The organism is Nesterenkonia sp. (assembly GCF_029265375.1).
Classification (GTDB): Bacteria; Actinomycetota; Actinomycetes; order Actinomycetales; family Micrococcaceae; genus Nesterenkonia.
The window spans coordinates 113,342-168,019 of record NZ_JAJUJJ010000003.1; the positions used below are offsets into that span (position 1 = coordinate 113,342).

The following is a 54,678-nucleotide window of genomic DNA, read 5'->3' on the forward strand; positions in this document are numbered from 1 at the left end:
AGAGTCGAGTCCGACCATATCGCCGCGACCGCGCACGAAGGTCTGCCACCACTCGGCCTTGATGTTCTCCTTCAGCTCTGTGCCCAGCGGACCGTAGTCCCAGGCCGAACGGGATCCGCCGTAGATCTCGCCGGACTGAAAGACGAATCCGCGGCGCTTGGCCAGGTTGATGACTTTGTCGAGCGTGGACTCTGCCATAGTGGTTCGGCTGCTCCTGGGTGAGGTCTGTCAGGTTCGCGGCTCAGCTTACCGCCCGCGCTGGTCCCGACGGCGCAGGAAGTCCGGCACAGAGGCGACGACGACGGCCAGCAGCGTCATCACAGTGCCCAGCACAGTGGCAGTGGTCACCACGGTGCCGGGGGCGGGGAAGATCAGATCCAGTGCGAGGGAGCCGAGCAGCTGACCGGCGATCATGCCCATAGCTGCCAGCAGCACGCCCACTTTGGTGACCAGCACAGCTCCCAGGCCGATGAACACGCACCCCAGCGGTCCGCCGATGTAGTACCACCACTGGGTGGGCAGACTGCCGGCACCGGGACCGTCCACCCCGAGTTTGACCAGCCAGACCAGCACCAGCACCAGAGTGCCGGAGACGAAGTTGAACAAGGTGGCCGGTATCGCGCTGCGGTAGGCGGCTGATTGCCGGCCGTTGAGCGCCTGCTGGCCTGCATTGAAGAGTCCGCCGGAGAAGGGAAGCAGCACCAGAAGCAGCAGTCCCAGCAGCCCGCGGTCCACCACTGTGGCCTGCGGAGAGACCGCCCACACAACAGCCACCACGGTCAGTGCCGCGCCCAGCACGCGCATCGGGCTGATCCTCTTCCGTCCGGCCGGCCCCAGGCCCACGCGGTCCCAGACCAGCCCGCCGACCGTCTGGCCGGTGACTACGGAGACGGTGAAGATGGCCACGCCGATCAGCCCGATGGTCATCGTCTGGGTCAGTACGAAGTAGGCCCCCACGCAGCCGGCCAGCAGATACCACCAGCGCACCTCTCCGCGGTGGAAGGCGGGCCGAACCCGGCGCAGGGAGCGGCGGCCCGGTCCGGTGGCGACCGCCAGCGCGGCAATGACCAGCAGTCCGGTGGAGAAGCTGATCAGCGCCGCCAGGTAGGGATCTCCGGTGTGCTCGGCCAGCTCGGCGTTGACCCGGCCCTGTCCGGGAATCGCCATTCCTGCCAGCACCATCAGCAGCATCAGGCTGCCGCGGATGAGCACACTGCGCCGCTGGGAGGGATTCGGGGAGGACATAGGACCAACTCTATGACGCGGCAGTGCGAGACTGGGACTATGAGGCACCAGGTGATCGAAGTCCCCATCCATGATGAGTCGATACGACTGGGCCAGCTGCTGAAGCTGGCCGGCGTCGTGGAGTCCGGTGTGGTGGCGCGGGAGGTGATCGCCGCCGGAGCCGTCTCGGTGGGCGGGGAGCCGGAACTGCGGCGCGGAGCCCAGATCCCCACAGGAGAAAAAGTGCATTTCGATGGTTCCGAATATGGGCTCGAGAATGTCACCATCATGCCGGTAAATAACGCCTGACACACCGTTTCTCCTGGTCAGAACGTCCAGGTAACGATCAGCCTATATCTGGAATCTGGACGTACGGTCCGGATTGTGCGTATTTGTCTGGTGGCGTCCAGCCAGTTCCCGATCCGGGAGCCTTTCGCCGGCGGCCTCGAGGCCCACACCGATGCCATGGCTCGTGCGCTGATGCGCCGCGGCCATGAGGTGACGCTGTTCGCCGCCGAGGGCAGCGACCCCGCCTTGGGGGCGTCTGCGCTGCTGCCGGCCGGGTTCTGCAGCTCCCGGGCTGGCCGCCGGGATCTCAGCGCCGCTCCGGAGGAGTGGATGCAGCAGCACCACGCCTATTTGGGCCTGATGATCCAGCTCGCACAGCGCTGCGACTTCGATGTGATCCATAACAATTCGCTGCATCTCTGCCGGTGGCCATGTCATCCCTGGTGCCGGCGCCGGTGGTCACCACCCTGCACGCTCCGCCCACCCCCTGGCTGGAGTCCGCCTGCTCCTATGCGTCGCCGCGCACCCGGTTCGCCGCCGTCAGCGCAGCGACGGCCGCGGCGTGGCGGCCCACCGTGGATGCGGAGGTGATCCCCAATGGGGTGGAGATCGGCCGCTGGCCTGTGGGCCCCGGAGGGCCGGCGGCGGTGTGGACCGGCCGGCTGGTGCCGGAGAAGGCGCCGCATCTGGCCATCGACGCCGCGCTTCTGGCCGGGTTCCGCATTGAGCTGGCAGGCCCGGTGATGGACAGGGAGTACTTCGACTCTCAGGTGGTTCCGCGTCTGGGGCCCGACGCCGTCTACCGCGGACATCTGAGGCAGCAGGAGCTGGCCCATGTGGTGGGCTCCGCCGCGGTGGCGGTGGTCAGCTCCCAGTGGGATGAGCCCTATGGGCTGGTTGCTGCCGAGGCCATGGCCTGCGGCACACCGGTGGCGGCCTCACCCCGCGGGGGCCTGGTGGAGGTGGTCCATCCCCGTTCCGGAGCGCTGGCGGCTTCAGACACCGCCGAAGACCTGGCCCAGGCGGTGCTCGCTGCCGCTGCGCTGCCGCGAGCCCAGGTGTGGGCCCATGCCGAGTCGGCGCTGTCCATCGAGCGGATGATCAGCGACTACGAACGGCTCTATCAGCAGTGCCTGGCCGAGGACCCGAGGCGGCAGCCTGCCGCAGACAGGAGCAGATGATGATCGGGTGCTATATCCACCACCAGGGAGCCGGCCACCTGAACCGCAGCCTCAGCTGGGCGAAGGACTGGGCCGAGCAGACCGGTGAGGAGGTCACCGGGATGTCTTCGGCTCCCCGTCCGGCGGAGTGGCCCGGGCAGTGGGTACGGCTGGAGCCGGACTGGACCCCAGCCCCGGAAACGCCCTCGGCCGCACAGCAGGCCTCATGGCTGCATTGGGCGCCGCTGCACCATCCGGGTCTGCGGACCAGGATGCGCCAGATCTCCGGGTGGATCGCGGCGGCTGCACCAGATCTGATCGTCGTCGACGTCTCCGTGGAGGTCGCGCTGCTGGCCCGGCTGCACGGCGTGCCAGCAGTCAGCGTTGCGCTGCCTGGGGACCGCGGCGACCGCGCTCACCAGCTGGGCTACAGCCTGTCATCCGCCGTGGTGGGATTCTGGCCCGCCTCGGCCGAGTCCGCGATTCTGCGCCGGCGTGATGCGGGACCGCGGACCCAGGCGCTCGGCGCCCTCTCTCGATTCGACGCCAGAATCTCCCACCGCACGGCTGAGTCACACCCGACGGAGAATGTGCGCAGTCGTGCTCCGGTGCGCATCGCGCTGCTCAGCGGCCGCGGCGGGGCGGTCTTCCGAACGGCACGGCCGAGACGGTGCGCGCAGCGATGCCGGAGGCGGAGGTCTGCGTGATCGGCGCCGCCGGCGACCGGTTCGCCGGGGATCTGTGGCCGATGCTGCGCGAGGCTGATGTGGTGATCACCACGGCCGGTCAGAACTCCGTGGCCGAGACCGCGGCGGCGAGGACTCCGGCTCTGCTGGTTCCCTGCGACCGGCCGCATCTGGAGCAGGCGCACACTGCCGATGCCCTGCACCGCGGGCCCTGGCCTGCCCTGCGCGCGCCGCTTTCACAGGATCCGACGCGCTGGCGCGAAGCGCTGCTGGAAGCCCACGCCCTCGACGGCGGGGACTGGAGCCTGTGGTGCGGCGGCGGGGCGGCAGGCAGGTTCACCGACCTGCTGCAGCAGCTGCGCCGCGGCCAGGATCCGGCGGATGATCCGGCAGCGCAGTCGGCACAGCACGGGGTCGGCGTGAGCATCTGCGCCGGCAGCGGGAGCACTTGGCCCGCAGCACCGCCGCCCCGGCAGCCCATGTGGTGGTCGCCATGGGCGACCCGGAGCCCGGCCCGCAGGCTGCCGCCGTCGCCGGCCCGCCTGTTCACCCGGTGCAGGTCGATGTGCCGCCCACCGGCGAGCTGCCGCTGGTCGCCGCCCGCAATGCCGGCGCCCGAGCAGCATCGGAGGTCACCGGAGGCAGCCCCGATGACCAGCTGGTCTTCCTGGACGTGGACTGCATCCCCAGCCCGGAGCTGATCAGCCGGTACCGTCAGGCCGCGGCAGCCCGGCCGCACGCGCTGCTGTGCGGACCGGTGCGCTATCTGCCCCCGGCCGATCTCGACGCCCTCAGCGCAGAGGAGCTCGCTGGGCTGGCCCCGCCGCATGCGGCCCGGCCGCCCCGCCGCCCGGAGAGATCCGGTGCACCGACGACTATGAGCTGTTCTGGTCGCTGTCCTTCGCCGTCCGCCGCGAAGTCTTCGACCAGATCGGCGGGTTCGACGCCGGCTACACCGGCTATGGTGCCGAGGACACCGATTTCGCCCAGCACGCCCCGAAGCCGAGGGATCCCGCTGTGCTGGGTCGGCGGTGCGGAGGCCTACCATCAGCACCATCCGGTCTCCGACCCGCCGGTGGAGCATCTGGACTCGATTCTGCGCAATGCCCAGCGCTTCCACCGCAGATGGGGGTTCTGGCCGATGCGCGGCTGGCTGGAGGCCTTCGACGAGCGCGGCCTGGCACACCGGGGCAGCCGCGGCTGGGTACGCACCATCGGAGTCGCGTCGGTGCCGGCCTCCCATGTCTATATCCGTCACCTCAGTCCGCCTGACGGTGAGGAGACCTCTGTGCGCCGTCTGCCCGATCCCCCGCCGCTGCGCGAGGAGACTCCCACCGGCGCCCCGTGGTGACCGCCGCGCATGCTGGATCCGGAATGGATCCGCAGCGCGGAGTTCGACCTGCTGCACGTGCACTTCGGATTCGACGCCGAGACCCCGCAGCGGCTGACCGACATCTGCGATGCCCTCGACGAGCGCGGCAAGCCGCTGGTCTTCACCGTCCACGATCTGCAGAATCCCCACCATGAGGACACTGCGCTGCATGAGGTCCAGCTGGAGGTGCTGCCGGGCAGGGCCGCGGAGGTGATCACGCTCAGCCGGTGCGCCGCCGAGCAGATCGCTGACCGGTGGGGCGCAGCCGCCCATGTCATCCCGCATCCCCACGTAGTGGACTTCACGCTGATCGAAGACTGCGGCCGCTCCCCAGGAGGCGCGCGGGCGAATTCCGCCTGGGGCTTCACCTGAAGAGTCTGCGCCGGAATATGCGTGCCGCCGAGGTGCTGCAGGCCGCCGAATAGGCGATCGCCGAGATCCCGGAGGGGTTCTGCAGGTCAATGTGCACCGGGATGTCTTCGAGCACGACGGCGCCTGCCACGACCTGGGGACCCAGGTCATCGCCCCGGATGTGGGCTGCTACGCCAGCCAGGGCGCCGACCACCTCTACACCTGGAGCGGCGAGCAGGTGGATGCGGTCTCACTGCGCCAGGCGGCGCGTCAGGCCGCGGCCGCCCGCCCGGAGCGGGGTCTGGATTGCGAGGCCGAGCGGGCCGCGCAGCGCATCCAGTGGCGCAGGCAGCAGCGGCGGCGGATTGCCGCCGATCATGAGCAGATCTACCGGCGGCTGCTGGGCTGAGCAGAGCCCCGCAGCACCGCAGCGGTGAGGAACTCTCCGATGTGGGAGACCTCCTGCGGCACCACCCCGTGGCCCGCACCTGCGTAGAGCACCTTGGTCAGCTTCACCGTCCGGTTGGCCCACTGATGCGTGTAGTCGATGTACTCGGCCGGAATGATCGGGTCCTCCTGGTCCCGGCCCCAGAAGAACGGCAGCTGCCGGGCGGCCAGCGCGTCGTCGTCGAAGTATCCGGCAAGGTCCGCGCTGCCGGCGGGGTCGACCGCGAACCCGGAGAGTCCGACGGCCGCGGCGAAGGCCTCGGGCCGGGTGCGCAGCAGGCTGGTGGCCATCGCCATGCCCATGGAGAACCCCAGCAAGGTCACGGAGCTGTGCTGGTGGCGCACCGCATCGATCCAGGACCACAGGTCCTCCACTGCGCTGCGGGCCTCGGCCGAGGAGTAGGCCAGGCGCTCGGGGTCCAGGTGGAACCAGGTATAGGCGCCCGGCCCCATCTGCACCGGTGCGCGCAGCGAGGCGTAGGTGAACTCTTCCGGCAGAGCCGGCACCATGGAGAGCAGGTCGCGTTCGTGGGCGCCGTAGCCGTGCAGCATCACCACCAGGGGCGTGTCAGCGCGTTCGTGCTCCGGGCGGGTCCAGACGACGTCGTATTCAGCAGCCATGCCTCTCATCCTAGGATCTGGGATTCCCCGACGGCGGGGGCGACCTGCGGGTTTGGCACAATGGGAGGCGTGAGCGGATCAGGTCAGCACCTCCCAGAACAGTCAGCCGAGCCGGTGGAGCCGGTCTCCGGGCAGCAGGCCCTGCGGGTGGCGGAGGATCAGCCGCAGACGGCCCCGCAGCACCCCTGGACCCGGTATGTGGCCCTGGGCGATTCCTTCACCGAGGGCATCGGGGATCCGGACCCTTCCCGCCCCGGGTATCACCGCGGATGGGCAGACCGGGTGGCCGAGGAGCTGGCGGCCCGCACCCAGCACTTCGCCTATGCGAATCTGGCGGTGCGCGGCAGGCTGATCGAGCAGATCCGTGATGAGCAGATGGGCCCGGCGCTTGAGCTGAAGCCGGATCTGATCACGCTCTGCGCCGGGGGCAATGATGTGCTCCGGCCCGGCAGCGACCCGGATGAGACTGCCCGCATCCTGGACACCATGGTCCAGGTCCTCTCCACCACCGGGGCCACAGTGGTGCTGTTCAACGGCCCCGACGTTCGGGAGACTCCGGTGGTGGGCTCCATCCGGGGCAAGGTGGCGATCTTCAATGAGAATGTGCGCACTGTGGCCAAGCGCCACGACGCCGTGGTGGCCGATCTGTGGAGCCTGCGGGAGCTGACCCGTCCGAATATGTGGGACGAGGACCGGCTGCACTTCTCACCGCTGGGCCACCACACCATCGCTGCGATGGTGCTGGAGACCCTCAATGTGCCGCATCAGCTGGACCCGGTGGAGCCCAGCCCGCTGCCGGAGCGTTCCTGGCGGGAGGCTCGGGTCGACGACGTCGTCTGGGCCAGGCATCATCTCTTCCCCTGGGTGATCCGCCGGCTGCGCGGGCGCTCCTCCGGAGACGGCGTCACCCCGAAGCGGCCCAATATTGAGCCGCTGTTCGGCGGTTCGATGCCGCCGGGCGTCGCCGCCGGGGATCAGCCAGAGTCCCGCTGAGGCCGAAAGCCCCGCTGGGCCGGGCCGTCCCGCTGAGCGCTGCTCACCGGGACGGCGACCGGCTCACCGGCGAGGGGGCACGATGGTGATCGGGCCGGTGGAGCCCATGCCCCCAAGCGCTGCCGGCGCCTGGGGCACCTCGCGCCGGACCGGGGGCTGCTCGGGGGTCTCCTGCGGCAGGGTCGGTTCCTGATCCGCATCGGCTCCGGGGTGCGCAGCATGGCTGGTCATGGGCATCTCCTTCACGAAAGCTCGTCGCCGACGGCGGTGGGTTCTCCGCTCTGCGGTGAGTTTTCCGCGCCGCGGTGGAGTCTCCACTCTAGGGGCCAGCAGGTCTCCACCGCCAGCATCTCCGGCCGCTCTCCTGCCGGCCGCTGCTGTTCCGTCCACTCTGCATCCGGGCGCTACAGGCACAGCTCCGCGCGCATCCGGTCCCCCAGCTGTTCGGCGCTGGTGAGGAACCCGTCGTGGCCGATCGGGGAGGTGATCATGTGCACCGGGACGTCGCCGGGCACCCACTCGGCGATCTGCTGGGACTGCTCGGGGAAGTAGAGCCGGTCAGTGTCCACCGCGGCAAGGAACATCCTGGCGCGCACCCGGCCCAGGGCCGGGCCCACTCCCCCGCGCCCGCGGCCGACGTCGTGACTGGCCAGCGCCTCGGCCAGCGCCACATACGCATTGGGATCAAAGCGTCCGACCAACTTGCCGGCCTGGTGGTCCAGATAAGACTCCACCTGGTAGCGGCCGCGGCCGGCGCCCAGGCTCAGGGCACCGAAGGGATCTTCGGCCCCCTGCCGCTCCCGGCCGAAGCGCTGCTGCAGCTCCGGCTCGGCGCGGTAGGTGATGTGGGCGATCCGCCGGGCCAGTCCCAGTCCGGCCTCGGGGCGCGGCCCGCCGTAGTAGTCTCCGCCGGCGTAGTGCGGGTCATTGCGGATGGCCAGCAGCTGCGCCTGCAGGAAGGCGATCTGCTCAGCGGTGGAGGCCGCACCGCAGGCGAAGATACCTGCGCCCCGGACGAACTCCGGCCAGCTGACCGCCCACTCCAGTGCGCGCGCACCCCCCATGGAGCCGCCGACCACCGCATGCAGCCGGGTCACCCCCAGGTGGTCCAGCAGACGCTTCTCCAGCTGGACGGAGTCGCGGATGGTCACGAACGGGAACCGCGACCCCCAGGGGATTCCCTGAGGATCGGCGGAGGCGGGCCCGGTGGAGCCGTAGCACCCGCCGACCATCGCCGGGGCGATGACGAACCAGCGGCTGGTGTCGATCGGCCGGCCGGGCCCCAGCAGGGGCTCCCACCACCCCGGTGACGGGTCCGCTGGGCTGGAGGCCACGTGGGTGTCTCCGGTGAGCGCGTGGGCCACCAGCACCGCGTTGTCTCCGGCCTGGTTGAGCTCGCCCCAGGTCTCATAGGCCAGCCGCACCTGCGGCAGATGCCCTCCGGTCTCGAAGCTGAAGGGTCCGGCGTCGTAGATCTTCAGCGCGCCGGCGGGCCGCTGTCCGAAATCGTTCTCCACCGCAGCCGAGGCCGCCAGCAGCTCGGGGACCTCCGTCACGGAGATCAGCCTCGCGGAGCCTTCGCCAGTGCCTGGTCGAGGTCGGCGAGGATATCCTCAATATGCTCCAGCCCCACCGACAGCCGCACCAGGCCGGGCTTGACGCCGGCGGCGCGCTGCTCTGCCTCGGTGAGCTGACGGTGGGTGGTCGACGCCGGGTGGATCGCCAGCGAGCGCACATCCCCCACATTGGCCACCAGCGAATGCAGCTTAAGGGCGTCCACCAGCGCCTGCCCGGCCTCGGCGCCGCCGTTGACCTCGAAGGACAGCACGGCGCCCACCCCGTCGGGGAGGTACTTCTGAGCCCGTTCGTAGCAGGGGCTGGAGGGCAGCGACGAGTAGAACACCCGGCGGACGGCCTCATGGGACTCCAGGTATTCGGCCACCCGCTGCGCATTGGCCACGTGCCGCTCCACGCGCAGGCTGAGCGTCTCCAGGCCCAGGTTCAGCTCAAAGGCGTTGTGCGGGGAGAGGGAGGGGCCCAGGTCGCGCAGCAGCTGCACACGAGCCTTCAGGATGTAGGACAGGTTGACCCCGAAGATGCCGCCCTCACCCAGGTCTCGGCCGTAGACCAGCCCGTGATAGCTCTCATCAGGGGTGTTGAATCCCGGGAACCGCTCGGGCTGGCTGGTGTAGTCGAACCGGCCGGAGTCCACGATCACCCCAGCGATCGCGGTGCCGTGTCCGCCGAGGAATTTGGTCGCGGAGTGGACGACGACGTCGGCTCCATACTCGATGGGCCGCAGCAGATACGGGGTGGGCAGCGTATTGTCCACGATCAGCGGGGCGCCGTAGTCGTGGGCGAGACCGGCAACGGCCTCCAGGTCCAGCACGTCACCGCGCGGGTTGGCCACGGTCTCGGCGAAGAAGGCGACCGTGTTCTCCCGGATCTCGGCTCGCCATGACTCCGGATCATCGGGGTCCTCCACAAAGCTGACCTGCACCCCCAGCTTGGACAGTGTGTGCTTGAAGAGGTTCTGGGTTCCGCCGTAGAGCGAAGGGGAGGCCACTACGTGGCTGCCGGCTTCGGCAATGTTGAGCAGCGCCAGGGTGGTGGCCGCCTGGCCCGAACCCACGGCCAGAGCGCCGACGCCCCCTTCGAGGGCCGCGATCTTGTTCTCCACCGCCTCCACGGTCGGGTTGGTCAACCGCGAGTAGATGGGGCCCAGCTCTTCCAGGCCGAACCGCTTGGCCGCTGCCTCAGTGCCGGGAAAGACGAAGCTGGTGGTCTGCTGGATGGGCAGGGCGCGGGCCCCGGATCCGGGATCGGGCTCCACTCCGGCGTGGATCTGCCGGGTCTCGAAACGGGCGGCGGCCGGGTCGAATGAGTTCTCTGGCATCAGAATGCTCCTTTTCACAGTGGCTCTTCAGACCTCAACTGTGAAAAGCAGAGGTCCGCGCTTGCCGCAGCCATGGGGCCTGCGGCCAGGTCGTCACCCGGGGCACCCCACCGCGAACTGGAGGGTTGCCGGCCAGCAAACCGGGGTTTTGCGCTGGCACTCTTGACCTAAGGAAAAGTCTGCTCGTTCAGACGCCGGACTGCAAGTCGGAGCACCATATTTCGACATGTGGACGCTCCGGCCCCGGTTGCGGAGTCAGACGGTGAGAATCAGGGCATCGCCCTGACCGCCGCCTCCGCAGAGTCCGGCAGCGCCGGTGCCGCCGCCGCGGCGGGCCAGCTCCAGGGCCAGATGCAGCGCCACGCGGGCCCCGGAGGCTCCCACCGGGTGGCCCAGTGCGATCGCACCGCCGTTGACGTTGACCTTCTCCAGGGAGATGCCCAGGGCACGGGCGGAGGCCACGCCGACTGCGGCGAATGCCTCGTTGATCTCCACCAGATCCAGGGCTGAGGGGCTGATCCCCTGCTTGCGGCAGGCTTCGGCGATCGCATTGGCCGGCTGCAGCTGCAGACTCGAGTCCGGGCCGGCCACCATGCCGTGGGCGCCGATGCGGGCCAGCGGCGTCAGCCCCAGCTCACGGGCCTTCTCTTCAGACATCACCACTACCGCACAGGCGCCGTCGGAGATCTGCGAGGCCGAGCCGGCGGTGATGGTCCCCTCCGCGGCGAAGGCCGGACGCAGCCGCCCCATGGACTCGGCATCCACTCCGGAGCGGATCCCCTCATCCCGGGTCACGGTGACCGGGTCGCCCTTGCGCTGGGGCACCTGGACGGGCACGACCTCCTCGTCGAAGACTCCCCGCTCCCAGGCTGCCTCAGCCCGCTGGTGGGAGGCCGCTGCCAGCTGGTCCTGCTCGGCGCGGCTGACCTCCGCCTCGCCGGTGTTGCAGGACTCGGTCAGGGCGCCCATGGACTGCCCGGTGGCCTGGTCGTAGAGCGCGTCGTAGGCCATGGAGTCCACCAGGGCGGTGTCCCCGTAGGTGAACCCTTTCCGCGAACCGGGCAGCAGGTGCGGCGCCTGGGACATCGATTCCATTCCCCCGGCCACCACGATCTGGCACTCTCCGGCGCGGATGAGCTGATCGGCATAGGCAATCGCGTTCAGCCCGGAGAGGCAGACCTTATTGATGGTGATGGACGGCACTGAGGCCGGGATGCCGGCCCCCAGGGCGGCGGTGCGCGCCGGGTTCTGCCCGGCGCCGGCCTGGATGACCTGGCCCATCACCACGTAGTCCACGGCCTCAGGGTCCACCGAGGCCCGCTGCAGGGCGCCGTCGATGGCTGCTGTGCCCAGCTGCGCGGCCGTCAGGCTGGACAGCGAGCCCATGAGCTTGCCGATGGGAGTGCGTGCTCCGCTGACCAGTACCGTTGCGCCCATAGTGTCTCCGCTCCTCAGCTCGTGCCCGGGTTCAGTGCTTGGAGTCACATCATAGGCGGTCACAGCCGAGGCACGCACCGCGCAGCGAAGACGGACAACCGCGGCCACGGCGGTGCTACCGTTGTGACTCGGATCACTTCTTCTGCCGCAAGGAGTTTCGCACGATGACGACCCCCACCTCTTCCCGCTCCAACGGTGCTGTGCTGGGCGCAGTGATGCGCCCGCTGAACTCGCTGGTGGAGAAGCTGATTCCCTCAGCCCTGGTCTTCGCGATCGCGCTGACCTTCATTGTGGCGATCCTTGCCCTGATCTTCACCGACGCCGGCCCGGTGCAGGTGGTGGAGGAATGGGGCATCGGGCTGGCCGGCCTGCTGGCGTTCATCACCCAGATGGCCCTGATCCTGTTCCTGGGCTACATCCTGGCCAACACCGGGCCGGTGCGCCGGCTGCTGCGCGCGCTGGCGAAGGTTCCGCAGACCGCGCTGCAGGCCTACCTGTTCGTCTTCCTGGTGGCGGCGGCGGCAAGCCTGATCACCTGGGGCCTGGGCCTGGTGGTCGGCGGCCTGCTGGCTCGCGAGGTCGCCCACGTGCTGGGCAGCCGAGGAGTGACGGTGCACTTCCCCATGCTGGTGGCGTCCGGCTTCTCAGGGTTCGTGGTGTGGCATATGGGCTACTCGGCCTCCGGCCCGCTGACTGCGGCGACCCCGGACTCCTTCGTCGCCGAGCAGCTCGGCGCCCCGCTGCCGATCGGTGAGACCATCTTCTCCGGCTGGAATATGATCGCCTGCCTGGTGACCATCCTGGTGGTCGCCGGGGCGCTCTGCCTGGTGGCCCCGCGCCGGGAGGAGACCCTGGTGCCGCTGACCGTCGACGCCCGCGAAGCAGATGTACCCGTCGAGGACGAGGTGGTCACCCCCGCCGACCGGGTGGACGCCTCCCGGATCCCTACACTCCTGCTCGGGCTGATGCTGGTCGCCTATCTGGTGATCCACTTCTCCGGCGGAGGCAACCTGACCCTGGACATCGTCAACTGGAGCTTCCTGGCGCTGATCATGCTGCTGGTGCGCAGCCCATTCGAACTGATCGCGCTCACCAAGCAGGCCGCCTCCAATGTGGGCGAGATCCTGCTGCAGTTCCCGCTCTACGCCGGCATCCTGGGGATCATGGCCGGCACCGGGCTGATGACGGTGATCTCGGAGGCGTTCGTCGCCATCTCCACCGAGCACACCTTCGCCCTGTTGGCCTTCCTCTCAGCCGGGCTGGTGAACTTCTTCGTCCCCTCCGGCGGAGGCCAGATCGCCGTGCAGGCTCCGATTCTGCTGGAAGCCGCCGAGTCGCTGGGCACCGATCCGGCGGTGGCGATCATGGCGGTGGCCTACGGCGATCAGTGGACCAATATGATCCAGCCGTTCTGGGCCCTTCCGCTGCTGGCGATCGCCGGGCTGAAGATGCGCGACATCCTCAGCTACACCAGCGTGGTGCTCATCGCATCCGGGCTGGTATTCGGCGCCACGCTGGTGCTGATCTCGCTGTGATCAGCCCCTCACAGTGACCAGACCCACGGTTCGGCCGGCAGCGCAGCCGGATCAAAGGCCTCCAGCGCCTGAGGCAGCGGTCCGGGCGGCAGCCCCAGGGAGACCAGCAGCCGGTCACGAACCTGCTCGGCGGTCACCTGCTGCTCGGCCAGCTGCTCCAGAGTCACCGCCCCGTCACGCTTGGCCAGCCGGCGGCCTTCGGCATTGACCACCAGCGGCACATGGGCGTACTCCACGGCCCGGGCCGCCTCAGCCCCGTACAGCAGCTCACGCAGATAGGCCTGCCGGGGCGCGGAGTCGGCCAGGTCATCGGCGCGCACCACCTGGTCCACCCCGGTGAGCTGGTCATCGACCACTGCGGCCAGGTTGTAGGCGGCCGTTCCGTCATTGCGCACCAGCACGACGTCGTCCACCGCCGCGGTGATCTGCCCCAGCAGCCGGTCGGTCACGGTGTACTCGTCCACCTCCGCTCGCAGCCGCAGCGCGGGGCGGCGCTGGGCCGCCCGGCGTCTCCGCTGGTCCGGGCTGAGCTGCCGGCAGGTGCCCGGATACGCCCCGGGAGGCGCGTGCGGGGCCCGGGGAGCCTCCTGGATCTCGCGACGGGTGCAGAAGCACTCATAGACCAGCCCCCTCTGGCGAAGCTGTGCGACGGCGTCGTCGTAGACCCGGCTGCGCTGGGACTGGTAGAGCGGCTCGGCGTCGAAGCTGATGCCCACAGCCTCTAGGTCCTCCCGCTGCCGCCGGTCTGAGCCGGTCACCGTCCGGGACGCATCCAGGTCCTCGTAGCGCAGCAGCAGGGGCCGGGACGTGGAGCGGGCGAAGAGCCAGGCCAGGACCGCGGTGCGCAGATTGCCCACATGCAGGTCTCCTGAGGGGCTGGGCGCGTACCGTCCGGCGGTCATGGCCCCATCCTAGAGGCGGAAGCGAGTGTGCTTGACATCACGTTGAGCCGGTGCTTGAGTTGACTTACTGACCGATTGGTCTGGAAATCATGTGAGGAGCATCCATGCCCGAGGTCCGCACCGAGACTGCGCCGCACCACGTCATGCTGGAAACCGACCGGTGCAGCGACTGGCTCGGCGTCGAGGTTCTGCTGGCCGAGCCCGGCCACGCCAAGCTGCGCATGACAGTGCGCCCGGAGATGACCAACGGATTCGAGATCCTCCACGGCGGCATGATGTTCGCGCTGGCTGACACCTGCTTCGCCATGGCCTGCAATGACCCCGCCGGGGACGAGCAGACCATCACAGTGGCCTCCGGTGCTGATATCAACTTCATCAAGCCGGCCCGCATCGGCGATGTTCTGGTGGCTGAGGCCCTCCCGGTGGCTTCGGCCGGCCGCAGCGGCGTCTACGACGTCGTCGTCACCCGTGATGAGGAGCTCCTGGCTGTGTTCCGCGGCCGCTCCCGCACCATCCCCAAGCCCTGAGTACGAGGTGATCCGCCCTATGAGCTCCGCACCCGCCGCCGGCGAGTCCCCCGCCGCTGAGACCGGCGCCGCCGAGGCCCCGGTCCCCCACGCCCGGGAGAACGCAGTCAGCCGGGCCTATCGCACCACTGCCGCCGCCCCCACTCCGGCGGCCGAGCCCGACGGCGAGGAGCTGCTCAGCCGCGAGGAGATCGAACAGCTGCAGCTGAGCCGGCTGCAGGCCACCATCCGCCACGCCTATGAGAATGTGCCGGCCTACCGCGAGCTCTATGACGCCCACGGGGTGGGGCCGGGCGACCTGCAGTCGCTGGAGGACCTGGCGAAGTTTCCGTTCACCGATAAGGAGTTTCTGCGCCGGGCCTACCCGTTCAAGGCCTTCGCTGTGCCCCGGGAGCAGCTGCGGCGGGTGCACGCCTCCTCCGGGACCACCGGCAAGCCCACAGTGGTCGGCTACACCGCAGGCGACATCGAGCGGTGGGCGACTCTGCTGGCCCGCTGCATGCGCGTCTCCGGAGCGCGGCCCGGAGACCTGGTGCACAACGCCTATGGATACGGACTGTTCACCGGCGGGCTCGGCGCCCACTACGGGATCGAGAAGCTGGGCGCCACCGCTGTGCCGATGTCCGGAGGCCAGACCGAGAAGCAGGTGCAGCTGATCACCGACTTCCAGCCCCGGGTGATCATGTGCACCCCCACCTACCTGCTGGCACTGGCAGACGCCTTCTCCGCCGCGGGCATCGATCCGCGCGAGACCTCCCTGGAGGTCGGGATCCTCGGCGCCGAGCCGTGGACGGAGGAGATGCGCCATGAGATCGAGAAGACCTTCGGGATGACCGCCTGCGACATCTACGGCCTCTCCGAGGTGATGGGCCCCGGGGTGGCCGGGGAGTCTGCCGAGCGCAAGGACGGCTCCACCATCTGGGAGGACCACTTCCGGCCCGAGATCATCGACCCGATGACCGAGGAGGTGCTGCCCACCGGGCAGCACGGCGAACTGGTGTTCACCACCCTGACCAAGGAGGCGCTGCCGATCATCCGGTACCGCACCCACGATCTGACCCGCCTGCTGCCGGGAACAGTGCGCCCCGGCCACCGGCGGATGGGCCGGATCACCGGGCGCACCGATGACATGATCATCCTGCGCGGGGTGAACCTGTTCCCCACCCAGATCGAGGAGATCGCCCTGGGCATCAGCGGACTCTCCCCGCACTTCCAGCTGGAGATCACCCGGCCGGGCACGATGGACCAGATGACAGTGCACATCGAGCGGCGCCCGGACGTCTCCGCAGCGGAAGGGCAGGCCGCAGGAGCCGAGCTGCAGCAGCGGATCAAGACCACCATCGGCTGCAGCTGCGAGGTCCAGGTGGCCGAGCCGGATACGCTGGCACGCTCCTCCGGCAAGCTGCGCCGGGTCTATGACAAGCGGCCGAAGTGAGCGGCGGGCGGCGGCTACCCTGGTAGCCGAGTCCGATGGGTCAGCCCGGCGAAGGAAGAGACGTGAACCCACATACTGCTGCCGCCGCCCCGCGCGCTCCCAAACGGGGGCGGCCCGGCTATGACCGCGACACGCTGGTGCGGGTGTGCGTGGAGGTCTTCAACCGCCACGGCTATGAGGCGACCTCCATGGGAGTGCTCGCCGAGGAGCTGGGGATCTCCAAATCTGCGATCTACCACCATGTGAAGTCCAAGGAGGAGATCCTCGACGCCGCGCTGAGCCACTCGCTGAGCGAGCTGGAGCAGGTGGTGGCCGAGGCGGAGGCCCTCAATGCCCCCGCGGTGGTGGAGCTGGAGTCGGTGATCCGCGGCTCAGTGGAGGTGCTGACCCGCTCGCTGCCCTATGTCACCCTGCTGCTGCGGCTGCGCGGCAACTCTGAGCTGGAGTCTGCGGCCCTGCGCCGGCGCCGCGAGATCACCCTGCGCATCGCCTCTCTGATCAGCCAGGCGCAGCAGGACGGCGATCTGCGCAGCGACATCGATGCGCGCACCGCCTCACGCCTGGCGATGGGCATGGTCAATTCGATCGTGGACTGGTACCGGCCCGAGCGCGCCGACTCTGCCGCCCCGCTGACCGAGACGGTGGTGGAGATGCTGCTGCACGGACTGCGCAGCCGCAGCCGCTGAAGAGGGTTGTGCACGTCACACCGCCTCGGTATACTGAACGAACGGTCAGTAATTCAGGAGGTGGACCATGTCCGCACAGCAGGCACATCTGCAGGCGGTCGGCAGCCAGGCCGCTGCCGAGCCGATCACCGAACAGGCACGCCGCGCCGCCGACGAGGCGCGCGTGGGCTGGGAGCGGTTCCAAGAGCTCATTGCTGAGGACAAGCGCGTCGAACCGCGCGACTGGATGCCTGATCACTACCGGAAGACGCTGGTGCGCCAGGTGTCGCAGCATGCCCATTCGGAGATCATCGGCATGCAGCCGGAAGGCAACTGGATCACCCGTGCGCCGTCGCTGAAGCGCAAGGCCGTGCTGATGGCCAAAGTGCAGGACGAGGCCGGACACGGCCTCTACCTCTACTCGGCGGCCGAGACCCTGGGCACCTCCCGGGATGAGATGTACCAGCAGCTCTACACCGGCAAGGCCAAGTACTCCTCCATCTTCAACTATCCGGCCCGCACCTGGGCCGACGTCGGAGCCATCGGCTGGCTGGTCGACGGCGCGGCGATCACCAACCAGGTCCCGCTCTGCCGGGCCTCATACGGCCCCTACGGACGCGCGATGGTGCGCATCTGCAAGGAGGAGTCCTTCCACCAGCGGCAGGGCTGGGAGATCCTCTATACGCTCTCCCACGGCACTGAAGCGCAGAAGCAGATGGCTCAGGATGCTGTGGACCGGTTCTACGGCCCGGCCCTGCAGATGTTCGGTCCCCCGGACGACGAGTCGCCGAACTCGCAGCAGTCCATGGCCTGGAACATCAAGCGGTTCTCCAATGACGAGCTGCGCCAGCGGTTTGTGGACATGATCGTTCCCCAGGCCGAGGCCCTGGGCCTGACGCTTCCGGACCCGGATCTGAAGTGGAACGAGGAGCGCGGGCACTACGACTTCGGCGAGCTGGACTGGGATGAGTTCTTCTCCGTGGTCAAGGGCAACGGGCCGCTGAACCACCAGCGCCTCGCCCACTACCGCCGGGCCCGGGACGAGGGTGCGTGGGTGCGCGAAGCCGCAGCCGCCTACGCCGCCAAGCAGGACGCCCAGGCGCGGGAGACCGCGCTGCTGAGCGCCTGAGCTTTTCGCACACCGAATCAGAGAAGAGGTCATTCATGCCGGATAAGACCCCTGAGGGCACTGAAGAGATCCCCGCCGGCGGCGTGGTAGCGACCGATCCCGCGGACCGCAGCGCCTGGCCGCTGTGGGAGGTCTTTGTGCGCAGCGCGCGCGGACTCTCTCATGTCCACGCCGGGTCCCTGCACGCCCCGGACGCCAGCATGGCGCTGCGCAATGCCCGGGATCTCTACACCCGGCGCAATGAGGGCACCTCCATCTGGGTGGTTCCGGCCGCGGAGATCACCGCCTCGGACCCGGACTCCAAGGGCGGCTTCTTCGAATCCCCGCAGGGCAAGGCCTACCGGCATGCCACCTACTACACGCAGTCCGAGGGGGTGCCGCACCTATGAGCGGATTCACCTCCCAGGACTCGGCCACCCGCATCTCCGTGGGCCAGGCCATCACCCCGGAGGAGCTGCGCTCCAGCGGGGCCAGCGCCGATGAGGCCACCGCCCGCTACGCGCTGATGCTCGGAGATGACTCGCTGATGCTGGCCCAGCGCCTGGGGGCGTGGATCTCCCGCGCCCCGGAGTTGGAGGAGGACATCGCCCTGGGCAACATCGCCCTGGACCTGCTGGGCCACGCCCGGTTCTTCCTGACCTATGCCGGCTCCGCCTGGGGCAAGACTGAGGACGATCTGGCCTACTTCCGGGATGAGGAGGAGTTCCGCTCCGTCCGCCTGGTGGAGCAGGACAACGGCGACTTCGGCAAGACCATCGCCCGCCAGCTGATCTTCAGCTTCTACGCCCGGGAGCTCTACAGCCGGCTGGTGGACTCCGCTGATGAGACCCTGGCGGCCATCGCCGACAAGGCGCTCAAAGAGGTCGACTACCACCAGGATCACGCCGCCCAGTGGGTCAGGCGCCTGGGCGGCGGCACCGAGGAGTCGCACCGGCGGATGCAGGCCGGACTGGAGGATGTCTGGGCCTATGTGGAGGAGCTGTTCGTCGACGTCGACCCGACCACCCAGCTGGCCGAAGCGGACATCGCCGTCCTGCCCTCCAGCCTGCGCGAGCCGGTGATGCAGCGCCTGAGGACCGTCATTGAGGAGGCCGGCCTCACCGTGCCGGAGGTCAAGGGAGCCTACGGCGCAGACCGCACCGGCCGGTTCTCTGAGCACCGCGGCTACATCCTGGCGGAGATGCAGGTGCTGGCCCGTCAGCACCCCGGCGCCACCTGGTGAAAGGAGGATCCAGTGGCCACCACCAACGCTGCCCGGCTGAGCCCCGACGGCGTGCGGCCCACTGCTGAGGCCGACGCCAGGGTCTGGGACGCCGCAGCCAGGGTCAACGACCCCGAGATTCCGGTGCTCAGCATCGCAGACCTGGGCATTCTGCGCGCCGCCGCGGCCACCGACGACGGCGGCGCCGTCGTCGTGATCACCCCCACCTACTCCGGGTGCCCGGCCATGGACACCATCACCGAGGACGTCTCCGCCGCACTTCGGCACCAGGGCTACGACCCCGTAGAGGTGCAGACCGTCCTGAAACCCTCCTGGACCACAGACTGGATGACCGAGGAGGGAAAGGAGAAGCTGCGCGCCTACGGCATCACACCGCCCACCGGCTCAGCCCCGGTGCGCGAAGGCCCCATTCCGGTGGGGCTGAGCGTGAAATGCCCCCGGTGCGACTCGCTGGACACCAAGGAGCTGGCCCGGTTCGGCTCCACCGCCTGCAAAGCCCTGTACCAGTGCCGCAGCTGCCTGGAACCCTTCGACTACTTCAAGGTGCTGTAATGACCGTAGAGACTCCCCGGGCCTCGCAGCCCGACGCTCCGGCACGCCGTCGTGCCACCTTCAACACCCTCCGGGTCGCCGATGTGCGGCGGCTGACGGAGGACTCGGTGGAGGTCACCTTCGCGGTCCCGGAGCATCTGCAGGACGACTTCGACTACGCGCCGGGCCAGTATGTGGCGCTGCGGGCTGAGATCGAGGGCCAGGAAGTCCGCCGCTCCTACTCCATCTGCACCGAGCCGGTGCCCGGTGAGATCCGCGTGGCGATCAAGCGTGACATCGGCGGGCTGTTCTCCACCTGGGCCAATGAGCAGCTGAAGCCAGGCGACACTCTGGAGGTGATGAACCCCTCAGGGGCCTTCGTGTCCAAGACGGCCATCACCTCCATGAACAGCCCGGAGTCCCTGGCCGAGGACGCCGTGGCCCGGCGGGCCGATGCCAGGCTGGTCGCCTTTGCCGCCGGATCCGGCATCACTCCGATTATGGCGATCGCCCGCTCGGTGCTTCAGGCCTCGGAGAAGGCGAGCTTCGACCTGGTCTACGCCAACCGCTCAGCCGCCGATGTGATGTTCGCCGAGGAGATCGGCGACCTGAAGGACCGCTACCCCTCTCGGTTCGCCGTCCACCACGTGCTCTCGCGCGAGCAGCGGCTCAACCCGCTGCTGACCGGACGCATCGATGCTGAGAAGCTGCGCTCCCTACTGGATCATGTGCTGCGCACCGAAGAGACCGACGAATGGTTCCTCTGCGGTCCCTTCGAGCTGGTGCAGCTGGTCCGCGACGAGCTTGCCTCCCGGGGCGTGCCGGCCGAGAAGGTGCGCTTCGAACTGTTCACCACCGGACGACCCGACCGTCCGGCCGGTCATCAGGGCCGCAGCGTCGCCGCAGACCCTGAAGGCAAGCAGGTGGAGATCGAGTTCACCCTGGACGGGCTCACCGGGCAGGTCAGCTCCCCGGTCAGCGCCCGGGAGACTGTGCTCAATGCTGCGCTGCGCTCCCGCTCGGATGTGCCCTTCGCCTGCGCCGGCGGAGTCTGCGGCACCTGCCGGGCCAAGGTGGTCTCCGGCGAGTTCGAGATGGAAGAGAACTACGCGCTGGAGGCCGACGAGCTGCAGGCCGGCTATGTGCTGACCTGCCAGACCCGCCCGACCTCCGAGAAGCTTGTGGTCGACTACGACGCCTGAATGAGGAGCACTGCGATGATTGACCTGAGGATCGACGGCGACGTGGCTGAAGTGGTGCTCAATGCGCCGGAGAAGCTCAACGCACTGAACGAAGAGGCACTCTCCGAGCTCGACGACGCCTACTGCCAGGCGGAGGCGGCCGGGGTGCGGGCCCTCATGCTGCGCGGGGAGGGCCGCGGCTTCTGCGCCGGCCGCGATATCTCCGCCGTCGATCCGGCCACCGATGACGTAATGGGCTACCTGGGCGGGAAGGTCACCCCGCTGCTGCGGCGGATGGCTGAGTTCCCCGCCCCGACCTTCGCTGCGGTCCACGGCGCCTGCCTGGGCGTGGGTCTGGGCCTGGCCATCGCCACCGATGTGGTCTACGTGGCCGAGAATGCCAAGATCGGCTCACCCTTCGCCTCCCTGGGCGCCACCCTGGACTCCGGGGGTCACGCACTCTTTGTGGAGCGCCTCGGCGCCCACCGCACCCTGGATCTGATCTACACCGCTGAGCTGATCAGCGGCGCGGAAGCCGTCGCCTCCGGCCTGTTCTCCCGTGCCGTGCCGGCCGAGGAGCTGGTGGACTTCACCGTCCAGAAGGCCCAGAAGGCTGCGGCCGGCGCCACCGAAGCCTTCCGGGCCTCGAAGAAGCTGGTGGCCCAGATTCGTGATGAACGGGTCGGCCTGTGGGAGTCCCTGGATGCCGAGAATCGCGCCCAGGCGGCCCTGTGCTCCACCGAGGACTACGCCGAAGGCTTCGCCGCCTTCCAGGCAAAGCGCAAGCCCCGCTTTGAAGGTCGGTAGAGCTGTCCCCGGACGGGCTGGTGAGCTGAGCCCCATAGGCTTCGGGTTGTTCCCGCTGTGGCGGGGTCATTCGGTGAGCGAGGCGCGCAGACGGGCGTAGTGCTCGTCGGCATCCACCGGCACGACGACACCGACGCGTGCCTCGGCCAGTCGCCGGGTGGCTTCGGCGCGCCAGGCGGCATCGACGTCGCTCGTGTCATCTGCGTCGTGGAGGCTTTCGAGCAGAGCGTTGGCAACGACCGCGCGCTGATCGGCATCGAGCGCGAGCCCGTCTCGGATCAGAGTCGCGGTCTCCGGTGTCATGTCTTCCAGAGTACGTCGAACGGCCGACATACGCCTGAAGCCGACGAGACTCAGCTGATGTGCCCGCGAAACTGAGTGTGCACCGAGTTCTACCGCGCGGTCCTCGGAGCCGAACCGGTGAACCGCCCGCTAAGAAACTCGCTCACTGCTCAGCCCAGTCGGGCACCTCCTTGGCCACGCGGGTCAGCACATCGTAGGTGGCGACGATCTCATCATTCTGGTTGTGCAGCACGGTGTCCCAGCGGACCTCACCGTAGTCATCGGTCTCTCGCGGGGTGATCTGCTTGGCCGTCAGGGTCACCCGGATCGAGTCGCCATAGGTGACCGGCGTGAGGAAGCTGAGGTTCTCCAGGCCCGTGTTCGCCAGCACCGGCCCTGGGGCGGGCTCCACGAACAGGCCTGCCGCCCAGGAGACCAGCAGGTAGCCGTGGGCCACCCGGCGGGGGAAGAACGGGTTGGCCGTGGCGGCTTCCTCATTGGTGTGGGCGTAGAAGGTGTCCCCGGTGGACTCGGCGAAGGCCTCGATGTCCTCCAGCCGCACCTCGCGCAGGCCGGAGGCGAATTGATCTCCGATCCGCAGCTCGGCCAGAGGCTTGCGGAACGGATGCACGGCCTCTCCGGAGGCCACTGATTCCGGTGTGGCCGTGCGAGCCTTCGCTCCCCGGTGCCACACCCCGGTGATGCCGGTGAGCAGATCCGGGGTGCCCTGGATGGCGGTGCGCTGCATATAGTGCTTCACCCCGCGCATACCGCCCAGCTCCTCTCCCCCGCCGGCGCGGCCGGGCCCGCCGTGGACCAGGTGCGGCAGCGGAGAGCCGTGGCCGGTGGAGGTCTTCGCGTCGTCGCGGTCCAGCAGGTGCACCCGCCCGTGGTGGGATCCGATGCCGCGGACGAACTCCGCGGCGATCTGCGGATCGTGGGTGCATACAGTGGCCACCAGGGATCCGCCGCCCAGAGCGGCAAGGTCCACGGCGTCGTCGATGTCCGAGTAGCCCAGCACCGAGGTCACCGGCCCGAAAGCCTCCACCTGGTGCACCTCCGGAGTGCGGGACCGGCTGAACTTCAGGGCGGTCACCGGGAAGAACGCGCCCTGGTCAGCGCCGGCGAGCGCCCCCAGAGCCTCCGGGCCGCCGAAGCAGACTTCTCCGCCGGCCTGGACCAGCCGCTGCACCGCAGAGGAGACCTCCTGCTGCTGGTCCTTCGAGGCCAGCGCGCCCACGGTGGTGTCCGCATCGCGCGGATCACCCAGCACCGCGCGGGACTCCACCCGGGCGCGCAGGGCGTCCACTACGGCATCGACGTGCTCGCTGGGCACAATCGTGCGGCGGATGGCGGTGCACTTCTGGCCGGCCTTGACCGTCATCTCCTGCACCACGGCCTTGATGAAGGCGTCGAACTCAGGGGTGCCGGGCCCGGCGTCGGGCCCCAGGATGGCGGCATTGAGCGAGTCGGTCTCCGCGGTGAACCGGACTCCCTGCTGCTGCACGCTGGGGTGGGAACGCAGCGTCTGGGCGGTGCCGGCGGAACCGGTGAACGCCACATGGTCCCGGTGGTCCAGGTGGTCCAGCAGATCCCGGGCTGAACCGGAGATCAACTGCAGGGACCCTTCGGGCAGCAGACCGGAGTCCAGCATCAGCCGCACACAGGCTTCGGTGACGTAGGCCGTCTGGCTGGCGGGCTTGACGATGGTCGGCACACCGGCGATGAAGCTGGGGGCGAATTTCTCCAGCATGCCCCACACCGGGAAGTTGAAGGCGTTGATCTGCACCGCCACGCCGGTCAGGCGGGTGTAGATGTGCTCACCGATGAAGCTGCCGTCGCGCGAGAGCTGCTCGACCGCGCCGTCGATGATCACGTTCGAGTTCGGCAGCTCCTTGCGCGCCTTGGAGGAGTAGGCGAAGAGGGTGCCGATGCCGCCGTCGACGTCGATCAGGTGGTCTTTGCGAGTGGCTCCGGTCTTGTCCGAGAGCTCGTAGAGCGGCTCCTTGTGCTCGCTGAGGAAAAGCGCCAGCTGCTTCAGGCGCAGGGCGCGCTGGTGGAAGGTCAGCTCCCCGAGTCCGGCCTGACCCACGGTGCGGGCGTAGTCCACGGCGGCGGCCGTGTCCAAGCCGTCGGTGCTGACTGAGCAGACAGGCTGGCCGGTGGATGCGTCTCGGATCTCCGCGATTCGCTCCGGTGCCTGGGGGGTCCACCACTCCCCGGCGATGTAGCTGGGCAGGACCGGGGCTTCGGCGCGGCTGGTCGTCTCCGTGGGGGCAGCAGTCATGGCGTGGTTACCTCTCCTTCACCGAACACACACTACTGACCGATCGGTCAGTATTTATGGGCATCCTACCGTGCTGCAGGTCACAGCGCATCACCTGTCCCGATCCTCCGGCACCGGATGCAGATGCTGGGTGTGGTCATCGAAGATCAGCGCCGTCTGGGTGCTCTGGACGCACTGCAGGGGCTGGATGCGCTCGAAGATCACCCTGCGCAGCTCCTCCACTGTGCGGGTGCGCACCAGCAGCACGGCATCGTACTGACCACCCACCAGCGCCAGGTGCCGCACCGCCGGCTCTTCGGCCAGCGCCGCCCGCAGCACCTCCCAATCGTCCTGCTTCAGCGTCACGAACACATAGGCGGCCGTCTCCAGCCCGGCGGCGCGAGCGTCGATGCGCGCGGTGTAGCCCTGAAGCACACCGCAGGCGCGCAGCTGGGCGATCCGGTCATAGGCATTGGCGCGGGAGAGGTGGAGCTCCTCGGCCAGGGCGGTGACGGAGGCTCGCGCATCGCGGCTCAGAGCGGCCAGCAGGGCATGATCAGTGGAGTCCAGGGTTTTCATGAGTTGGACACTAGCACCGAATTGTGCCCACATGGCGACAAATTGTCTGGCAAACCGCCGCTGACAGAAGAACAAGTCTGCAAAATCGGCAGAATGTGGCAGACATCCCGGAGATCCGCCAGACTAGGGCCATCTATGGTCCAGGTCACATGTGCAGATTGGGAGGCAGCATGACCGAGAGCACCGCCGACGAGACCTCGCCCGGCACCCCGCCGCCGGGCCCGCAGGACGCAGCGCCGATGGGCGGCTCGGCCTCCGAGCCCGGGCACCCGAAGGCCGAGCAGGCCACCCGCATTGTGGAGGCAAGCCGCTCCTTCGGGATCACCCCGGAGCAGTACATGCTCCCGGCTCAGCAGCAGATCCGGATGCTCTCCCCGGAGGGCACCCTGGTGCCGGAGGACCAGCAGGGCACCGGCCCCGGCCACGAGTACCCGATCCCGGAGGACGAGGTGCTGCTGAAGGCCTATGAGTCCCTGGTGGCCGGACGCCGGATCAATGATCAGAACTACGCTCTGGTCCGTCAGGGCCGGATGGCCGTCTACCCCTCATCCCACGGACAGGAGGCCTGCCAGGTCGGCGCCGCCCTGTGCCTGGGCGAGGGTGACTGGATGTTCCCCACCTACCGGGACAGCGTGGCCGTGATCACTCGCGGCGTGGACCCGCTGGATGTCATGGTCTCCTTCCGCGGCGACTGGCACTGCGGCTACGATCCCACCGCCTATCGGGTCGGTGCGATGTCCACCCCCCTGACCACCCAGCTGCTGCACGCGGTGGGTGTGGCTCACGCGGCCAAGCTGCGCGGCGAGGACACTGTGGTGCTGGCCATGTGCGGCGACGGCGCCACCAGTGAGGGTGACTTCCACGAGGCCCTGAACTTCGCCGCAGTCTTCGAGGTGCCGGTGGTCTTCTTCGTCCAGAACAACGGCTACGCCATCTCGGTGCCGCTGTCGCATCAGTCGGCCGCCCCCTCGCTGGCGCATAAGGCCATCGGCTACGGCATGGCCGGCGAGCAGGTGGACGGCAATGACATGGTCGCCGTGCTGGCGGTGCTGCGCCGCGCCGTGCACCTGGCCCGGGAGCACTCTATGCCGCTGCTGGTGGAGGCGGTCACCTACCGCATGCAGGCGCACACCAACGCCGATGACGCCACCCGCTACCGGGACTCAGAGGAGGTCGAGCAGTGGAAGCGCAAAGACCCGCTGAAGCGGATGCGCACCTTCCTCAGCAGCAAGGGACTGCTCGACGGCGACGTCGAGGAGCAGTTCTCCACCACCGCCGAAAGCGTGGCCGCCTCGCTGCGCACCGCGATGACCGCCGAGCCCAAGGGCGACCCCTTGGAGCTCTTCGACCACGTCTATTCCGAGCCGACGGCCCAGCTGCGCCAGCAGCGTTCTCAGCTGGCCGATGAGCTGGCTCGCGCCGAAGAGGGAGGCACTGCCTGATGAGCTCCGCTGCCGCAAGCACGGCGACCTCGTTCGCCTCAGCGCTGAACACCGCCATGTCCGACGCCATGGAGAACGATCCCTCTGTGGTGGTCTTCGGTGAAGACGTCGGCACCCTGGGCGGGGTCTTCCGCATCACCGACGGCCTGACCAAGCGGTTCGGCGAGGACCGCTGCTTCGACACCCCCCTGGCGGAGTCCGGGATTGCCGGCACCGCGGTGGGTATGGCCATCAACGGGATGCGCCCGGTGATCGAGATGCAGTTCGACGCCTTCGCCTACCCCGCTCTGGAGCAGATCTTCAGCCACATCGCCAAGATGGCCAACCGCACCCGCGGGGCCGTGCGGCTTCCCATTGTGATCCGCATTCCCTACGGCGGCGGCGTCGGCGGAGTCGAGCACCACTGCGACTCCTCGGAGGCCTACTACGCCCACACGCCGGGCCTGAAGGTCTTCACCCCGGCCACCGTGGCCGATGCCTACCTGATGCTGCGCGAGGCCATCGACTCCGAGGATCCGGTGGTCTTCTTCGAGCCGAAGAAGCTCTACTGGACCAAGGAGTCTGAGGACCTCTCCGCCCTGCGCGCCGAGTACGAGTCCGGCTCCGGGGACCGCCGGGTGGGGGCTGAGGCCAACGCTCGCGTCGCCCGGGAGGGCACAGACGTCTCGATCATCAGCTACGGTCCCTCTGTGGAGACTGCGCTGAAGGCCGCCGAAGTCGCCGCCGAGGACGGAATCTCTGCCGAAGTGCTGGATCTGCGCAGCATCGTCCCCTTCGACGACGCCGCGCTGCAGTCCACCGTGGAGAAGACCGGCAGAGCCGTCGTCGTCGCCGAGGCCCAGGGCTTCGCCTCAGTGGCCAGTGAGATCACCGCCCGGATCCAGGAGCGCTGCTTCCATTCGCTCGCCTCCCCGGTGCTGCGGGTGACCGGCTTCGACATCCCCTATCCGGCCCCGAAGCTGGAGGAGCACCACCTGCCCGATGTGGACAGGATCCTCGACGCCCTCGACGACCTTCAGTGGGAGGACTGAGCATGACCACGTTCAACCTGCCTGACCTGGGCGAAGGCCTCACCGAAGCCACTCTGCTGAGCTGGCTGGTCGCTGAGGGGGACACCGTCTCCGTGGACCAGCCGATCGCCGAGGTGGAGACCGCGAAGTCCGCGGTGGAGGTGCCCTGCCCCTATGAGGGCACTGTGGAGACCCTGCACGGCGAAGTCGGCGAGACCCTTGAGGTCGGCAAGCCGCTGATCACTGTGCGCACCGCAGACGATGCCCCGGCCGCCGCCGGTGAGGACGCCGGAGCCCTGTCCTACCGCGAGGAGGAGCGCGCCGGCACCGCCATCCCGGACGACGGCGGGGCCGCGGCGGAGAAATCCTCCGGTTCGGGGAATGTGCTCATCGGCTACGGAACCTCGGAGACCACCGGCTCCCGCCGCCGTCGCCGCCGCGAGCGCGAACAGGCGGCAGCCCAGTCCCCGAGCACATCCCAGACCGCGAAATCCGCACAGCCGGAGGCACACGATCCGTCCGCGACGCCGGCCAAGGCACCGCGGGTGTCCTCTCCCCTGGTGCGCCGCCTGGCCCGCGAGCACGGCGTGGACCTGCGCCAGATCTCCGGGACCGGCCCCGGCGGTCTGATCATGCGCGCCGATGTCACAGCCGCCGCCGATGCGGCCGCACCCAGCTCTGCCCCGGCGGTTGACAGCCCTGCCCCGGAGGCCTCAGCAGGCGACACCGATCCGCACACCGGGCTCGCGGTGCGCCAGCGGGTGCCGGTGACCGGTATCCGCAGGGCGATCGCCACCAAGCTCTCCCAGTCCCGCACGGAGATCCCTGAGGCAACGGTCTGGCAGGACGTCGACGTGACCAAGCTGCTTGAGCTGCGCAGCGAGCTGAAGTCAGCCGATCAGCAGGCACCCTCGGTGCTGGCATTCCTCTCCCGGTTCGTCATCGCCGGCCTGCAGCGGTTCCCCGAGCTGAACTCCCGGATCGAGGACACCGACTCCGGCCAGCAGATCGTCCACCTCGACGGCATCAATCTGGGCTTCGCCGCCCAGACCGAGACCGGCCTGGTGGTGCCTGTGGTGCGTGAGGCCCACCAGCTCTCGGCGCGGGACCTGCACGCCGAGATCCGGCGGCTGGCCGAGGCGGCCCGGGAGGGCCGGCTCTCCGGCAAGGAGCTCTCCGGCGGCACGTTCACCGTGAACAACTACGGGGTCTTCGGCTCCGACGGCGCCACCCCGATCATCAATCACCCGGAGGCCGGGATCCTGGGCATCGGCCGGATCATGGACCGCCCGTGGGTGGTGGACGGCGAACTGGCCGTGCGGAAGGTGACCACACTGACCATCGCCTTCGACCACCGCGTCTGCGACGGCGGAGCGGCCGGCGGCTTCCTGAACTATGTGGCCACCTGCATGGAGAATCCCGCTGCGGCGCTGGCCGATCTCTGAGCCGGGGTGCTGTGATTGACCTCATAGCCCCTTCGTGACAGGCTAAGAACGCATTAGTGAACGATCGGTCAGTAAATCGGAGGGCTTCAGCCGTGGCACCAGCTGCTTTTCTCGTCTCTGGAACCCGCACCCCAGTGGGCCGCTACGGCGGGGCACTGTCTTCGGTGCGGCCTGATGACCTCGCCGCCCTGGTGATCCGCCGGGTGGTCGAGGATTCCGGGATTCCTTCGGCCGAGGTGGATGAGGTGATCCTCGGCAACGCCAACGGCGCCGGCGAGGAGAACCGCAATGTGGCCCGCATGGCGTGGCTGCTGGCCGGCTTCGAGGAGACCGTGCCGGGCATCACCGTCAACCGGCTGTGCGCCTCCGGAATGTCCGCCATCGCCCAGGCCCAGCATATGATCGCCGCCGGCGCGGCCGATCTGGTGGTGGCCGGCGGAGTGGAGTCGATGTCCCGCGCCCCCTGGGTGATGGCCAAGCCGGAGAAGCCCTTCTCCCGTCCCGGCGAGGTGGCGGACACCTCCATCGGCTGGCGGTTCGTCAATCCGAAGCACCTCGAGCATGAGGGCCGGACCTACTCCATGCCGGAGACCGCTGAGGAGGTCGCCCGGGTGGACGGCATCTCCCGCGAGGACGCCGACGCCTTTGCCCTGGCCTCCCAGCAGCGGGCGGCCGCCGCGGCAGCCAATGGCCGGCTCACCCGGGAGATCACTCCCGTGGAGGTGCCCGGACGCAAAGGGTCCGTCACAGTGGTGGACACCGATGAGGGTCCGCGCCCGGAGACCACTCTGGAGGCCCTGGCCGGGCTGCGTCCGGTGGTCCCCGGAGGTTCCGTGGTCACGGCCGGCAACTCCTCGGCGCTGAACGACGGCGCCTCTGCGGTCATCGTGGCCTCGGAGCGGGCTGTGGAGAAGTACGGGCTCACCCCGCGCGCCAGGATCGCCGGTTCGGCCAACGCAGGTGTCCCCCCGCGCATTATGGGCATCGGCCCAGTCCCTGCCACGCAGAAGGTCCTGGAGCGCACCGGCTGGAGTCTGGAGGATCTGGAGGCCGTGGAGCTCAACGAAGCCTTCGCCACCCAGTCGCTGGCCACTATCCGCCGGCTGGGCCTGGACCCAGAAATCGTCAATACCGACGGCGGCGCGATCGCCCTGGGCCACCCGCTGGGCTCCTCGGGGTCGCGGATTGTGCTCAGCCTGATCCGCCGCATGGAGGACGACTCCCTCGACCGCGGCCTGGCCACCATGTGCGTGGGCGTGGGTCAAGGCTCGGCGATGCTGCTGGAGAAGGTCTGAGGATCCGCACGGAGGTGGACATCATGAGCCAGATGCTGAATACCGAAGACTTCCAGGCACTGACCGTCACCGAATCGGAGGACCGGCTGCATGCGCGGCTGAACCGGCCTGAGGTGCGCAACGCCATCGACGCCGCCATGATCGGCGAGCTCCACGCCGTCTGTGAGCACCTGGAGACTGCCCCGAAGATCCTGATCCTCTCCGGAACCGAGGCCGCGGGCAAGGGCATCTTCGCCTCCGGGGCTGATATCGGCCAGCTGCTGCAGCGCCGCCGGGACGACGCCCTGCGCGGCATCAACTCTGCGGCCTTCGACCGGATCGCCAAGCTTCCGATGCCGGTCATCGCCGCCGTCGACGGCTACGCCCTGGGCGGGGGCGCTGAGCTGGCCTGGGCCGCGGACTTCCGCCTGGCCACCCCGCGCGTGAAAGTCGGGCAGCCGGAGACGGGCCTGGGGATCATCCCCGCCGCCGGTGCGCTCTGGCGGCTCAAGGAGCTGGCCGGCGAGTCGGTGGCCAAGGAGCTGCTGTTCGCCGGCCGGATCCTCTCCGCAGAAGAGGCGCTGCAGCACGGGTTGGTCTCGGCCATCCACGAGCCGGAGGACCTCCTGACCGCCGCTGACGAGCTGGCCGACCGGATCGCGGCCCAGGATCCGCTGGCGGTTCAGGTCTCCAAGCGGGTCTTCGCCATGCCGCGGGAGGCTCACCCCCACGTGGACAACCTGGCCCAGGCGATCCTGTTCGAGTCACAGGCCAAGGTCGAGCGCATGCAGGCATTCCTGGACCGCAAAAAGACCAAGGAGAAGAATGACTGAGACACTTCCCTCCCGCATCGGCGTATTGGGAGGCGGCAGGATGGGGGCCGGCATCGCCCACGCCTTCCTGGTCTCCGGAGCCGAGCAGGTCACGGTGGTGGAGATCGACGACGACGCCGCAGCCGCTGCCGCCCAGCGCGTCACCTCCGATCTGGAAGCAAGCCTGGACCGCGGCAAGATCACCGGTGCGCTGCAGGACTGGACTGCCGGGCTGAGCACCTCCACCGACTATGCCGCCTTCGCCGACTGCCAGCTGGTCATCGAGGCGGTGCCGGAGAAGTGGGATATCAAGGTCTCCTCCCTGCAGAAGGCCGAGGAGCAGCTGGATCCCGAGGCATGGCTGGCCACCAACACCTCCTCGATCTCGGTGACCCAGCTGGCCGAGCAGCTCAGCCGCCCGGAGCGGTTCTGCGGGCTGCACTTCTTCAATCCGGTGCCGGCCTCCAAGCTGGTAGAGGTGGTTCTTGCCGAGCAGACCCACCATGACCTGGAGTCCCTGGCGCGGGACTGGGTGGCCGCACTGGGCAAAACACCGGTGGTGGTCAAGGACGCACCGGGCTTCGCCTCCTCCCGGCTGGGGGTGGCCATCGGCCTGGAGGCTATCCGCATGGTGGAGGAGGGCGTGGCCTCGCCCGAAGACATCGACAACGCGATGGTGCTGGGCTATAAGTTCCCCATCGGCCCGCTGGCGCTGACCGATATCGTCGGCCTGGACGTCCGCCTCGGGATCGCCGAGTATCTTCACTCCACCCTGGGCGATCGCTTTGAGCCTCCCCAGCTGATGCGCGACATGGTGGCCCGCGGGGAGCTGGGCCGCAAAACCGGCAGGGGCTTCTACAGCTACACCGACTGATCTGCGGCGCTGACCATACAGAAGGAGGCGGTGGCCCCCGTGGGGGTCACCGCCTCCTTCTGTGCTGCCGGATCAGTTCTGGGGCAGGAAGATCCCGCTGAAGAAGGTCTCCAGCTCGGCAGTTGCCGTCAGCGGCAGCACCTGAGCCACATACTGGTCCGGGCGCACCACCACCACGGCCCCGTCACGGCTGATGCTGCGGACATCGAAGATGTCCTCCTCCGGGTTCACCCCGAAGATGTTGTTCAGGTAGGTCAGCCGGTAGGGCCCCACCTTCGGCTTGAACGCCAGCGGTGCGGCATTGATGTCGATCTCAGGGTGCTTCTGCTGGTAGATCACCTTGGCGTCGAAGACGGCGTCGTCGTCGCCGTCCTTCGGGGTGAACCGCACCCGCGGGGAAGAGGGGTCGTGGGCGAACCACTCGGCCCAGCGTGCCAGCTGCGAGTCCTCCCCCGCCTCCGGGGAGTCGGCGAAGACGTAGATCCTCCAGCGGCCGTCTGCGGTGGCCAGGTGCCCCAGGTGCAGCGGGTTGCCGTCGCAGACACGGGAGACCCAGGCCGACTTGAACCGCTTGCCCACCGGGAAGCCGGCGGCCAGCTCCTGGTGCTCGGTGGTGCCGGTGATCATCGAGGGCTGGTACTCGGTCATGAAGCCCGCCGGGAACTCGAAGGTCTTCACGTAGAAGTCCTCGATGACGGAGGGGTCCTCCAGCTCCTCGGGCTTCTTGGCCATCAGGGTGGACCATTCCTTGTCGAAGTCGATGAGGTTCTGGGCCACCACCTGACGCTCCTCCGAGTAGGTGCTCAGCAGCGACTCCGGGCTGCGGCCGGTGACCACCTGGCCGAGCTTCCAGCCGAGGTTGAAACCGTCCTGCATGGAGACGTTCATGCCCTGCCCGGCCTTCGCACTGTGGGTGTGGCAGGCATCGCCGGCGATGAAGACCCGAGGAGTGCGTTCCCCGGTGAGCTCGGCCGGGACGTCGTCGAACTTATCGGTGACCCGGTGGCCGACCTCGTAGACGCTGTTCCAGGCGACGTGCCGCACATCGATCGAGTAGGGGTGCAGGATGGCGTTCGCCTTGGCGATGATCTCGTCCAGGCTGGTCTGGCGCACCCGCCCGCCGTCGTCGTCGGCCACTTCGCCCAGGTCCACATACATCCGGAACAGGTGCCCGCCTTCGCGCGGAATGTGGAGGATATTGCCGCCGGAGCGGGACTGGATGGCGCATTTGAGCCGGATATCGGGGAAGTCCGATTCGGCCAGCACGTCCATCACGCCCCAGGCGTGCTTGGCCGTGTCGCCGTCGAGCTTGCGGCCGATGCAGCGGCGCACGCGGCTGTGGGCACCGTCGGTGCCGAGCACGTACTTCGCCCGCACTGTGCGCTCTGCGCCCTCGTGCTTGCCGGTGAGGTGGCGGACCTGCACCTGGACGGGGTAGTCGGGGTCATCGGTGACCTCCAGGTCCAGGAACTCCACCCCGTAGTCGGGCTTCATCCGGGAGGGAGAGCGCTCCATGGACTCGGCGAAGTAGTCCAGCACCCGGGCCTGGTTGACCACCAAGTGCGGAAACTCGCTGATGCCGTGCTCATCGTCCAGGGGGCGGGCGGTGCGGATGATGTGATCTGGGTTCTCCGGGTCCGGCTTCCAGAAGGCCATCTCGGTGATCCGGTAGGCCTCGTTGATGATCTCATCGGCGAATCCGAAGGCCTGGAACGTCTCCACGCTGCGGGCCTGGATCCCATCGGCCTGTCCGACCTCCAGCCGGCCGGGGCGGCGCTCGATGATCCGGGTGTGGACCTCCGGATACTGGGCCAGCTGGGCGGCGGCGATCATTCCGGCCGGGCCGGATCCAACGATCAGGACGTCCATCTCGTCGGGCAGGTCCTCGGGGCGGTCTGCTCCGATGCCGGCCGGCGCCTGGACCCGGGGGTTCCCGGTGACGTAGCCGTGGTGGTGAAAATGCATCACTTCTCCTTGGGAAGTTCTGGGGTGATGAAGTCGGCGGTGAGCTTTTCGGAGCCGCGGGCCAGCAGGGCCACATCGGCGCCGACCAGGACCCAGGAGGCCCCGGCTGCGACATAGTCCCGGGCGGCCGCCGGGTCGAAGGCGTTGACTCCGGCGGGTTTGCCGGCCTGGGTGACCGCGGTGAATGCCGATTTCACCGCAGCCACAACCTCAGGGTGGGTCTGCTGACCAATGAGCCCCATGGAGGCGGCGAGGTCGCTGGGGCCCACAAAGACCCCGTCGACGCCGTCGACAGCTGCGATCTCCCCGGCGTTCTCCACGCCTTCGGTGTTCTCCACCTGCACAAAGACGCTGACGTGCTCGGCTCCCTGCGGCAGGTAGCCCTCCACCCGGTTCCAGCGTCCTGAGCGGGCCAGGGCGCTGCCCACCCCGCGCACACCGGCAGGCGGGTACTGGGTCATGGCCACGACCTCACGGGCCTGCTCAGCGGTGGAGACCATGGGCACCAGAATGTTCTGCGCCCCCAGGTCCAGGACCTGCTTGATGATCACCGTCTCGGCGGCCGGGACCCGCACCAGTGGTGTGGAGGAGTACCCGGAGACCGCGTGCAGCTGCGCCAGGACCGACTCCAGCCCGTTGGGGGCGTGCTCCATGTCGATCAGCAGCCAGTCCAGCCCGGCTCCGGCCATGATCTCTGCGGCCACTGGGGAGCCGGAGCAGATCCACCCTCCGTAGAGGGTGCGATCGGCGCCCTGCAGCTGCCGGGCAAAGGTCGCATCTAGTTGAAGCGGCATGTCACCGTCCCCATCTCTCCGTAGTCGCAGAGCACTGTGTCCCCGGCGCTGACCCACATGGGCCGGGTGAAGGAGCCGGCCAGGATGATCTCCCCGGCCTGCAGGGAGTCTCCGTGCTGGGCGAGCTTATTGGCCAGCCATGCCACTCCGACGGCGGGGTGGTTCAGCACCGCGGCGGCGACGCCGGACTCCTCGATGGTCTCGTTGCGGTACAGGAGCGCGGAGACCCAGCGCAGGTCGACGTCGTGGGGCTTGGTGGGAGTGCCGCCGTAGACCATCGCGCCCATAGCCGCATTGTCGCTGATGGTGTCCACGATGGTGCGGCCGTCCATCTCGATGCGGCTGGAGAGGATCTCCAGGGCCGGGATGACGTAGTCAGTGGCGTCCATGACGTCGAACACGGTCACATCCGGCCCATGGAGGTCCTTGCCGAGCACAAAGGCCAGCTCCACCTCGATCCGCACATTGGAGAAGCGGCTGTGGTCGATCACTGAGCCGTTCTCATAGACCATGTCGGAGAAGATGGCCCCGTAGTCGGGTTCGGTGATGCCGGTGGCGGCCTGCATGACCTTGGATGTCAGTCCGATCTTGCGGCCCACGGGCCGGCGTCCGGCGGCGATGCCGCGGCGGCGCCACTCGTTCTGCACCGCGTAGGAGTCCTCGATGGTCATCTCCGGGTAGCGGGCAGTCAGCAGCGGCACAGTGCTGCGGCTCTTCTCCGCCTCGGCGAGCTCGTCGGCGATTGCGGTGATGGTGTCCTGGGAGAGCACAGTCAACGTCTCCTGCCCTACAGCTGGTTCCCGAGCTTGTACTCGCCCTGTTTCCACTCCGGCATGGAGTCGTCATCGTCCTTGCGGGTGTAGGAGAACCCGTCGGCGCCGATGGTGACGTCCATCTCCGAATCGTCGGTGCGCTCCGTGGTGGGCACCGGGTTGCCCTCCAGGTCCAGCACAGTGGAGGCCTCGGTGTACCAGGAGGGCACCACGGGGTTGCCCCACCAGTCGCGGCGCTGGTTGTCATGCACGTCCCAGGTCACCCGGGGGTTGTCCGGATCCCCGGTGTAGTAGTCCTGGGTGTAGATCTCCACCCGGTGGCCGTCGGGGTCGCGCAGGTAGAGGTAGAACGCGTTGGAGACGCCGTGCCGGCCGGGTCCGCGCTCGATGTGGTCGGACAGCCGCAGGGCGCCGAGCTTGTCGCAGATGGCCAGAATATTGTGCTTCTCGTGGGTGGCGAAGGCCACGTGGTGCATCCGCGGGCCGGCGCCGCCGGTCATCGCGGTGTCATGCACGGTGGGCTTGCGACGCATCCACGCTGCGTAGGTGGTGCCGGCGTCGTCCTGAATGTCCTCGGTGACCCGGAAGCCGAGGTCCTCCATATAGGCCACAGCCTTGGGCACATCCGGAGTGACCTGGTTGAAGTGGTCCAGCCGAACCAGGGCGCCGGGGCTGTAGAGGTCGTAGCGCCAGGCCAGACGCTCCACGTGCTCGACGTCGTAGAAGAACTCGTAGGGGAAGCCCAGCGGGTCCTGGACGCGCACCGAGTCGCCGATGCCTTTGACGAAGCCGTCCTTGTTCCGGATGACGGGGCATCCGAGCTCCTTGTAGAACGCTTCGGCCTTGTCCAGCTCTTCGGGGCTGCGCACCCGGTAGGAGAAGGCGGCCACAGCGGCGGTCTCGCCCTTGCGCAGCACCAGGTTGTGGTGGATGAACTCCTCCATGGAGCGCAGGTAGATGGTGTTCTCGTCCTCTGCGGTGACCACCAGGTCAAGCACGTCCACGTAGAAGTCGCGGGAGCGCTTCAGATCGGTGACCACCAGCTCCATATAGGCGCAGCGGACCACGTCGGGTGCCGGCGACGACGGTGTCGGGATGTTTCCGGCGGGGGTGTTCTCACTCATGTGGGATTCCTTGCTCTTCAGTGCGGAAGGTGTTTCAGTCGGCCTTGCCGAAGACGGGGTTATGGACTTCGCCGAGGTTGATGTGCACGGCCTGCTGGTCGGTGTAGAAGTCGATGGAGCGGTAGCCGCCCTCATGCCCCAGTCCGGAGGCCTTCACACCGCCGAAGGGGGTGCGCAGGTCGCGGACGTTGTTGGAGTTCAGCCACACCATGCCGGCCTCCACCGCCTGGGCGAAGTTGTGCGAACGCTTCAGGTCATTGGTCCACACGTAGGCGGCCAGACCGTACTTGGTGTCATTGGCCAGCTGCAGCGCCTCCTCTTCGGTGTCGAAGGGGGTGATGGCCACCACGGGCCCGAAGATCTCCTCCTGGAAGATCCGCGCGGTGGGCGGCACATCGGCGAAGACTGTGGGCTCGATGAAGTTGCCGTCCTCGAATCCTTCAGGCCGGCCGCCTCCGGCGACCAGGCGACCCTCGGACTTGCCCAGCTCCACGTAGCTCATCACCTTCTCGAAGTGCTCCGGGTGCACCAGGGCGCCGACCTCAGTCGCCGACTCATGGGGGAAGCCGACCTTGACCCGCTTGGCCTGGGCCGCGTAGCGCTCGACGAACTCGTCGTAGATGCTGCGTTCGACCAGGATGCGCGAACCTGCGGTGCAGCGCTCGCCGTTCAGCGAGAAGACCCCGAAGATGGTGGCGTTGATGGCGGCCTCCATATCGGCATCGGCGAACACGATGGCCGGAGACTTCCCGCCCAGCTCCATGGAGAGCCCCTTCAGGTGCGGTGCGGAGTTGGCGAAGATGATCTGGCCGGTCTTGGACTCACCGGTGAAGGAGATCAGCGGCACCTCCGGGTGCTTCACCAGGGCGTCGCCTGCCTGCTCTCCGATGCCGTTGACCAGGTTGAACACACCAGTGGGCAGCCCTGCCTCCTCGAAGATGCCGGCCCACAGCCCGGCCGAGAGGGGGGTGAACTCGGCCGGCTTGAGCACCACCGAGTTGCCGGTGGCGATCGCCGGTGCCAGTTTCCAGCTCTCCAGCATGAACGGGGTGTTCCACGGGGTGATCAGCCCGGCCACGCCGATGGGCTTGCGGTTGACGTAATTGATCTGACGCCCGGGCACCTTATAGGTATCGTCCGCCTGGGCGACGATCAGGTCTGCGAAGAACCGGAAGTTCTCGGCCGCACGCTTGCCCTGGCTGCGGGCCTGGGTGATGGGCAGGCCGGTGTCGAAGGTCTCCAGCTCTGCCAGTCGGCTGCCGCGCTCTTCGACGATGTCAGCGATGCGGTGCAGCACCCGGGAGCGCTCCCGCGGCAGGGCGGAGGACCATGAGCCCTCCTCGAAGGCACGCTTGGCCGCTGCCACGGCGCGGTCGATGTCCTCCTTCTTGCCGGCGGCACCCTGGATGTAGGTCTCATTGGTGACCGGGTTGATGACGTCGAAGGTGTCGCCGTCGGCGGAGTCGACGAACTCTCCGTCGATGTAGTGCTGGATCTTGTCAGGCAGCTCCGCCGGAACGCGGGTCTCGTACTGGGGCATCTTTTCTCTCCTCGCTTGTCGCTGAGATGGGAAGGGTCAGTGGTGGTCCTGCTCGCGCAGGGCCTGAGCGGTGCGCCATTTGTGCTGGCGGACGGTCATCTCGATCTCGGTGGGGTCTGCCTGCGCACGGATCAGCCGCAGGATCTCGTCGTGCTCATCCACCGAGTGCGGCGCCCGGCCGGGTACGAAGCTGAAGGTGGAGCTGCGCAGTCCGGACATGCGCTCCCAGCCGCGGTTGACCAGCATAGACAGGTGCTCGTTGGGGCAGCGGCTGAAGATGGTCCGGTGGAACTTCTCATTCAGTGCGGTGAACACCGCCGGTTCGAAGTCGGTCAGGCTCGCGCGCATCTGATCATTGACCGCCTGCGCGCGGTCTAGGTCCGCCTCGGTGATATGCGGCAGCGACAGGGCTGTGGCGGCGCCTTCGAGCACGCCAAGGGCCTGCATCGTGTCCACGTATTCGCCCTGGTTGACCAGCGCTACGCGGGCTCCGACATTGCGCTCGAACTCCACCAGCCCCTCGGCCTCCAGCCGGCGGATCGCCTCGCGCACCGGGACAGTGCTGACCCCGAGTTCGGAGGCGATGGTGCTGAGCACCAGCCGGTAGCCGGGGTTGAACTCCCGGTTGAGGATGCGTTCACGGATCCAGTCATAGGTCCGCTGGGATTTGCTGGCGCGCTCGGTCACTGGCACGGACATGGTCACTCCCCGCCGGCCTGTTCGGCCTCATAGCGCTCACGCCATGCGCGGTTCATCGGGAACAGGCCGTCCACCGGGTGTCCGGCCTTGACCTGCTCAGCCACCCAGGCGTCTTCGTCCTCCTTTGCCAGGGCCGCGTCGACGACCTCCTCCACCAGGTGCGGGGGGATGACGATGACGCCGTCGTCGTCTCCGACGATGACATCTCCCGGCTGGACTGTGGCTCCGCCGCAGGCGATGGTCAGATCGGTGTCCCAGGGCACGTGCTTGCGCCCGAGCACCGCCGGATGCGCTCCGGTGGTGAAGACCGGCAGATCAATCTCGGCCACAGTGGCGTAGTCGCGGACTCCGCCGTCGGTGACCACTCCGGCCGCTCCCCGGGCGGCGGCACGCAGGGCCAGCACATCGCCCAGGGTGCCCGAGCCGGCTTCGCCGCGGGCCTCAATGACGATCACCTCGCCGGAGTCCACCGCGTCGAAGGCGCGCTTCTGCGCGTTGTATCCGCCTCCGTGAGATTTGAAGAGGTCCTCCCGGTTGGGCACGAAGCGCAGGGTCTTGGCGGTGCCCACCAGCTTGGTGCCGGGCCGGGTCGGGCGGACACCGTCGATGGAGACGTTGTTCAGCCCGCGCTGGCGCAGCTGCTGGGAGAGTCCGGCCACCGGGACTTCCATCAGCTTGGCGCGCAGCTCCTCGGTGAGTCCGCGCGGCGGCAGGCTCGCGGCCTCCCGGGAGCCCCAGGCCTCTTCGCGCTGGGTGTCATTGACCTCCGGCAGGCTGCCCAGCTGCGGGTCGAAGGTGTCGTCTGACTCGGCGGCCGTGGTCACCAGGCGTCCGCTGGTGGCGCCGGAGGCCGGGTCGTCCACCTCCACCTCCACCACGTCGCCGGGCTCAGCCACGGAGGCCCCGGCCGGCGTGCCGGTGAGAATCACATCTCCGGGCTGCAGGGTGAGGTGCTGGGAGAGATCAGCGATCAGCTGCGTCAGCGGGAAGATCATGCCGGCGGCGGTGTCCTGCTGAACGAGCTGCCCGTTCTTCCAGGTGCGCAGCCGCAGCGCCTTCGGGTCCACCGACTGGGCGTCGATCAGCTCCGGGCCTATGGAGGTGTATCCGTCGCGGCCCTTATTGCGCACATTGGATCCCTTGTCGGCAGCCCGGAGGTCGTAGAGCCCCCAGTCATTGGCTGCGGTGACCGCCTGGACGTGCTCCCAGGCCTGCTCGGCGCTCACCCGGCGGGCTTCAGTGCCGATGACCAGGGCGATCTCCCCTTCGAAAGCCAGCAGCTCGGTGCCCGCGGGGCGGAGAACAGTGCTTCCGGAGCCGGCCAGCGAGCTGGCGGGCTTGAAGAAGTACGACGGCGCCTTGGGCCTGCGTCCGCGCTCGGCGGCGCGGGACTCATAGCTGATGTGGACCGCAAGGATCTTGCCCGGCTGCTGCGGCAGCGGGACCGCGGAGCTGTGAGTCTCTGAGGACATATGGTCTCTCCCACTTGTAGTGTGCATCACACGCAATCGTATATGATGCGTGATACGAGATCAATACACGATCGCATTGCTTCATATACGTTTTCAGATACTATGGGCCCCGTCACGTGAGTGCAATCACATGACCCTGCCGCCCTGCCCGATCGTCCAAAGGCTTCACATGACACATCTTGAGAAGTTCGTCAGAGTCCTCAGCCAAGTGCTGGCTGTGGTCTCCGCCGCCGCCATCGTGGCGATGGTGATTGCGGTGGCCGCCGACGTCGTGGCCCGCAACGCCACCGGCGCCAGTCTGCCGGGGATGATTGAGATCGCTGAGTCCAGCTTGGTGATCAGCGTCTTCTTCGGTCTCGCCTGGGCCGGGGTCAAGGGCGAGCACGTGGCGGTGACCCTGCTGGCCGACCGGTTCGGCCCGCGGCTGAGCCAGATCACCTCTGTCTTCGTCTGGATCATCGCCAGCGGGTATCTGGCTTGGCTGCTGCTGGCCACGACTCTGCGAGCCATCGACTCCACCGCAATGCAGGAGGAGCGCTTCGGCCTGGTGCGCTGGCCGCTGTATCCCCTGCGCTGGGTCATCGTCGCCGGGCTGGCCGCCATGCTCTTGGTCGCCCTGGTCAATCTGGCCCGCTCGCTGACCGGCAAGGCAGCCCTGGGCCCGAACAGCGAGCTGGAGGCCGTGCTGGCGCAGGGCAAGGAAGCCGCAGTGGCCGTCTCCGGAGCTGCCGCATCCGCAGGGCCCGCCGCGCCCGCTGAGCCTGCCGAAGAACCCGCTGATTCCACCGCCGCTGATGCGACCCGAGGAGAGCAGAAACCATGATCGAAATCGTCATCATCGGCGTACTGGCCCTGCTGGTGGCGCTGCTTCTTCTGCGTGTACCGGTAGCGATCGCCCTGGGCGGGGCCGGCGCTGCCGGGCTGGCCGTTCTGCACGGACTGAATCACACCACCAACTCCATCGGCGCCGAAGCCTTCTCCCAGACGGCCACCTTCGGACTGACCATCATTCCGATGTTCATCCTGATGGGCATGTTCGCCGTCCGCGCCCGGGTGGCTGAGTACGTCTTCGCCGTCGCCGACCGCGCGCTGGGCCGCCTGCCCGGCGGGCTGGGTGTGGCCACCGTCGCCGCCAGCGCCGGTTTCTCCGCAGTCTCAGGCTCCAGCATCGGCACCGCCGCCACGATGGCTCGCCTATCGGTCCATGAGATGCGCCGGGCCGGCTATCCGCTCTCCTTGGCCACCGCGACCGTGGCTGTGGCCGGCACGCTGGGCTCGATGATTCCGCCCAGCACCTTCCTGGTCCTCTACGCGATCCTCGCTCAGCAGTCGGTGGCCCAGATGCTGGCCGCAGGCATCCTGCCCGGTGTGCTCACAGCCCTGTGCTACGCCGGCTACCTGGTCGTCGCCGGCCAGCGCATGCAGCACCGCGGACAGCTGGCCGACGCCCTGGCCGAAGCCCGCACCGAAGCTGCCGGCGGGCGAGAGAGCTCCGCAGCGCAGGCCTCTGCCGGGCAGCAGCCGCAGCGGTCCCTCGGGGCCCAGTACGAACGGCTGCGGGACCTGCCGTGGCGCGGATTGGTCTACGTGGGCATTCTGTTCACCATTGTGCTCGGCGGCATGTACTCCGGATTCTTCACCGCCACTGAGTCAGCAGCATTCGGCGCCCTGGCCGCTGTGATCATCCTGCTCTTCGAGCTGCGCGGAGCCGGGCTGCGCGGCATCGGCGCCGGGATCGCCGGCGCCCTGCGGGACACCGCCTCCACCACAGCGATGGTGTTCTTCATTGTGGTGGGATCGGGAATCCTCTCCGCCTTCTTCGTGACCGCCCGGGTGCCCCAGCTGATCACGGACGCGGTGCTGAGCCTGAACCTGCCGCCCATGCTGGTGATGGCGCTGCTGCTGCTGGCCCTGGTCCCGCTGGGGATGGTCCTGGAGTCCCTGTCCATCCTGGTGATCTCAGTGCCGCTGCTGCTGCCGCTGGCCACCGAGTTCGGCTTCGACGCGGTCTGGCTGGGCATCCTGATTGTGAAGCTGATCGAGATCGGCATGGTCACCCCGCCGGTGGGCATCAACGCCTTTGTGGTCTCGGGAACCACCGGGGTGCCCAGCGAAACCGTGTTCCGCGGCATTCTCCCGTTCTTCGCCATCGACCTGCTGCTGATTGCGGTGTTCTTCCTGTGGCCGGATCTGATCCTGCTGCTGCCCGGTCTCGTCACTGACGGGGGCTGAGCTCGCCGCTGCCGGCCCCATCCAGCATCATCTGCTCACTCACCCACGCATGGAGACGACTATGAACTCGCACACCTCCAGAACCTTCCGCACCCGCCGCGCTGCGGCCGGACTCGCCCTGGGCGCCGCCGCCCTGCTGGGGCTGACCGGCTGCGAAGAAGGGCTCGTCGACGCCAGCGACGGCCGCGCCTACACCTTCACCCTGGCCACCGGCGCCCTGGACGGGACCCCGCACTCAGCGGTGGAGCAGCGCTATCTGGACATGGTCGAAGAGCGCAGCGGCGGCCGCATCGAGTTCGAGCGCACCTCCTTCGAGGAGCTGTGCAATATGGACGAGGTGATCAACTGCCTGCGCGACGGCCGCGCCGATATCGGCACCACGGTGACCGACTACACCCCGCATATGCTCCCCACCCTGAGCGTGGTGAGCATCTCCTTCCTGAACACGGATATTCAGGCCACCACTGCCGCCCTGTACGACATGCACACCCAGTACGAGCCGGCCCGGGACCTGCTGGAGCAGAACAACCTGCACTATGTGGCCACGTGGCCGGTGGGCACCATGTTCATCGGCTCCTCCGAGCCGGTGGAATCCCTGGAGGACCTCAACGGTCTGCGCGCACGTGCCGCGGGTCCGGTCACCGAATCGTCGCTGCAGGCCGCCGGCGTCAACGTCAACGCGATCACCGCTGCCGAGACCTATGAGGCCGTCCAGCGCGGAGTGATCGACTCGGTGGCCGCCGCCCTGGACTTCGGGGTCAACTATCAGATCATCGAGCAGCTGCCGCATTGGACGGATCCCGGCATCGGCCAGTACACCGCCTACGGCACATGGTGGTCCAAGCAGGCCTACGACTCACTGCCGCCGGATCTGCAGGAGGTGGTCGATGAGGTCACCGAAGAGCTGAACTACGGCGAGGCGATCGAAACCTACAACGACGCTATGGCCGATGTCTGCGAAGGCATGCTGAACTCCGACGATGTTGAGAGCTTCACCCGTTGGGACGAGTCTGCCACCGAAGAGTGGCGCGACCTGGTCGGCGACGACGCTGAGGACCTGTGGCTGGAGATCATGGCTGACTACGGATACACCGACGGAGAGGCGTACCTGGAGGAGTACAAGGCCGCCTACGCTGAGCACGAGAGCGAGGACAACCCTACTGACGCCGGCATCAGCTGCGTGGATCAGTGGCAGGACCAGCAGGGCTGACTCCGAGCGCCTGAGGACACTGCACCGGCGGCATAGGCTTGTGCGCTCCCGCTCAACCGGCGCGGCGGATGCACCCACATAATGGAGAGGTACATCACAGCGCATTGTGAACGGGGGAGCCGGACTATGGCGGTGCAGATAGACGAGCTGCTGGAGCGCATCCAGCCTGCTGACGGGGGCCGGGAGATCTACGACCCCGCTACCGGAGAATTGGTGGGGCGAGCCCCCGAAGCTGGTGCCGAAGACCTGGACCGGGCTGTGGCGCGGGCCAAAGCGGCCCAGCCCGGCTGGGCGGCACGCAGCGATGAGGAGCGCAGCAGAGCGCTCCACGCGGCAGCCGATGCCGTCGAGGCCCACGCTGAGCAGCTGGCGCACCTGCTCTCCCGCGAGCAGGGCAAACCGCTCAATGGCCCTAATGCCCGCTTCGAGGTCGGCGCCTGCGTCGCGTGGCTGCGGGCCACCGCAGAGTTCCGCTTGGAGCCGGAGCTGCTGTTCGACGACGATTCCGGTCGTGCGGTCCTGCATTGGCGTCCGCTGGGTGTCGTCGGCGCCATCGGCCCCTGGAACTGGCCGATGATGATCTCGGTCTGGCAGATCGCACCCTCGCTGCGGCAGGGCAATACCGTGGTCATCAAACCCAGCGGATACACCCCCTTGAGTGTGCTGGGGCTGGTGGAGGTGCTCAACTCCGCGCTGCCGGGCGACGTGCTCATCGCCGTGCCGGGCCGCGGGGACGTCGGCGACCGGCTCTCCCGGCATCCGGATGTGGCGAAGATCATGTTCACCGGTTCCACCCAGACCGGCAAGAGCATCATCAAGGCCGCTGCCGACACTGTGAAGCGCCTGACCATGGAGCTCGGCGGCAACGACGCCGGAATCGTGCTCGACGACGCCGACCCGCAGGCCATCGCCGAGGACCTTTTCTGGGGGGCCTTCATCAACACCGGCCAGACCTGTGCCGCTATGAAGCGGCTCTACGTTCCGGCCGCCCTCTACGACCAGGTCTGCGACGCGCTGGTGGAGGTGGCGAAGAACATGCCCATGGGCGTGGGCCTGGAGGAGCAGAACGTACTGGGGCCGCTGCAGAACAAGGCGCAGTGGGAGGTGGTGGACCGTCTGGTCTCCGCGGCGAAGGACTCCGGCGCACGGGTGCTCATCGGAGGGGATCCCGATCCCGAGGCTCCCGGGTACTTCTACCCCACCACTTTGGTGGCTGATATCGATCCGCAGAACCCCTTGGTCACCGAGGAGCAGTTCGGACCGGCCCTGCCGATCATCAAATACACCGACCTGGACCAGGCTGTCGAGTGGGCCAATTCGCTCAATGAGGCCCTGGGCTCCTCCGTCTGGTCAGCCGACCCCGACCGGGCCGAACAGGTCGCGGCCCGGCTGGTGGCTGGCACCACCTGGATCAACAAGCACGGGGCGGTGGACCCGCGGATGCCCTTCGGCGGAGCACGCGAGTCCGGCTTCGGCGTGGAGTTCGGCGTCGAAGGCCTCAAGGAGGTCAGTCAGCCGCATGTGATCAGCCGCTGAGACATCGACCGGAGACGAGGAGGGGGAGGCACTGTGCCTCCCCCTCCTCGGCAGTCAGGGCTTGCTACTGCAGCATGGTCTTATCGTCCAGTGCTGCGCCCTTGATCTTGGCGAATTCGGAGAGCAGATCCTCCGGTGTGAGCTGAGCTTTCTCCTGCTCCGGGACGTCCAGGATGATCCTGCCCTCATGCATCATGATCAGCCTGTTCCCCACCTGAAGCGCCTGGGCCATATTGTGCGTGACCATCAGGGTGGTCAGCTGCTGCTCCTGGACCACCTTCGTGGTCAGCCGGGTCACCAGTTCTGCCCGCTGCGGATCCAGGGCGGCAGTGTGCTCATCCAGCAGCAGGACCTTCGGCCGGGAGAAGGTCGCCATCAGCAGGCTCAGTGCCTGCCGCTGACCACCGGAGAGCAGTCCGACTTTGGTCTTCAGCCGGTCCTCAAGCCCCAGTTCCAGCACCTTCAGCGCCTCGGCGAAGCGTGTCCGCTTGGCCCGTGTCACCCCCAGCGCCAGGCCGCGGGCTGCCCCGCGCTTATCCGCCAGGGCGAGGTTCTCCTCGATGGTGAGATTGGGGCTGGTGCCGGCCATCGGGTCCTGGAAGACCCGTCCCACCTGCGCGGCCCGCTGATGCTCCTTCAGCTTGGAGACATCGGCGCCGTCCAGCGTCACGGTCCCGGAATCCTGCTGGATCCGGCCGGCGATGGTGTTGAGCACCGTAGACTTTCCGGCGCCGTTGGAGCCGATGACGGTGACGAAGTCTCCTTCCTGCAGGTGGAGGTCGACGTCGACCAGGGCCCGCCGCTCGTTGACGGTGCCGGGGAAGAAGGTCTTGCTCACATGTGAGACGCTCAGCATTGTTCAGCCCACCTTCTTTCCTGGTGCGTCCTCGGTCAGCGTGGCCTTGGCCGCCGCCTGGAGGGCGGAGCGGCCGCGACGGCGCTGGGCGATCCTGCGGAATCCCTTCCACTGCGGCAGCAGCAGCGCGACGATGACCAGCACTGCGGACATCAGCTTCATGTCATTGGGGTTCAGCCCGGCGTTGAGCGCAAATTGTATGGCCAGCCGATAGACCACTGCCCCGAGCACCACCGCCAGGGTCGCCTGCACCACTACGCGGGTGCCGAAGATCGCCTGGCCGAGGATGACCGAGGCCAGACCCACCAGGATCAGTCCGATGCCCATACCGATATCGGCGAAGCCCTGGTGCTGGGCCACCACGGCGCCGGCCAGCCCGACCAGTCCGTTGGAGAGCATCAGACCGACGATCTTCATCCTGTCGGTGGAGACCGCGAAGGAGCGGATCATCTGCTCATTGTCGCCGGTGGCCTGCAGAGCCAGGCCGGCATCAGTGTGCAGGAACCAGTCGATGGCCAGCTTGAAGCACAGAGCCACCACCGCCAGGATCAGCACCGAGGTCCATCCGACGCCGGCGACCTCGCGCAGACCGGAGATCACGGTGTCCTGATTCAGCAGCGGCACATTGGCTCCGCCCATGATCCGCAGGTTGATGGAGTACAACCCGATCATGGTCAGAATGCCGGCCAGCAGGCCGTTGATATTGCCCTTGGTGTGCAGCAGGCCGGTGATCAGCCCCGCCAGCGATCCGACGGCGAAGGCCGCGGCGGTGGCCAGGAACGGATTGACCTGTTGTGTGATGAGGATGGCCGCGGTCGCCGCGCCCGAAGTGAATGAACCGTCCACTGTCAGATCCGGGAAGTTCAGGATCCGGAAGGTCAGGTACACCCCGAGCGCGACGATCGCGTAGACCAGGCCCAGTTCGAGCGCGGTGATCATGCGTCTTCGTCGTCACCCTCTCCGGCCTCTGCCGGATCCTCCGGGTCCACGTCCTCACCGACGACGACGTCAGCGCGGTCCAGGACCTCCTGGGGAATCTCGATGCCCATGGCCTCGGCAGCTTCAGGGTTGACGGTCAGCTCCAGCTCCTCCAGGGTCTCCACCGGCATACCGGCGGGATCCTCGCCGTCGACCAGGATGCGGATGGCCATCTCGCCGGCCTGGCGGCCCAGCTGCTCATAGTCGATGCCGTAGGTGGCCACCGCACCGCGGACCACTGAGTCGGCCTCGGCGGCGATGATCGGCACCTCATTGGCTTGGCCGTACTGAATGACTGACTCCAGGGCGGAGACCACTGCGTTGTCGGTGGGGACGTAGATGGCATCAGCGTCGAGCGACTCCACGCCCTGCTGCACCTCCGAGGAGGCGGAGATGGTCGCCTCCTGCACCTCGATGCCGAGCTCATCGGCGGCCTCATGCAGCAGCTCCACCTGAACCTGCGAGTTCGTCTCACCGGAGGAGTAGACCACACCGACTGTCTCGGCATCCGGGACGATCTCCAGCAGCAGCTCCAGCTGCTCGGCCACCGGGTTCATATCCGAAGTGCCGGTGACGTTTCCGCCGGGGGCGTCCCAGCTTTCCACCAGGCCGGCCTCCTCCGGGTCGGTGACCGAGGAGAAGACGATCGGCTTATCGGTGATCTGCTGGGCGGCGGCCTGGGAGGTGGGGGTGGCGATGGAGTGCACCAGATCCAGGTCCGCAGTGGCGAAGGTGCCGGCGATGTTGGAGGCGGTGGCCTGCTCGCCCTGGGCGTTCTGCTCGTCCCACTCCACCTCGATTCCGGCGTCTTCGAAGGCGGCCTTGAAGCCCTCGCGGGCAGCGTCGAGCGCGGGGTGGGAGACGATCTGGGTGATGCCGATGGAGTAGCTCTGCTCCTCTCCCCCGGCAGCGGCGGCGCCGTCGTCGCCGGTTCCCCCGCCGTCATCACCTCCGTTGCCGCAGGATGTCAGCAGCAGGGCTGCTGCCGCCGCGGCGGCGGCGGCTTTCAACGTGGTGGAAGTGCGGAACATGGTGTCCTCCTGAAGGTGAGTAGGTGCAACGAGTGTTGGTCAGTTCAGTTTCAGCTTAGGCGCTGCGTTGAGCTCTTCGCGCTCGGTGTCATCCTGCAGGTTGATGCCCTGCAGCCGCTTCGGCACCACCGAGACGGCCAGGAATGAGACCAGGGCCAGCAGTGAGATGTACAGGCCGATCATCCAGGACTGTCCGGTCTCATTGAGGATCCACTGGGCGATGGTCGGGGCGAAGGCGCCGCCGATGATGGAGCCGAATGCGTAGCCGATGGAGACCCCGGAGAACCGGATGGAGACCGGGAACATCTCGGCGTACAGCGCCGACTGCGGACCATAGGAGGGGCCCAGACCCATAGTGAGGACAACGATGGCCAGCGCGAAGATCCAGACGACGGCGGTGTCGATGAGGAACCACATGGGGATGGCCCAGACGATGATGATGCCGTAGCCGATCTGGAAGGTCAGCACACGGCCGATCCGGTCGGAAATCCAGCCGCCGAGCAGGGTGAAGGCGAACCAGCCCACACCACCGATCAGCGAGGCGATGAGCGTCTGGGTGCGGGACATGCCCAGCACCGAGGCTCCGTAGGAGGCGAAGAAGGCGATCACCAGGTATCCGGCGGCGTTATTGGCCGCGAAGATCAGCGCGGCCAGGAAGGTGTACTTCTTGTGGGTGGTCACCAGTTCCTTCAGCGGTGCGGCGGACTCCCGCTTGCGCTGCTTCATCTCCTGAAAGACCGGAGACTCCTCCACCCGCAGCCGGATGAGGTAGCCGACGATGACCAGGATGAAGGAGAACAGGAACGGCACCCGCCAGCCCCAGGAGAGGAACTGCTCCTCGGTCAGGACTGCGTTGAGTCCGAACATGAACAGCGTGGCCAGGATCATGCCCAGGGGCACGCCGATCTGCGGGTAGGTGCCGAAGAGTCCGCGCTTGTGCCGCGGAGCGTGCTCCACCGAGAGCAGCGCCGCGCCGCCCCATTCGCCGCCGGCCGAGAGGCCCTGGACCACGCGCAGCACAATCAGCAGCACCGGAGCGAATATGCCCATTACCGCGTAGGTGGGCAGCAGGCCGATGAGGAATGTGGCACCGCCCATGCCCATCAGGGTGATCACCAGCACGACCTTGCGGCCGAACTTGTCCCCCAGCCAGCCGGCGAGCACCGCACCCAGCGGCCGGAAGAGGAAGGAGATGCCGATGGAGGCCCAGGCGACCAGCTGCGCCAGCGTCTGGCTCTCCTCGCCGAGGGGCTCAAAGTAGAGCACGGCCAGAACGAAACCGGCGGCCTGTGCGTAGATGAAGAAGTCGTACCACTCAATCGTGGTGCCTACCAGAGTGCCGGCAAGGACCTTCTTCTCCTCGCGCGTCATCTCGTGGCCCTCAGTGCTGAGGTATGCCTGCTGGCTCATCATGCCTCCATTGACCCCATCGGGCGGACAGTGCGTTAGGACCTGTGATTCAGATCACCGAGAACTCTAACAGACTTACTGAACGATCGGTAGGTAAGTCGTCTGCGGATTTAGTTGCACGTCCAAGCACTGGGGTTTAGATTGACATATGAGACCTACCTCACATCTGGCGCGGCGGCGCTGCCGCTGACAAGGAGCTGCTATGTCTGAGCTGACTCACTACATCGACGGCGAGCACGTGAAGGGAACCTCCGGCCGGTTCGCCGACGTCTTCAATCCGGTCCAGGGCAGCGTGGCCTCCCGCGTTCCGCTGGCCGGGCCTGAGGAGGTCACCGCCGCGGTGGATTCTGCACAGCGGGCGTTCGCCTCCTGGTCGGCGCTGAATCCTCAGCGCCGCGGACGCATCCTGCTGAAGTGGGTGGATCTGATCGGCCAGCATCGCGATGAGCTGGCGACGGCGCTGTCCAATGAGCACGGCAAGACCTTCGAAGACGCCAAGGGAGACATCCAGCGCGGCGTGGAGGTGGTCGAGTTCGCCGCGGGGGCCCCGCATCTGCTCAAGGGCGAGTTCTCACACAATGTCAGCTCCGGTGTGGATGTCCACACCCTGCGCCAGCCCCTCGGAGTGGTTGCTGGGATCACCCCGTTCAACTTCCCCGCCATGATCCCGCTGTGGAAGGCCGGCATCGCACTGGCCGCCGGCAATGCCTTCGTGCTCAAGCCCTCCGAGCGGGATCCGTCGGTTCCGCTGCGACTGGCGGAACTGGCTGTGGAGGCTGGTATGCCGCCCGGAACTCTGAACGTGGTCAACGGGGATAAGGAGGCAGTCGACGCGCTGATCGAGGAGCCGCGCATCCAGGCCGTCGGCTTCGTCGGCTCCACTCCCATCGCCCAGGCCATCTATTCGGCCGCCGCTTCCCGCGGCAAGCGCGCTCAGTGCTTCGGCGGAGCGAAGAACCACATGATCATCATGCCGGATGCGGACCTGGACCAGGCCGCCGATGCGCTCATCGGTGCCGCCTACGGATCGGCCGGGGAACGCTGCATGGCGGTCTCGGTGGCCGTTCCGGTGGGCGAGGCCACCGCTGAGGCGCTGCGCAGCAGGCTCGAAGAACGTATCGCGAACCTGAGGATGGGGCCGTCGCTGGACCCCGAGTCCGACTTCGGGCCGGTGGTCACCGCCGAGGCCAAGCAGCGCATCGAGTCCTATATCGCCGCCGGAGAGCAGGAAGGCGCTGAGCTGGTGGTCGACGGCCGCGGCGCACAGGTGGAGGGCCATCCCCAGGGCTTCTGGGTGGGCGCCACGCTGTTCGACCATGTCACCTCCGCTATGCGCATCTACCGGGAGGAGATCTTCGGCCCGGTGCTGACCATGGTCCGAGCCGCCGACTATGAAGAGGCACTCCGGCTTCCCACCGAGCACGAGTACGGCAACGGCGTGGCGATCTTCACCCGCGACGGCGACACCGCCCGCGACTTCACCCAGCGCGTGGAGGTGGGAATGGTGGGAGTCAACGTGCCGATCCCGGTGCCGATCGCCTACTACACCTTCGGCGGCTGGAAGGCCTCGGTATTCGGTGATCTGAACCAGCACGGCACCGACGGACTGAAGTTCTACACCAAGACCAAGACGGTGACCACCAGATGGCCCTCAGGAGCCAAAGAGGGCGCGAGCTTCGTCATGCCCGAGGGCAGCTGAGGCACAAGTCGAAGGAGCATCATGACAACCGGCACCCCTGAGAACCCCGCGGAGCAGCTCCCCCCGGATTCAGAGACTCCGCTGCCCAGCGTCGGATTCATCGGCCTGGGCAATATGGGCCTGCCGATGGCGGCGAACCTGAAGGCAGCCGGGGTCGCGGTGACCGGCTACGACCTGATGCCCGCAGCCATGGCAGCCGCAGCCGCCCGCGGCATTCCCACCGCAGAGTCTGCCCAGCAGGCAGCCGCCGAAGCCGACATCGTGCTGACCATGCTGCCCTCCGGAAAGCACGTGATATCCGCCTATCAGGGCGACGGAGCCGCCGAAGGCCTGCTGGATGCGGCCCGGCCCGGAGCAATCTTCCTGGACTGCTCCACCATCAACATCTTGGAGGCCCAGCAGGCGGCGGATCTGGCCCGCGCGGCGGGATTCCGCGCCGCCGACGCTCCGGTCTCCGGAGGAGTGGTCGGCGCAGAGGCCGGCACCCTGGCCTTCATGGTGGGCGCCGAGGAGGAGGTGTTCACCGCGGTGCGCCCGATCCTGGAGATCATGGGCGCACGCGTGGTCCACTGCGGCGGCTCGGGACTGGGCCAGGCTGCGAAGATCTGCAACAACATGATCCTGGCCGTGTCCATGATTGCGGTCAGCGAAGCCTTCGTTCTGGCGGAGAAGCTGGGGCTGAGCCACCAGGCGATGTTCGACGTCGTCTCCAAAGCCTCAGGCCAGTGCTGGGCGCTGACCACCAACTGTCCGGTGCCCGGACCGGTGCCCAGCTCCCCTGCCAACCGTGAGTATCAGCCTGGTTTCGCCGGTGCCCTGATGGCCAAGGATCTCGGCCTGGCCACCAACGCCCTGGAGGAGACCGGGGTGCAGGCGCAGTTGGGCAGGATGGCAGCAGAGATGTACCGCGGCTTCGCCGAGGGCGAGGGTGCGGGGCAGGACTTCTCCGCCATCATCGAGCAGATCCGCACAGCATCAGGCACGCAGCCGAGCAGTCAGGAGGGTTAGTCCATGAGCGAGTACACCACCATCATCGCCGAGGCGGAGAACCGGGTGGGTCAGATCCAGCTGAACCGTCCCGAGGCGCTGAATGCGCTGAACCGCACCATGATGGAGGAGATTGTGGCCGCCGCCTCGGCCTTCGACGCCGATCCGCAGGTCGGGGCGATTCTGCTGACCGGGTCTGAGAAGGCCTTTGCCGCCGGGGCCGACATCAAGGAGATGGCAGAGCAGGATTATGCCCAGATGTACGCCTCCGACTGGTTCAGCGACTGGGACACCTTCGCCCGGCTGCGCACCCCGGTGGTGGCCGCCGTCTCCGGCTACGCGCTGGGCGGCGGCTGTGAGCTGGCGATGATGGCCGATGTGCTCATCGCCGCGGACACCGCCTCCTTCGGCCAGCCGGAGATCAATCTGGGCGTGATCCCGGGGATGGGCGGCTCCCAGCGCCTGACCCGCTCAGTGGGCAAGGCCAAAGCCATGGATATGGTGCTCACCGGACGGCGCATCAACGCCGAGGAGGCCGAGCGGATCGGCCTGGTCTCCCGTGTGGTGCCCGCCGATGAGCTGGCCGACATTGCCCGCCAAGCCGCTGAGCTGATCGCCTCAAAGTCCAAGCCCGCCGCGCAGATGGCCAAGGAGGCAGTGGCCTCCGCCTTTGAGACGCCGCTTCAGCAGGGGCTGCTCTTCGAACGTCGGCTGTTCCATTCGCTGTTCTCCACCGCCGATCAGTCCGAGGGCATGAGCGCCTTCGCGCAGAAGCGCGACCCGGAGTGGACGCACCGCTGAGAGCTCAGCCCTGAAAGTCTCCGGCACGCTGCCGGAATCGGGCGAGGATCCCGTTGAGCTGCTCCACCTCCTCAGGCTGGAAGCCGGTGTGCCGGAAAAGCTGCTCGTTCAGTGCGGCCGTGGCCTCGGCGGCCACGCGCCTGCCCTTCCGCGTCAGCACCAGCAGCATGGCTCGCCGGTCCTCGGCGTGCGGCTGGCGCTCCACCAGCCCGGCAGCCTCCAGACGGTCCACGGCATTGGTGATGGATGTGGGGTGAACCTGCAGCAGCTTGCTGGCCTTGTTCATCGGCATGCGCTTCTCGCGCGAGAAGCTCAGCAGCGCAATCACCTCATAGCGCGCGAAGGTCAGCTCGAAGGGCTTCAGGGCCTGCTGCGCCCTGCCCAGCAGGATCTGCTGCACCCGCATAATCGCGGTCACAGCCGCCATCGGCCCGGCCTCCTCCTGCCAGCCGTGACGCTCCCAGTTGCGGCGCGCCTCCGCTATGGGGTCACGGGGAAGAGGTGGGTGCATCAGACTCTCCTTCGCAGCGGGCGTGGGTCCGCCCATTGTATGGACACTCCCGACGGCGTCCGGCGGGCTGACCTCATCTGCGCGGGGGCCGCAGGCCGAGATCCTCCTCCCGGTACTCCACTCCGTATCCCTCAGCTCCGGCGTCGGTCCGCTCCTCCTCCTGCTGGCGCAGCTGGACCCGCCGGATCTTGCCGGAGATGGTCTTGGGCAGCTCCGCGAACTCGATGCGCCGAATCCGCTTATAGGGAGGCAGCTTCTGCAGACTGTGCTCCAGGATCGCTCGGGCAGTCTCAGCAGTGGGGCTCCACCCGGAGGCCAGAGTCACGTATGCCTTGGGAACGGCCAGACGGATCTCATCCGGTGCGGGCACGATCGCGGCCTCCACCACCGCCGGGTGTTCGACCAGCACCGACTCCAGCTCGAAGGGAGAGACTTTGTAGTCGCTGGACTTGAAGACATCGTCGGCCCGGCCCACATAGGTGATCACGCCGTCGTCGTCCCGAGAGGCAATATCGCCGGTGTGGTAGAGGCCGCCGCGGAAGACTTCCGCGTTCTTCTCCTCATCTCCGTAGTACCCCTTCATCAGACCCACCGGCCGCCCGTAGTGCTCGCTGTCCAGGCGCAGGCAGATCTCTCCCTCGCTCCCCTCCTCACCGGTGACCGGATCCACCAGGACGACGTCGAACCCGGGCAGCGGCACGCCCATGGCGCCGGGGGTGATCTCCCGGCCCGGAGTATTGGCCACCTGCAGAGTGGTCTCGGTCTGCCCGAAGCCGTCGCGGATAGTGCGCCCCCAGGCGCGCTGGACCTGCTCGATCACTTCGGCGTTCAGCGGCTCCCCGGCTGAGACCACCACCCGCGGAGGATTCTTCAGCTGGCTGAGTTCTGCTTTGATGAGCATCCGCCACACAGTGGGCGGAGCACAGAAGCTGCTCACACCCGCCTCGTCCATGGCGACCATCAGCGCGGCCGGGTCGAAGCGGGTGAAGTTGTACAGGAAGATCGTGGCCTCAGCGATCCAGGGGGCGAAGAAGTTGGACCAGGCGTGCTTGGCCCAGCCGGGTGAGGATACGTTGAGGTGCACATCGCCGGGCTGCAGCCCGATCCAGTACAGCGTGGAGAGGTGACCCACTGGGTAGGAGGTGTGGGTGTGCTCCACCAGCTTCGGCTTCGAGGTGGTGCCGGAGGTGAAGTACAGCAGCATGGTCTCATCGGCCGGGGTGGGCTCCTCCGGCTGCAGCTGGGCGGAGGCGGCATAGGCATCCGGGTAGGAGTGGATCGCTCGTGACGGCACGGAGGGCTCGTGCTCGGAGTCGGGCACATGGATGAGGCTGAAGTTGCCGTCGACCTCGGTGAACTTCTCCAGCGTCTGACCGGTGCCGACGACCCATTTCACCTCGGCCCGGTCCACTCTGTCCTGCAGGTCATAGCGACCCATCTGTGTGGTGGTGGGGATCAGCACGGCGCCGAGCTTGATCGCGGCCAGCATGGTCTCCCACAACTCCACCTGGTTGCCCAGGATCAGGATGATGCGGTCCCCGCGCTGCACGCCGATGCTGCGCATCCAGTTGGCCACCCGGTTTGAGTCGGCGCTGAGTTCGGCGAAGGTGCGGGAGAGCCGGGTGCCGTCCTCCTCGACGATCACCAGCGCGTCCTGCTCGCCGCGC

At 67.8% G+C, this 54,678-nt stretch carries 55 protein-coding genes, 2 pseudogenes and 1 riboswitch (2 of these 58 only partly in view); of the genes and pseudogenes, 32 read left to right on the forward strand and 25 right to left on the reverse strand.

The window, feature by feature from the left end; translation table 11 throughout:
• Together Q1K09_RS02185 and Q1K09_RS02190 are read right to left on the reverse strand one after the other, a co-directional pair.
• Positions 1-198: the start of a glycine--tRNA ligase gene (locus Q1K09_RS02185; protein ID WP_300342822.1), read on the reverse strand. The gene continues 1,179 nt to the left of window position 1, outside the view; 198 of the gene's 1,377 nt are visible here — the first part of the coding sequence; its start codon is at positions 196-198; its stop codon lies beyond the left edge, outside the window.
• 48 nt (positions 199-246) lie between these two features.
• Positions 247-1,245, reverse strand: a complete 999-nt coding sequence (locus Q1K09_RS02190) for a DMT family transporter (protein ID WP_300342823.1) — start codon at positions 1,243-1,245, stop codon at positions 247-249.
• A 39-nt stretch (positions 1,246-1,284) separates the two neighbouring features.
• Here Q1K09_RS02190 and Q1K09_RS02195 point away from each other — a divergent pair, with 39 nt between their 5' ends.
• The 5 genes and pseudogenes from Q1K09_RS02195 to Q1K09_RS13050 all read left to right on the forward strand — a co-directional run.
• On the forward strand, positions 1,285-1,533 hold the full coding sequence (locus Q1K09_RS02195; RefSeq protein WP_300342825.1) for an RNA-binding S4 domain-containing protein: 249 nt from the start codon (positions 1,285-1,287) through the stop codon (positions 1,531-1,533).
• Between the two features lie 171 nt (positions 1,534-1,704).
• Positions 1,705-1,923, forward strand: a pseudogene (locus Q1K09_RS13045) (glycosyltransferase family 4 protein); the annotation flags it as partial.
• A gap of 20 nt (positions 1,924-1,943) precedes the next feature.
• Positions 1,944-2,693, forward strand: a complete 750-nt coding sequence (locus Q1K09_RS02200; RefSeq protein WP_300342909.1) for a glycosyltransferase — start codon at positions 1,944-1,946, stop codon at positions 2,691-2,693.
• The gene (locus Q1K09_RS02205) at positions 2,690-3,379 is read left to right on the forward strand and encodes a hypothetical protein (protein WP_300342827.1); all 690 of its coding nucleotides are present in this window, start codon (positions 2,690-2,692) and stop codon (positions 3,377-3,379) included. The genes Q1K09_RS02200 and Q1K09_RS02205 overlap by 4 nt, the downstream gene beginning before the upstream one ends.
• 41 nt (positions 3,380-3,420) lie before the next feature.
• Positions 3,421-3,513, forward strand: a pseudogene (locus Q1K09_RS13050) (glycosyltransferase); the annotation flags it as partial.
• A gap of 81 nt (positions 3,514-3,594) precedes the next feature.
• On the opposite strand, the gene Q1K09_RS13055 reads toward Q1K09_RS13050, so the two are convergent.
• Positions 3,595-3,768, reverse strand: a complete 174-nt coding sequence (locus tag Q1K09_RS13055) for a hypothetical protein (RefSeq protein ID WP_366908877.1) — start codon at positions 3,766-3,768, stop codon at positions 3,595-3,597.
• A gap of 337 nt (positions 3,769-4,105) precedes the next feature.
• On the opposite strand from Q1K09_RS13055, the gene Q1K09_RS02215 reads away from it, so the two are divergent.
• From Q1K09_RS02215 to Q1K09_RS02225, 3 genes are all read left to right on the forward strand, one after another.
• Entirely contained in the window at positions 4,106-4,630 is a 525-nt protein-coding gene (locus Q1K09_RS02215) for a galactosyltransferase-related protein (protein ID WP_300342830.1), read from the forward strand.
• An 88-nt stretch (positions 4,631-4,718) separates the two neighbouring features.
• Positions 4,719-5,102: a glycosyltransferase gene (locus Q1K09_RS02220; protein ID WP_300342831.1), complete on the forward strand. Its 384-nt coding sequence runs from the start codon at positions 4,719-4,721 to the stop codon at positions 5,100-5,102.
• Between the two features lie 91 nt (positions 5,103-5,193).
• A complete protein-coding gene (locus tag Q1K09_RS02225; RefSeq protein ID WP_300342833.1) occupies positions 5,194-5,490 on the forward strand; it encodes a hypothetical protein in 297 nt (98 codons plus the stop codon).
• On the opposite strand, the gene Q1K09_RS02230 is transcribed toward Q1K09_RS02225, so the two are convergent.
• The gene (locus Q1K09_RS02230; protein ID WP_300342835.1) at positions 5,469-6,149 is read right to left on the reverse strand and encodes a PHB depolymerase family esterase; all 681 of its coding nucleotides are present in this window, start codon (positions 6,147-6,149) and stop codon (positions 5,469-5,471) included. The two genes, Q1K09_RS02225 and Q1K09_RS02230, sit on opposite strands and share 22 nt — an antisense overlap.
• A 141-nt stretch (positions 6,150-6,290) precedes the next feature.
• Between Q1K09_RS02230 and Q1K09_RS02235 the strand changes: the two genes are divergently transcribed.
• Positions 6,291-7,142, forward strand: a complete 852-nt coding sequence (locus tag Q1K09_RS02235) for an SGNH/GDSL hydrolase family protein (RefSeq protein WP_300342910.1) — start codon at positions 6,291-6,293, stop codon at positions 7,140-7,142.
• A 63-nt stretch (positions 7,143-7,205) separates the two neighbouring features.
• Here the strand turns inward: Q1K09_RS02235 and Q1K09_RS02240 are convergent, their stop codons facing one another.
• From Q1K09_RS02240 to Q1K09_RS02255, 4 genes are all read right to left on the reverse strand, one after another.
• On the reverse strand, positions 7,206-7,373 hold the full coding sequence (locus Q1K09_RS02240) for a hypothetical protein (RefSeq protein WP_300342837.1): 168 nt from the start codon (positions 7,371-7,373) through the stop codon (positions 7,206-7,208).
• Between the two features lie 173 nt (positions 7,374-7,546).
• Positions 7,547-8,623 (reverse strand): homoserine O-acetyltransferase, encoded by a 1,077-nt coding sequence (locus Q1K09_RS02245; protein WP_300342911.1) that lies wholly within the window; start codon positions 8,621-8,623, stop codon positions 7,547-7,549.
• 80 nt (positions 8,624-8,703) lie between these two features.
• The gene (locus Q1K09_RS02250; RefSeq protein ID WP_300342839.1) at positions 8,704-10,038 is read right to left on the reverse strand and encodes an aminotransferase class I/II-fold pyridoxal phosphate-dependent enzyme; all 1,335 of its coding nucleotides are present in this window, start codon (positions 10,036-10,038) and stop codon (positions 8,704-8,706) included.
• Between the two features lie 52 nt (positions 10,039-10,090).
• Positions 10,091-10,206: riboswitch (SAM riboswitch) on the reverse strand.
• Between the two features lie 87 nt (positions 10,207-10,293).
• Positions 10,294-11,475, reverse strand: a complete 1,182-nt coding sequence (locus Q1K09_RS02255; protein ID WP_300342841.1) for an acetyl-CoA C-acetyltransferase — start codon at positions 11,473-11,475, stop codon at positions 10,294-10,296.
• A gap of 164 nt (positions 11,476-11,639) precedes the next feature.
• On the opposite strand from Q1K09_RS02255, the gene Q1K09_RS02260 reads away from it, so the two are divergent.
• A complete protein-coding gene (locus tag Q1K09_RS02260; protein WP_300342842.1) occupies positions 11,640-13,010 on the forward strand; it encodes a TIGR00366 family protein in 1,371 nt (456 codons plus the stop codon).
• An 8-nt stretch (positions 13,011-13,018) separates the two neighbouring features.
• On the opposite strand, the gene gluQRS is transcribed toward Q1K09_RS02260, so the two are convergent.
• Positions 13,019-13,912 carry a tRNA glutamyl-Q(34) synthetase GluQRS gene (gene gluQRS / locus Q1K09_RS02265; RefSeq protein ID WP_300342844.1) on the reverse strand — a complete coding sequence of 298 codons (894 nt, stop codon included), beginning with the start codon at positions 13,910-13,912 and terminating at the stop codon, positions 13,019-13,021.
• A 104-nt stretch (positions 13,913-14,016) separates the two neighbouring features.
• On the opposite strand from gluQRS, the gene paaI reads away from it, so the two are divergent.
• The 9 genes from paaI (at position 14,017) to Q1K09_RS02310 (ending at position 21,409) form a co-directional block, all read left to right on the forward strand.
• The gene (gene paaI / locus Q1K09_RS02270; RefSeq protein ID WP_300342846.1) at positions 14,017-14,439 is read left to right on the forward strand and encodes a hydroxyphenylacetyl-CoA thioesterase PaaI; all 423 of its coding nucleotides are present in this window, start codon (positions 14,017-14,019) and stop codon (positions 14,437-14,439) included.
• Positions 14,440-14,458: 19 nt separating this feature from the next.
• Complete coding sequence (gene paaK, locus Q1K09_RS02275; protein ID WP_300342848.1) at positions 14,459-15,874, forward strand: phenylacetate--CoA ligase PaaK; 1,416 nt, start codon at positions 14,459-14,461, stop codon at positions 15,872-15,874.
• 62 nt (positions 15,875-15,936) lie between these two features.
• Positions 15,937-16,560, forward strand: a complete 624-nt coding sequence (locus Q1K09_RS02280; RefSeq protein ID WP_300342850.1) for a TetR/AcrR family transcriptional regulator — start codon at positions 15,937-15,939, stop codon at positions 16,558-16,560.
• Positions 16,561-16,627: 67 nt separating this feature from the next.
• Complete coding sequence (gene paaA, locus Q1K09_RS02285) at positions 16,628-17,668, forward strand: 1,2-phenylacetyl-CoA epoxidase subunit PaaA (RefSeq protein ID WP_300342852.1); 1,041 nt, start codon at positions 16,628-16,630, stop codon at positions 17,666-17,668.
• Between the two features lie 35 nt (positions 17,669-17,703).
• Entirely contained in the window at positions 17,704-18,057 is a 354-nt protein-coding gene (gene paaB / locus Q1K09_RS02290; RefSeq protein WP_300342854.1) for a 1,2-phenylacetyl-CoA epoxidase subunit PaaB, read from the forward strand.
• Positions 18,054-18,890 (forward strand): 1,2-phenylacetyl-CoA epoxidase subunit PaaC, encoded by an 837-nt coding sequence (gene paaC, locus Q1K09_RS02295; protein ID WP_300342855.1) that lies wholly within the window; start codon positions 18,054-18,056, stop codon positions 18,888-18,890. The genes paaB and paaC overlap by 4 nt, the downstream gene beginning before the upstream one ends.
• A 12-nt stretch (positions 18,891-18,902) precedes the next feature.
• The gene (gene paaD / locus Q1K09_RS02300) at positions 18,903-19,442 is read left to right on the forward strand and encodes a 1,2-phenylacetyl-CoA epoxidase subunit PaaD (protein WP_300342857.1); all 540 of its coding nucleotides are present in this window, start codon (positions 18,903-18,905) and stop codon (positions 19,440-19,442) included.
• Positions 19,442-20,623 (forward strand): 1,2-phenylacetyl-CoA epoxidase subunit PaaE, encoded by a 1,182-nt coding sequence (gene paaE / locus Q1K09_RS02305; RefSeq protein WP_300342858.1) that lies wholly within the window; start codon positions 19,442-19,444, stop codon positions 20,621-20,623. The genes paaD and paaE overlap by 1 nt, the downstream gene beginning before the upstream one ends.
• Before the next feature lie 15 nt (positions 20,624-20,638).
• On the forward strand, positions 20,639-21,409 hold the full coding sequence (locus tag Q1K09_RS02310; protein WP_300342859.1) for an enoyl-CoA hydratase/isomerase family protein: 771 nt from the start codon (positions 20,639-20,641) through the stop codon (positions 21,407-21,409).
• Positions 21,410-21,475: 66 nt separating this feature from the next.
• On the opposite strand, the gene Q1K09_RS02315 is transcribed toward Q1K09_RS02310, so the two are convergent.
• The 3 genes from Q1K09_RS02315 to Q1K09_RS02325 form a co-directional block, all read right to left on the reverse strand.
• Entirely contained in the window at positions 21,476-21,712 is a 237-nt protein-coding gene (locus Q1K09_RS02315) for an addiction module protein (protein WP_300342861.1), read from the reverse strand.
• A 142-nt stretch (positions 21,713-21,854) separates the two neighbouring features.
• A complete protein-coding gene (gene paaZ, locus Q1K09_RS02320; protein WP_300342863.1) occupies positions 21,855-23,978 on the reverse strand; it encodes a phenylacetic acid degradation bifunctional protein PaaZ in 2,124 nt (707 codons plus the stop codon).
• Positions 23,979-24,068: 90 nt separating this feature from the next.
• On the reverse strand, positions 24,069-24,536 hold the full coding sequence (locus Q1K09_RS02325; RefSeq protein WP_300342865.1) for an Lrp/AsnC family transcriptional regulator: 468 nt from the start codon (positions 24,534-24,536) through the stop codon (positions 24,069-24,071).
• 239 nt (positions 24,537-24,775) lie between these two features.
• On the opposite strand from Q1K09_RS02325, the gene pdhA reads away from it, so the two are divergent.
• From pdhA to Q1K09_RS02355, 6 genes are all read left to right on the forward strand, one after another.
• Positions 24,776-25,978 carry a pyruvate dehydrogenase (acetyl-transferring) E1 component subunit alpha gene (gene pdhA, locus Q1K09_RS02330; RefSeq protein ID WP_300342913.1) on the forward strand — a complete coding sequence of 401 codons (1,203 nt, stop codon included), beginning with the start codon at positions 24,776-24,778 and terminating at the stop codon, positions 25,976-25,978.
• Positions 25,978-27,009, forward strand: coding sequence for a transketolase C-terminal domain-containing protein (locus Q1K09_RS02335; protein ID WP_300342867.1), 1,032 nt, complete (start codon positions 25,978-25,980; stop codon positions 27,007-27,009). Before pdhA ends, Q1K09_RS02335 begins: the two co-directional genes overlap by 1 nt.
• Positions 27,006-28,433, forward strand: coding sequence for a dihydrolipoamide acetyltransferase family protein (locus tag Q1K09_RS02340; protein WP_300342915.1), 1,428 nt, complete (start codon positions 27,006-27,008; stop codon positions 28,431-28,433). Before Q1K09_RS02335 ends, Q1K09_RS02340 begins: the two co-directional genes overlap by 4 nt.
• Positions 28,434-28,525: 92 nt before the next feature.
• Positions 28,526-29,728, forward strand: coding sequence for an acetyl-CoA C-acyltransferase (locus tag Q1K09_RS02345; RefSeq protein WP_300342869.1), 1,203 nt, complete (start codon positions 28,526-28,528; stop codon positions 29,726-29,728).
• Between the two features lie 23 nt (positions 29,729-29,751).
• On the forward strand, positions 29,752-30,540 hold the full coding sequence (locus Q1K09_RS02350; protein WP_300342871.1) for an enoyl-CoA hydratase/isomerase family protein: 789 nt from the start codon (positions 29,752-29,754) through the stop codon (positions 30,538-30,540).
• The gene (locus Q1K09_RS02355; protein WP_300342872.1) at positions 30,533-31,393 is read left to right on the forward strand and encodes a 3-hydroxyacyl-CoA dehydrogenase family protein; all 861 of its coding nucleotides are present in this window, start codon (positions 30,533-30,535) and stop codon (positions 31,391-31,393) included. Before Q1K09_RS02350 ends, Q1K09_RS02355 begins: the two co-directional genes overlap by 8 nt.
• Positions 31,394-31,465: 72 nt before the next feature.
• On the opposite strand, the gene Q1K09_RS02360 is transcribed toward Q1K09_RS02355, so the two are convergent.
• Genes Q1K09_RS02360 through Q1K09_RS02390 form a run of 7 tightly spaced genes read right to left on the reverse strand, consistent with a single transcriptional unit; the run spans position 31,466 to position 39,760 of the window.
• Positions 31,466-33,358: an FAD-binding monooxygenase gene (locus Q1K09_RS02360; RefSeq protein ID WP_300342874.1), complete on the reverse strand. Its 1,893-nt coding sequence runs from the start codon at positions 33,356-33,358 to the stop codon at positions 31,466-31,468.
• Entirely contained in the window at positions 33,358-34,152 is a 795-nt protein-coding gene (locus tag Q1K09_RS02365; protein ID WP_300342876.1) for an HpcH/HpaI aldolase/citrate lyase family protein, read from the reverse strand. Before Q1K09_RS02365 ends, Q1K09_RS02360 begins: the two co-directional genes overlap by 1 nt.
• Positions 34,137-34,922, reverse strand: a complete 786-nt coding sequence (hpaH, locus tag Q1K09_RS02370; RefSeq protein WP_300342877.1) for a 2-oxo-hept-4-ene-1,7-dioate hydratase — start codon at positions 34,920-34,922, stop codon at positions 34,137-34,139. The genes Q1K09_RS02365 and hpaH overlap by 16 nt, the downstream gene beginning before the upstream one ends.
• Positions 34,923-34,939: 17 nt before the next feature.
• The gene (gene hpaD / locus Q1K09_RS02375; protein ID WP_300342878.1) at positions 34,940-36,049 is read right to left on the reverse strand and encodes a 3,4-dihydroxyphenylacetate 2,3-dioxygenase; all 1,110 of its coding nucleotides are present in this window, start codon (positions 36,047-36,049) and stop codon (positions 34,940-34,942) included.
• Positions 36,050-36,083: 34 nt separating this feature from the next.
• Entirely contained in the window at positions 36,084-37,589 is a 1,506-nt protein-coding gene (gene hpaE / locus Q1K09_RS02380) for a 5-carboxymethyl-2-hydroxymuconate semialdehyde dehydrogenase (RefSeq protein WP_300342879.1), read from the reverse strand.
• A 36-nt stretch (positions 37,590-37,625) separates the two neighbouring features.
• On the reverse strand, positions 37,626-38,288 hold the full coding sequence (locus Q1K09_RS02385; RefSeq protein ID WP_300342881.1) for a GntR family transcriptional regulator: 663 nt from the start codon (positions 38,286-38,288) through the stop codon (positions 37,626-37,628).
• A gap of 2 nt (positions 38,289-38,290) precedes the next feature.
• Positions 38,291-39,760 (reverse strand): fumarylacetoacetate hydrolase family protein, encoded by a 1,470-nt coding sequence (locus Q1K09_RS02390; RefSeq protein ID WP_300342882.1) that lies wholly within the window; start codon positions 39,758-39,760, stop codon positions 38,291-38,293.
• Positions 39,761-39,929: 169 nt separating this feature from the next.
• Between Q1K09_RS02390 and Q1K09_RS02395 the strand changes: the two genes are divergently transcribed.
• The 4 genes from Q1K09_RS02395 (at position 39,930) to Q1K09_RS02410 (ending at position 44,738) form a co-directional block, all read left to right on the forward strand.
• On the forward strand, positions 39,930-40,583 hold the full coding sequence (locus Q1K09_RS02395; RefSeq protein ID WP_300342883.1) for a TRAP transporter small permease: 654 nt from the start codon (positions 39,930-39,932) through the stop codon (positions 40,581-40,583).
• Positions 40,580-41,992, forward strand: a complete 1,413-nt coding sequence (locus Q1K09_RS02400) for a TRAP transporter large permease (RefSeq protein WP_300342885.1) — start codon at positions 40,580-40,582, stop codon at positions 41,990-41,992. Before Q1K09_RS02395 ends, Q1K09_RS02400 begins: the two co-directional genes overlap by 4 nt.
• Before the next feature lie 61 nt (positions 41,993-42,053).
• Complete coding sequence (dctP, locus tag Q1K09_RS02405; protein WP_300342887.1) at positions 42,054-43,202, forward strand: TRAP transporter substrate-binding protein DctP; 1,149 nt, start codon at positions 42,054-42,056, stop codon at positions 43,200-43,202.
• A gap of 126 nt (positions 43,203-43,328) precedes the next feature.
• Positions 43,329-44,738 (forward strand): aldehyde dehydrogenase family protein, encoded by a 1,410-nt coding sequence (locus Q1K09_RS02410; RefSeq protein ID WP_300342889.1) that lies wholly within the window; start codon positions 43,329-43,331, stop codon positions 44,736-44,738.
• A gap of 64 nt (positions 44,739-44,802) precedes the next feature.
• On the opposite strand, the gene Q1K09_RS02415 is transcribed toward Q1K09_RS02410, so the two are convergent.
• Genes Q1K09_RS02415 through Q1K09_RS02430 form a run of 4 tightly spaced genes read right to left on the reverse strand, consistent with a single transcriptional unit; the run spans position 44,803 to position 49,013 of the window.
• The gene (locus tag Q1K09_RS02415; RefSeq protein ID WP_300342891.1) at positions 44,803-45,594 is read right to left on the reverse strand and encodes an ABC transporter ATP-binding protein; all 792 of its coding nucleotides are present in this window, start codon (positions 45,592-45,594) and stop codon (positions 44,803-44,805) included.
• Positions 45,595-45,597: 3 nt separating this feature from the next.
• A complete protein-coding gene (locus tag Q1K09_RS02420; protein ID WP_300342893.1) occupies positions 45,598-46,533 on the reverse strand; it encodes an ABC transporter permease in 936 nt (311 codons plus the stop codon).
• A complete protein-coding gene (locus Q1K09_RS02425; protein WP_300342894.1) occupies positions 46,530-47,603 on the reverse strand; it encodes an ABC transporter substrate-binding protein in 1,074 nt (357 codons plus the stop codon). Before Q1K09_RS02425 ends, Q1K09_RS02420 begins: the two co-directional genes overlap by 4 nt.
• A 39-nt stretch (positions 47,604-47,642) precedes the next feature.
• Positions 47,643-49,013 (reverse strand): MFS transporter, encoded by a 1,371-nt coding sequence (locus Q1K09_RS02430; RefSeq protein WP_300342896.1) that lies wholly within the window; start codon positions 49,011-49,013, stop codon positions 47,643-47,645.
• Between the two features lie 202 nt (positions 49,014-49,215).
• Here Q1K09_RS02430 and Q1K09_RS02435 point away from each other — a divergent pair, with 202 nt between their 5' ends.
• Genes Q1K09_RS02435 through Q1K09_RS02445 form a run of 3 tightly spaced genes read left to right on the forward strand, consistent with a single transcriptional unit; the run spans position 49,216 to position 52,500 of the window.
• Complete coding sequence (locus Q1K09_RS02435) at positions 49,216-50,712, forward strand: CoA-acylating methylmalonate-semialdehyde dehydrogenase (protein WP_300342898.1); 1,497 nt, start codon at positions 49,216-49,218, stop codon at positions 50,710-50,712.
• 21 nt (positions 50,713-50,733) lie between these two features.
• Positions 50,734-51,720, forward strand: coding sequence for a 3-hydroxyisobutyrate dehydrogenase (gene mmsB / locus Q1K09_RS02440; RefSeq protein WP_300342900.1), 987 nt, complete (start codon positions 50,734-50,736; stop codon positions 51,718-51,720).
• A gap of 3 nt (positions 51,721-51,723) precedes the next feature.
• Complete coding sequence (locus Q1K09_RS02445; RefSeq protein WP_300342901.1) at positions 51,724-52,500, forward strand: enoyl-CoA hydratase; 777 nt, start codon at positions 51,724-51,726, stop codon at positions 52,498-52,500.
• A gap of 4 nt (positions 52,501-52,504) precedes the next feature.
• Here Q1K09_RS02445 and Q1K09_RS02450 read toward each other — a convergent pair whose 3' ends face one another.
• Both Q1K09_RS02450 and Q1K09_RS02455 read right to left on the reverse strand, forming a co-directional pair.
• Positions 52,505-53,011: a MarR family transcriptional regulator gene (locus Q1K09_RS02450; RefSeq protein WP_300342903.1), complete on the reverse strand. Its 507-nt coding sequence runs from the start codon at positions 53,009-53,011 to the stop codon at positions 52,505-52,507.
• A 73-nt stretch (positions 53,012-53,084) separates the two neighbouring features.
• Positions 53,085-54,678 carry the 3' portion of an AMP-binding protein gene (locus tag Q1K09_RS02455; RefSeq protein ID WP_300342916.1) on the reverse strand. 146 nt of this gene lie beyond the right edge of the window, so 1,594 of the gene's 1,740 nt are visible here — the last part of the coding sequence; the start codon falls outside the window, past its right edge — the gene reads right to left on this strand; the stop codon is at positions 53,085-53,087.

Excerpts from the sequence above, each read along its gene's own strand:
- paaA (WP_300342852.1), top strand. The coding sequence starts at position 16,628 with ATGTCCGCACAGCAGGCACATCTGCAGGCGGTCGGCAGCCAGGCCGCT.
- Q1K09_RS02410 (WP_300342889.1), top strand. The coding sequence starts at position 43,329 with ATGGCGGTGCAGATAGACGAGCTGCTGGAGCGCATCCAGCCTGCTGAC.
- Q1K09_RS02400 (WP_300342885.1), top strand. The coding sequence starts at position 40,580 with ATGATCGAAATCGTCATCATCGGCGTACTGGCCCTGCTGGTGGCGCTG.
- hpaE (WP_300342879.1), bottom strand. The coding sequence starts at position 37,589 with ATGCCCCAGTACGAGACCCGCGTTCCGGCGGAGCTGCCTGACAAGATC.
- paaE (WP_300342858.1), top strand. The coding sequence starts at position 19,442 with ATGACCGTAGAGACTCCCCGGGCCTCGCAGCCCGACGCTCCGGCACGC.
- hpaD (WP_300342878.1), bottom strand. The coding sequence starts at position 36,049 with ATGAGTGAGAACACCCCCGCCGGAAACATCCCGACACCGTCGTCGCCG.
- Q1K09_RS02435 (WP_300342898.1), top strand. The coding sequence starts at position 49,216 with ATGTCTGAGCTGACTCACTACATCGACGGCGAGCACGTGAAGGGAACC.
- paaK (WP_300342848.1), top strand. The coding sequence starts at position 14,459 with ATGAGCTCCGCACCCGCCGCCGGCGAGTCCCCCGCCGCTGAGACCGGC.
- Q1K09_RS02200 (WP_300342909.1), top strand. The coding sequence starts at position 1,944 with ATGTCATCCCTGGTGCCGGCGCCGGTGGTCACCACCCTGCACGCTCCG.
- Q1K09_RS02230 (WP_300342835.1), bottom strand. The coding sequence starts at position 6,149 with ATGGCTGCTGAATACGACGTCGTCTGGACCCGCCCGGAGCACGAACGC.
- Q1K09_RS02425 (WP_300342894.1), bottom strand. The coding sequence starts at position 47,603 with ATGTTCCGCACTTCCACCACGTTGAAAGCCGCCGCCGCCGCGGCGGCA.
- Q1K09_RS02355 (WP_300342872.1), top strand. The coding sequence starts at position 30,533 with ATGACTGAGACACTTCCCTCCCGCATCGGCGTATTGGGAGGCGGCAGG.
- dctP (WP_300342887.1), top strand. The coding sequence starts at position 42,054 with ATGAACTCGCACACCTCCAGAACCTTCCGCACCCGCCGCGCTGCGGCC.
- Q1K09_RS02365 (WP_300342876.1), bottom strand. The coding sequence starts at position 34,152 with ATGCCGCTTCAACTAGATGCGACCTTTGCCCGGCAGCTGCAGGGCGCC.
- Q1K09_RS02385 (WP_300342881.1), bottom strand. The coding sequence starts at position 38,288 with ATGTCCGTGCCAGTGACCGAGCGCGCCAGCAAATCCCAGCGGACCTAT.
- Q1K09_RS02445 (WP_300342901.1), top strand. The coding sequence starts at position 51,724 with ATGAGCGAGTACACCACCATCATCGCCGAGGCGGAGAACCGGGTGGGT.
- Q1K09_RS02310 (WP_300342859.1), top strand. The coding sequence starts at position 20,639 with ATGATTGACCTGAGGATCGACGGCGACGTGGCTGAAGTGGTGCTCAAT.
- Q1K09_RS02360 (WP_300342874.1), bottom strand. The coding sequence starts at position 33,358 with ATGCATTTTCACCACCACGGCTACGTCACCGGGAACCCCCGGGTCCAG.
- Q1K09_RS02260 (WP_300342842.1), top strand. The coding sequence starts at position 11,640 with ATGACGACCCCCACCTCTTCCCGCTCCAACGGTGCTGTGCTGGGCGCA.
- Q1K09_RS02395 (WP_300342883.1), top strand. The coding sequence starts at position 39,930 with ATGACACATCTTGAGAAGTTCGTCAGAGTCCTCAGCCAAGTGCTGGCT.
- Q1K09_RS02325 (WP_300342865.1), bottom strand. The coding sequence starts at position 24,536 with ATGAAAACCCTGGACTCCACTGATCATGCCCTGCTGGCCGCTCTGAGC.
- paaI (WP_300342846.1), top strand. The coding sequence starts at position 14,017 with ATGCCCGAGGTCCGCACCGAGACTGCGCCGCACCACGTCATGCTGGAA.
- Q1K09_RS02240 (WP_300342837.1), bottom strand. The coding sequence starts at position 7,373 with ATGACCAGCCATGCTGCGCACCCCGGAGCCGATGCGGATCAGGAACCG.
- Q1K09_RS02195 (WP_300342825.1), top strand. The coding sequence starts at position 1,285 with ATGAGGCACCAGGTGATCGAAGTCCCCATCCATGATGAGTCGATACGA.
- Q1K09_RS02350 (WP_300342871.1), top strand. The coding sequence starts at position 29,752 with ATGAGCCAGATGCTGAATACCGAAGACTTCCAGGCACTGACCGTCACC.
- Q1K09_RS02315 (WP_300342861.1), bottom strand. The coding sequence starts at position 21,712 with ATGACACCGGAGACCGCGACTCTGATCCGAGACGGGCTCGCGCTCGAT.
- mmsB (WP_300342900.1), top strand. The coding sequence starts at position 50,734 with ATGACAACCGGCACCCCTGAGAACCCCGCGGAGCAGCTCCCCCCGGAT.
- paaZ (WP_300342863.1), bottom strand. The coding sequence starts at position 23,978 with ATGACTGCTGCCCCCACGGAGACGACCAGCCGCGCCGAAGCCCCGGTC.
- Q1K09_RS02415 (WP_300342891.1), bottom strand. The coding sequence starts at position 45,594 with ATGCTGAGCGTCTCACATGTGAGCAAGACCTTCTTCCCCGGCACCGTC.
- Q1K09_RS02190 (WP_300342823.1), bottom strand. The coding sequence starts at position 1,245 with ATGTCCTCCCCGAATCCCTCCCAGCGGCGCAGTGTGCTCATCCGCGGC.
- Q1K09_RS02420 (WP_300342893.1), bottom strand. The coding sequence starts at position 46,533 with ATGATCACCGCGCTCGAACTGGGCCTGGTCTACGCGATCGTCGCGCTC.
- Q1K09_RS02255 (WP_300342841.1), bottom strand. The coding sequence starts at position 11,475 with ATGGGCGCAACGGTACTGGTCAGCGGAGCACGCACTCCCATCGGCAAG.
- Q1K09_RS02250 (WP_300342839.1), bottom strand. The coding sequence starts at position 10,038 with ATGCCAGAGAACTCATTCGACCCGGCCGCCGCCCGTTTCGAGACCCGG.
- gluQRS (WP_300342844.1), bottom strand. The coding sequence starts at position 13,912 with ATGACCGCCGGACGGTACGCGCCCAGCCCCTCAGGAGACCTGCATGTG.
- Q1K09_RS02390 (WP_300342882.1), bottom strand. The coding sequence starts at position 39,760 with ATGTCCTCAGAGACTCACAGCTCCGCGGTCCCGCTGCCGCAGCAGCCG.
- Q1K09_RS02335 (WP_300342867.1), top strand. The coding sequence starts at position 25,978 with ATGAGCTCCGCTGCCGCAAGCACGGCGACCTCGTTCGCCTCAGCGCTG.
- pdhA (WP_300342913.1), top strand. The coding sequence starts at position 24,776 with ATGGGCGGCTCGGCCTCCGAGCCCGGGCACCCGAAGGCCGAGCAGGCC.
- Q1K09_RS02430 (WP_300342896.1), bottom strand. The coding sequence starts at position 49,013 with ATGAGCCAGCAGGCATACCTCAGCACTGAGGGCCACGAGATGACGCGC.
- Q1K09_RS02450 (WP_300342903.1), bottom strand. The coding sequence starts at position 53,011 with ATGCACCCACCTCTTCCCCGTGACCCCATAGCGGAGGCGCGCCGCAAC.
- paaC (WP_300342855.1), top strand. The coding sequence starts at position 18,054 with ATGAGCGGATTCACCTCCCAGGACTCGGCCACCCGCATCTCCGTGGGC.
- paaB (WP_300342854.1), top strand. The coding sequence starts at position 17,704 with ATGCCGGATAAGACCCCTGAGGGCACTGAAGAGATCCCCGCCGGCGGC.
- Q1K09_RS02205 (WP_300342827.1), top strand. The coding sequence starts at position 2,690 with ATGATGATCGGGTGCTATATCCACCACCAGGGAGCCGGCCACCTGAAC.
- Q1K09_RS02220 (WP_300342831.1), top strand. The coding sequence starts at position 4,719 with ATGCTGGATCCGGAATGGATCCGCAGCGCGGAGTTCGACCTGCTGCAC.